This window comes from Sphingomonas sp. R647 (genome assembly GCF_020177055.1).
Classification (GTDB): domain Bacteria; phylum Pseudomonadota; class Alphaproteobacteria; order Sphingomonadales; family Sphingomonadaceae; genus Sphingomonas.
This window is the reverse complement of record NZ_JAIQXT010000005.1, coordinates 1-54,279: the sequence shown is the minus strand read 5'-3', so window position 1 is coordinate 54,279 and position 54,279 is coordinate 1. Positions and strand designations below refer to the sequence as shown.

Genomic DNA, 54,279 nt, shown 5'->3' with positions numbered 1-54,279 from the left:
ACTGGAGCTGAGGCGCGAGCCTCAGTTCTTGCTCTGCGTCATCCGGTCGACCCAGGCGATGCCGATCGCCGAAGCGATAAAGGCCATGTGGATGACCGTCTGCCAGATGACGGCCTGCTCGGTGATGCGACCGTTCGGCTGACCCAGCGCGCCCGCCTCGATAAAGGTGCGCAGCAGGTGGATCGACGAAATGCCGATGATCGCCATCGCCAGCTTCACCTTCAGCACGCCGGCATTGACGTGGCTGAGCCACTCAGGCTGGTCGGGATGGCCCTTGAGGCCAAGGCGCGAGACGAAAGTCTCGTACCCGCCGACGATCACCATCACGAGCAGGTTTGAGATCATCACCACGTCGATCAGGCCCAGCACGACCAGCATGATCTGCTGTTCGGTAAACTCCCAGGCGTGCTGGATCAGGTGGATCAGTTCCTTGATGAACAGGAACACATAGACGCATTGCGCGGCGATCAGCCCGACGTACAGCGGCAGCTGGAGCCAGCGCGAGCTGAAGATCAGCAGCGGCAGCGGCTTCAGGCGGGCCGGCGCATCGCTCGGCGAGGGGAGTTCTGTGCTCATGGTGCGCTGCAATAGGGCACACCACGGTGCGCGATCAAGCGACGGTTAGCCCTAGCGCGTAGAAGCGGTTGAAGTCGGTTTCGACATAGCCGGCAAAGGGCGGGCAGGGGGCAAAGCCATAGCGGCGATAGAGCGCGTGCGCGGCCTCGAACAGCGGCCCGGTCCCGGTTTCCAGCTTGAGCGCGGTGTAGCCCCGGTCGCGGGCGAGGCTGACGATATGGTCGAGGATCGCGAACCCCACGCCCCGCCCGCGCGCGGCGGCGGTGGCGCGCATCGACTTGACCTCACCGGTCAGCGGATCGAGCTGCTTGAGCGCGCCCACGCCAAGCAGCGTGTCGCCATCCCATGCGCTCAGGAAGGTGATGTCCGGGGTCTTCAGCCCCGACAGGTCGAGGAAATGGCAGGTGCCCGGCGGAGAATGATCCGACATCTCGCGCGCATGGAGTTCGAGCAGCGTGATCACTTGCGGATCGTCGAGGTGGCCGGTGCGGATCATCGCCAGCGCCATACCCAGAACGGATAGTTGGCGGCATGAGCCCTGCCTTGCGGATCTAGAGCCGGTCTGAACCTCCAGATTCTGAGCCGATCGCAAACTGAAAGGTCGAAGCGATCATCCTCCGTAGTCGACGTCAGAGTGCAGGCGCTGACTGAACCGTTTTGTTCGACGCGAAGCTGCCCAGAAACGCTCTCGATATGGTCCGGGAGACCATCAATGCGGGAGAACCCTACCGCTTGTCTATCGATGGGCTTGAGCGGGATTGCATCACGATCTTTACCTCTCCGCGCCTTTCCATCAGGAGCCAGAACAAAAAACCGGCCAGATGAGTAAGTTACCGATAATTCAACCGCGCCGCCAAACCGCGTGCCTTCGCTCGACAATCCGGGGGTCAGCGTTAGATGCTGTCGCAAATGCGGGCAGGCATGTGAGTCTAGAGTTTGGATCCCGCTGAACTTTGTGACTTCACAACCCGTCGCTGTGCCGTCCGCCGCGATGCTGAACCTGACCCGAATCTCAGCTCTAAATTCGTCATCGCCGACCGGCAGCGGAAATAGGCCCTTCTCGTAAGCGGACTTTCGGCGATCAATCGAGGGCCATCGCGCCACGTCTGCGGTCGGTGGCATCAATGAGGTTAGCGCGACGGAGATACTTGCCTCCATCGGGTGACCCTTGGTGCTTGCCCACTCGACTCCCATGCGACGTTCTTGAACAGACTGAGCGAGCGTAACGCCCGGCAGCAGCGTCAGCAGCAATGCCCCCCGCAGCATTGCCCTAAACCTCGTCGATCATCCCCGCCAGCGTATCGAGGCACGCATGGGCGAGCGCCTTGCAGCGCTCCGGCGACCAGCCGAACTCAGCATCGGGGCTGGGGTCATGGTCCTTGAACGGCATTTCCAGCGTCATCGACACCGCGCCGAAGCGCTCGGCGAGCTGGTTGGTCGACATCGACAGGTTCGCCTGCCCGGGCGCGGACTTGTCATAGCCCTTTTCAAGCTGGAACAGCGGGGTCGCGGCGGCGAGGCGGCGGCCGAATTCATAATATTTGTCGCCCTGCGCGTCGGTCCAACTCGGGATGCCTTCGAATCCGGCAAGGAAGTTCGCCGGGATCGCCTCATCGCCATGCACGTCCATCGCGAAATCGACGCCGGTCTCGTCCATCGCCGCGCGGACCAGCAACACTTCCGGGCTCTGCTCCATCGTCGGCGCATGCCATTCGCGGTTGAGGTTCACGCCCGCCGCGTTGGTGCGCAGATGGCCGCGGAAGCTGCCGTCCGGGTTCATGTTGGGGACGATGTGGAACGTTGCCTTGGCCCGCAGCGCCTGCGCGGTGGCATCGTTCGGATCGGTGAGCTTCTCCAGCGCACCTTCGGCCCACCATTCCGCCATCGATTCGCCGGGATGCTGGCGGGCATAGAGCCACACCTGCTTGGGGCCCGCGCCCAGCGTCAGCAGGTCCATCGCCCGCCCGTCGAGCGTCTGGCCCAGCTCGCAATGCGTCACGCCGGGCTGCGCCGCCATGCGCGCGATCAGGTCGGCATGGCGCTCCATCGTATAGGGGGCGAAGTAGGCGAACCACGCCACATCGCTGTCGAAGCTATGCGTGAAGCTGAATACGCCATCGGCATAGGCGCCGTCGGTCAGCCGCCACGCGTTGCGATCGGTGCTGACCCGCGCACGATAGCCGGGCCAGCCGAACGCATAGGCCGCCTTGCCCGCGTTGGTGATGCGGAAGGTCAGCGTCCGCCCCGTCGCGCCCGCCACGCGGAAGTGGAACCACTGGAAGAAGTCGGACTGGTGGTCGGCGACGATCTCGACATCGACGGTATCCCCGTCGATGTCGATCAGGCGGATGTTGCCGCTGTCAAAAGCGGCGTTCAGCTGGATGGTCATTTGACCGTGATAGTGATCCCAGACTGGCCGGGAAAGCCCTTGAACAGCGCATTAGACAGCTTGGTGGCGGTGTCCGCAGGCTGGGTGCCATCCGCTGCGCCCAGCGCTTCGGTCATCGCCTTGCCCTCCCAGATCACGGTATTGTCGCCGCGACGACGCAACTGCACCGACAGTTCGGACGCATAGATGGTCTTGGTCTTGCTGCCGATGCCGACACTGGCCCCGCCGCCGACGCCAACATTGCCACCAAAGCTGCCGCCGCCAAGGCCGATTGTCACCGGCGGGCGCGTGCGGACCTGGCCGCGATCGGTGCGGCGGAAATCGACCGTGGCGAGATAGTCGGCCTTGGCCGAATCGGTCGTGGCGGCGAATCCCATGCCGCCCATCGTCGCGGCGACCGCGTCGAGATACAGCTGTGCCTCCGGGCCGGCGGCGCCGCCGCTCACCGGCTGTACTGCCAGCGTTCCCGCCGGGATCGGCTGGGACAGGTGATAGCGCGTCACATCGACCGGCGCAGAGCCGCCCATAGTGGTGGAACAGCCCGCCAGAGCGGCGGCGGACAGGGCGAGGGCAAGCATTGCACGGGTCTTCATCGGACACATCCTCCTGCCGTGCACACGCCACGGCTCAACGGCTCAACATCGTTACGAGGATGCGGGTTCCGTTGCCAAGCTTTCCTTGACTTGTCGGGCCGTGCCCTCTAGGCGAGCGCCTCTTTCCGGCACCCGCCACAATTCAAGATAGTAGAGAATCGGTCATGAAGATCGTGAACAGCCTGAAGTCGCTCAAGGGGCGTCACCGCGACAACCGCGTGATCCGTCGTCGCGGTCGCGTGTACGTCATCAACAAGACGCAGCGTCGCTTCAAGGCCCGCCAGGGCTAATCCCGGCGCAGGCGACAGGGACGTGCGCGCCGTTATCTTCGATATCGGCAACGTCCTTTTCACCTGGCACCCGCGCTATCTTTACGAGCGCCTGATCGGTGACGATCGGGCGCTCGAAGCGTTTGTGCGCGATGTCGTCACGGTCGACTGGCATTTCCAGCATGATGCCGGTCGCGATTTCGCGGATACCTCGGCCGAGCTGATTGCGCGCTATCCGCAGCATGCCGACCTGATTGCCGCCTGGGGCCCGCGCTTCAATGAAAGCGTCGGCGGCCCGGTGCCGGGCATGCACGAACTGGTCGCAGAGCTGGATGCGGCGGGCGTGCCGTTGTTCGCGATCACGAATTTCAGCCACGAATTCTGGCCGCCGTTCCGCGCGGAATGGCCGCAGCTATTCGACCGCTTCCGCGACGTCGTCGTCTCGGGCGACGAGAAGCTGGTGAAGCCCGACCCCGCCATCTACCACCTCGCGCTCGCCCGCTTCGGGCTTGAGCCGCACGAGGCGGTGTTCATCGACGACAATGCCGCGAATGTGGCGGGCGCGCGGGCGCTGGGGATCCGGTCGGTGCTGTTTACCGAAGAGGCCGACGCCCGGCGCGAATTGATCGACGCCGGGCTGTTGCCGACTTAACTCCGTCCCTTCAACTCGTCGCCGACGATCGTCACGACGTGCAGCACGTTGGTCGAGCCTGGCGTGCCGAACGGGACGCCGGCGCAGACCACCACGCGGTCGCCGCCCTTGGCGATGCCGTGGCGCATCGCCATGCGCTTTGCCTTGGCGACCATGTCCTCGAACGAATCGACATCGCGGGTGTGGACCGCGTGGGTGCCCCACAGCAGGCCCATGCGCCGTGCCGTCTCCGCCTTGGGCGTCAGCACCAGGATCGGCACCGACGGGCGCTCACGCGCGATGCGGCGGGCGGTGGAGCCTGACATGGTGAAGCAGATGATCGCACTCGCCGACACATTCGCCGCAATCGTCTTGGCCGCTTCGGCGAGCGCGTCGGCGGTGGTGGGATCGGGCTTCATCACGGTGAAGTGCACGCGGTCGCCATGCGCCGGATCGCGCTCCACCGAATCGGCGATCGCGTCCATCATCGTCACCGATTCGATCGGCCACTGGCCCGCGGCGCTCTCGGCCGACAGCATGATCGCGTCGGCGCCGTCATAGACTGCAGTGGCGACGTCCGAGACTTCCGCGCGGGTCGGGGAGGGCGAGGTGATCATCGATTCGAGCATCTGCGTCGCGACGATCACCGGGCGGCCCATGCGGCGCGAGGTTTCGACGATCCGCTTCTGCATCGGGGGCAAATTCTGTGGCGGCAGTTCGACGCCCAGATCGCCGCGCGCGACCATCACGCCGTCGCACGCCTCGACGATCTCATCGAGCCGCGCGACCGCACTTGGCTTTTCGATCTTGGCGAGCAGCGCCGGGCCGTCCGGTCCGATCAGGCGGCGCGCCTCGGCCAGATCCTCGGGCCGCTGCACGAACGACAGGGCGATCCAGTCGACCTTCTGCTCGACCGCGAAGGCAAGGTCGCTGCGGTCCTTCTCGGTCAGCGCAGCCATCGGCAGGACCATGTCGGGGACGTTCAACCCCTTGGAATTGGACAGGACTCCACCAACCTCGACCCGCGTGTCGATATAGCCGACGCCATAGCCGGTGACGCGCAGCACCATCTTGCCGTCGTCCAGCAACAGCCGCGCGCCCTCGGTCACCGCCTCGAAAATCTCGCGATGCGGCAGCTCGACGCGGGTCGCATCGCCCGGCGTCGGGTCGCGGTCGAGGCGGAAGGATGTGCCGGTCGCCAGCGTTACCTTGCCGTCGGCGAACTTGCCGACGCGCAGCTTGGGCCCCTGAAGGTCGGCCAGGATCGTGGTCGGGCGGCCGGTGGATTTCTCCAGCGCGCGGATCGCCTGGATCACCGGGATCTTCGATTCCTGGTCGCCATGGCTCATGTTGATGCGGAAGGCGTCGGCGCCCGCAGCATGGAGCGCGGCGATCATCTCCGGCGAATTGCTGGCGGGGCCGAGCGTCGCCAGAACGCGCACCTTGCGCGACCGCGGTGCCATTGCCTTCGTCATCGCCGAATTCTCCATGTCTTGTCTGTGCCGGTCCCTAACGCCAAATGCGCACTATTCAACTGTGGAGGCGTCATTGTGACAACGCTGGACAAACTTGACGACCGCATTGCCGCTCAGGCGTTCCGCCGACTGGTCCGCCATCTGCGCCACCGCACCGATGCCGAGAATATCGAACTGATGGGCCTTGCGGGCTTTTGCCGCAACTGTCTGGGCGACTGGGTGAGTGAGGCGAGCGGTGGAGAACTCGACCGCGATGTCGCGCGCGAGCTGGTCTATGGCATGCCCTATGCCCGCTGGAAGGCGCAGCATCAGGGGCAGGCGACGCCCGAGCAGATCGCCCGGATGGAGGCGAGCGTCGCGCGAAACAAGCAGGAGGCCGAGCTGGACGACGAGCTCGACGACAGCTTCCCGGCGAGCGACCCGCCATCGATCACCATGCGCGGAGGCTAGCCAGTATCCCCTGTCAGCGCCTAGGCTGGCGCAAACAGGGGAGAGTTTCATGCGTCGAATCGCCGCCGTCACCATTGCGTTGCTCGCTGCGACGCCGCTCGCGGCCCAGACGGTCGCGCCGGCCAAGGTCAAGTTCATCCACGCCGGCACCTTGCTCGCCAAGCCCGGTGAGGCGCCGCGCGGGCCGAGCACGATCGTGGTACGCGACGGCAAGGTGGCGGAAATCCGCGACGGCTTCGTCGCGCCCGAGGGCGGGGCGGAGCTGATCGACCTCAAGGACCGGTTCGTGATGCCGGGGCTGGTCGACATGCATGTGCATTTGTGGGGGATTGGCGGCGATCCGCTGCGCGACCGGCTGACCGCGCTCAACCGCGACGATGCCGATGACATGATGCATGCGGTCGCCAATGCCCGGGTCACACTCGAGGCTGGCTTTACCACTGTGCGTGACCTGGGCGGGAGCGCGCGGGGGATGCGTGCACTGCGTGAAGGCGTCGAGCGTGGAGACATTGCCGGGCCGACCATCATCAACGCCGGCAATTCGATCTCGGTCTCCGGCGGCCATGCCGATGGCACCAACGGCGTGGCCGAGGTGTTCGCCGACGCGATCCACAAGCATCAGATCAACACCTGCGACGGCCCCGAGGATTGCACCCGCGCGGTGCGTCAGCAGATCGCGCTGGGGGCGCAGGTGATCAAATATATGTCCACCGGCGGCGTGCTCTCGAACGTATCGGGCGGGCTTGGCCGCGCGATGACGGATGCGGAGATGACGGCGATCATCGACACCGCGCATGGCCTGGGTCGCAAGGTCGCGACGCACAGCCATGCTGCCGCCGGGACCAAGGCGGCGGTCGCTGCCGGCGTGGACACGGTTGATCACGGGTCGTTCCTCGACGACGAGACGATCGCGATGATGAAGAAGAACGGCACCTGGCTCGTCCCGACGATGATGGCGCCCGCCGCGGCGCTGGAACAGGCGCGCAAGGGGCTGCTCCCGCCCGCAGTGATCCCCAAGGCGGAGGAAGCCGCCGCCGCCGCCTTTGCCAGCCACAGCAAAGCCTATGCGGCAGGGGTGAAGGTCGCATTCGGAACCGACAGCGGCGTCTCGCGCCACGGTGACAATGCGCAGGAGTTTTCGATGATGGTGAAGGCGGGGATGACCCCCGCGATGGCGCTCAAGACGGCCACGCTCAACGCTGCCGAAGCGCTCGGGCGGGCGGACAGCATCGGCTCGATCGCGCCGGGCAAGCACGCCGACATCATCGCGGTGACGGGCAGCCCGCTCGACGACATCAAGCGGATGGAACAGGTCGAGTTCGTGATGCGCCAGGGCGTCGTCCACAAGGCCGGCGGCAAGCGGCAGGCGTTCCCGGCACAGTAACGGCTAAAACGCGACCAGCCGGGCGTCGCCGAGGTCAGCCATCAGCGAAATCAGTCCGCCGGGCTCGGTCCCGGCGGCGAGCGCGTCGAAGCTGAGGCCGGCGGCGGCGAGGCCGGTCTGGCAGGCGATCAGGCGCACCCCGGCCTGATGCGCCTCGGCGAGCAGTTGCGCGCGCGTTGCAAAGCCATGCGCGGGCAGTGCGGCATCATCGGGATCGCCGCCGGGGACCAGCAACGGCACCGCAGCCTCATGCGCATAGACGCGCGCCTGCCCACCCAGCGCGGCATGGGCGCAGGCGAGCGCGAGCGCGGCGCGGAAGCGTTCGACATCGCCGGTCGCGACGATCAGCGTCAGGCCGCGCATGTGGGGCACCCCGGGTCCTTGGGCAGGGTCAGCGTGCGGAAGCGCAGCGCCAGCGTGTCGGCGAGCAACAGCTTGCCCGCGCTGTCCTCCCCGAACGGATGGATCGCGCGGATTACCTCCAGCGCGGCAAGGCTGCCCATGATCCCGGTCAGCGCGCCGAGCACGCCCTGTTCGGCGCAGTTGATGCCTGCCGTCTCCGGATCGGCGCCGACGAAGCAGCGGTAGCAGGGCTTGTCCGCCTCCCACCCGCGAAACACGCCAAGCTGCCCCTCGAACCGCCCGACCGCCGCGCTGACGAGCGGAATGCGATGGCGAAGGGCTGCGTCGGCGACGAGCAGGCGGGTCTCGAAATTGTCGGTTCCGTCGAGGATGACGTCGTTGCCACGGACATATTCGTCCACGTTGCTGCCATCGAGGCGGACCTGCCAAGCCCGAACTTCGATATGGGGATTGATAGCCTCAGCCCGGGTCAGCGCTGCGACTGCCTTGGATTGCCCCGCATCCTCGGTGCTGAAAATCGTCTGCCGCTGCAGGTTCGACAGATCGACCCGATCGTCATCGACAACCGTGATCTGCCCCACTCCGGCCGCCGCCAGATACTGCAACGCTGGAGAGCCAATCCCGCCAGCGCCCACCACCAGCACCCGCGCCGCCTTCAGGGCCGCCTGGCCCGCGCCGCCGATCTCGGGCAGCACGATATGGCGGGCATAGCGTTCGAGTTCGGCGTCGGAAAAATTCATTGCCGCCAGGCGAAGGTCACCGTCGCGCGATACCAGGCGGTCGGCGCAGCGGTGCGCTGGGTCAGGTTATTGCGCGAAAAGCCCGCGACCAGCCCTGCGGCATATTGCTCCACCGTCGGACAGCCGGTCGCGCGCGGGATGGTGGTGCGCACACCCTCTTCATCGACCAGCACCGCAACCTCGATCCGCACCGCCGGACGCCCGTCGACCAGCCGCCGCGCACGACATTTGCGCGCATTGACCTGCCCGCGTGCCCAATCGTGCATCGCCGGGGTCATGCTCGGCGCCTCGCGATAGGGTAGGGCCGGCAGGCTCTCCCAATCGATTGCTGCCGGCGCGGGGGCATCCTGCGTCGGGGCCAGATCGCCCTGCACGGCGGCAAGCGTCAGCGCGAGGGCCGTGACCGTGATCATCGTCCGGTTGATCCAAACCCGCCGCCGCCGCGCGCCGTGTCGTCGAGCGCCGCAACCTCCTCGAACACCGCGTGCTGGACCGGCGCGGGGACGAGCTGTGCAATCCGTTCTCCGCGCACGATGGTGAAGGGTTCGTCGCCAAGATTGGCAAGGATCACCTTCACCTCGCCGCGATAATCCTCGTCGATCGTGCCGGGCGTGTTGAGGCAGGTGATGCCGTGCTTGAGCGCAAGGCCGGAGCGCGGGCGCACCTGCACCTCAAAACCGGCGGGAATCGCGATGGCGAAGCCGGTGGCGACCGCGTGGCGCGCACCGGGGGCGAGCACCAGATCCTCCGCCGCAACGACATCCATACCCGCCGCGCCCGCAGTCGCATAGGCGGGCAGCGGCAGGCCCTCGCCGTGCGGGAGCCGCATCAGGCGGATCGAGATCGGCGCGCTCACGACGTGCGCCTCGGCAGCGCCGCGGCGAGGCGACGGGTCGCCTCGATCACCTGTGGGTCTTCCAGCACCGGCGCGGTGCGGTCGGGGATGATGCGAAAATCGGTGGCGATGCCGCGCAGGCTCAGCGCCTCGGCATAGCTGCGGGAGAAGCGGGCAGGGACGCGGGTGTCCGCGCCGCCGATCAGGATCGCCGCGCGCAGCCCCGGCTGGATGCCGCCAGCGGTCTGCAGCGGATCGAGGCTGATCAGCTTCTCCTTCCAGCGCGGCTCGTTGGGCTCGCGCGCGGCGATGAACTTACGCCATTCGGGCAGCGCGCAAGGGCAGGAGACGAGGACGATGCCGTCGACGAGCCCCGGACGCAGACCGGCAAGGTTCGCGACGACGATCGCGCCCCCCGCCTCGCCGATCGCGACCACCCGCGCGCGGCGATAACGGGTGCGCAGCGCGGCAATGGCGTCGCCGACCGCGGCAATCCGCTCGGCGCTGTAATCGTCGGTGCTGCTCGTGCCGCGCGTACCCGGCGACTGGCCGCCCGCGCCGTCCGAGTAACCGGGGCGCAGCAGCCGCACGACTGCACTGCCCGGCTCGGCGGCGGCCAGCGTGCGCGCGAAGTCACTGGTGTCGACCTTGGTCCGCGCACCATCGCCATGCACCACGACGTAGAGCGTCGGCGCGGCGCTCGGCTTGGCGCCAAAGCCCTGGGTGAACAGCTTGGGACTGGACGGCGTGCTCGCCCGATCGGCGGCGCATCCGGCGATCAACAGCGGGAGCAGCAGGAGTGAGAGCTTAAAGCGCATCGGCGATCCGTTCAGCGAGGCGGCGTGCGACATCGGCCTTGGCCAGCCGCTCCCAGCTTTCGACCCCCGACGCCGTGACAAGATGAACAAGATTGGCATCGCCCCCCATGACATCGCCTGAAACATCGTTGGCGACAATCCAGTCTGCGCCTTTGCGCGTACGTTTAGCGACCGCATGTTCGACCACCCGTTCGGTTTCGGCGGCGAAACCGATGACGAGGCGCGGCCGCTTTGCGCCATGGGCCAGACCGGCCAGAATATCGGGGTTCTCAACCAGCGCCAGCGCGGGGGCGGCGGCGTCGCCCTTCTTGATCTTCTGTTCCCCCACATCGCCCGCGCGCCAGTCGGCGACCGCCGCGACCATCACTGCGGCATCGGCCGGCAACGCGGCATCGACCGCCGCCGCCATCTCGCGCGCAGTCTCGACATCGACCCGCTCCACACCCGCTGGCGTCGGCAGCGCAACCGGACCGGCAACCAGCGTCACCCGCGCGCCCAGCGCCGCAAGTGCTCCGGCAATCGCAAAGCCCTGCTTCCCCGACGAACGGTTGGCGATGTAGCGCACCGGATCGATCGGCTCATGCGTCGGCCCGGCGGTGACCAGAACATGCTTGCCCGCGAGCCGACCCGATGACGGCGTCAGCGCATCCCCGATCGCGCGCAGGATCGCGTCCGGCTCGGGCAGGCGACCGGCACCGAACTCACCGCACGCCATCGGCCCCTCATCAGGCTCCAGCACGGTCACGCCATCGGCGCGCAGCGTGGCGACGTTGCGCTGCGTCGCCGCGTGCTGCCACATCCGCACATTCATCGCGGGCGCTGCCAGCACCGGCTTGTCGGTGGCGAGCAGCAGCGTGGTGGCGAGATCGTCGGCAATTCCCGCCGCCATCTTCGCCATCAGGTCCGCCGTGGCGGGCGCGACGACAACGAGATCGGCGGCGCGGCTGAGCTGGATATGCCCCATCTCGGCCTCGTCCTTGAGGTCCCACAGGGTCGTATAGACCTGGTTCTCGGATAGTGCGGCGAGCGTCATCGGCGTCACGAAATGCTGCCCGCCTGCGGTCACGACGCAGGTGACGGAATGCCCCGCCTTGCGGATCAGGCGGACCAGCTCGCACGCCTTGTACGCCGCGATGCCGCCGCCGACGATAAGAAGGATACGCTTCATCGGATAATCTCTAGCGCGCAACCTGCGTCACGACCACCCGCCGCCTGCCGCGCGCGCGGACCCACAGGTCGCGCAGGCCATCCGGCACGAAGGCGAGCCCGATCAGAAACGCCGGCGCGATAATCAGCCCCCAGTAAAAGGTGTCGAGCCGCGCAAACAGGCTGATCACCAGCGCATAGCCGCAGAAGGTGGCGAGCGCGCGCAGCCCCAGCGGGTCGCGCCAGCAGGCCCAGCCGAACAGCGCCAGCGCAGTCAGGATCGCGGCCAGTGCGGGGGGCAGCAGCTGCAACCCCGTCGCCAGCGTCATCGCGCGGACGAACAACCCGAACCCGTTCAGCCCCGCCCAGCCCGGCGACGTGGCGTCGAGCGGCCCCGTCACGCCCTGCACCGCCACTGCATGCGCGGTCAGCACCAGCAGGAACAGGCCAAGCGCCGCCGCCCATCCCGCCGCCTCGCGCCGATGCCCCTCGGCAAAGGCGATGCCCGCCATGACGATGACGTACAGCGCCGCCGTCTCGCGGATCAGCATCGCGATTGCCGCAATCGCCGCCGCCTCGACCCAGCGACCGGGACGGCGCAGCGCGAGGCTGAGCGCGACGAGCAGCCCCGCCCAGATTTCGTGGAATGCTACCAGCCCGCTCTGCACGAATGCCAGCATCCCGGCGGTGAGCAGCACCAGCGCCACCACGCGTGCGGGCCAGCGCGACAGCGCCTCGGCCACCCGACGGTACCAGCTCCACGCCGTCGCCAGTGCGAGCGCGTACAGCATCGCAAGGATGAGCGCAGCGGGCAACGCGCCCTGCACCACGGCCAGCCCCGGCATGCGAAAGGTTAGGAAAGGCCGCAGCGGATAGCCACCCATCCGCAACGCATCCGCCGCGGCGCGGTAATAGCCCTCGCCATGCGCCACCGCCGCGACGATCGATTCATACAGCGCGACATCGCCCTGCCGATCCGCCCCCGCGCCGGTCGCGCCAGGCACTGGCAGCGGCACGAACAACACGCTCAGCGCGCCGATAATCAACAGCACGACCCCAGCCACCACCCAGCGCGCACGGTTCACCGGCAGCGCGGCAAAGCGGCTGGGGGCGGAAAGCCACAGGGGGGCGCTGGTCATGCGACGTCCCTAGCGCGACTGGATTCGCTTGTCAGGCAAGCAACAGCGTCGCCGCAACACCGGCCCCGGCGGCGAGCAGCGCGACCGCGCCATAGCGCCAGCCGCCGCCGACGCGCACCACCTGAATCTCGCGCAGCGGCGGGGCAGGGGGGGCGCCGCCCGGATCGGGGAAGTGCCGTTCGATATTGCGGATCAGCCTGGGCAGCCGCGCGAGCGTCTTCAAATCCTCCGAAATCCGGTCGGCGAGAAACGCCTCCGGCCCCAATTCGGTGCGGATCCATTCGCGCACAAACGGCGCGGCGCTGTCCCACAGATTGATGTCGGGATGGATCCGCGTCGCCACGCCCTCGACCATCACCATCGTCTTTTGCAGCAGCAGCAAATGCGGCTGGGTCTGCATGTCGAAATCGCGGGTGATGTTGAACAGGCTGTCGAGCATCATGCCGACGCTCATGTCCTTGACCGGCAGGCCGCGCATCGGCTCGCCCACCGCACGCAGCGCGGTCGCGAACTCGGCGACATTGTGGTGCGCAGGGACATAGCCCGCTTCGAAGTGAATCTCGGCAACGCGGCGGTAATTGCCGGTGATCAGGCCGTAGAGAATCTCCGCCAGCCACACGCGTGCGCGCCGGTCGATCCGGCCCATGATCCCGAAATCGATCGCCGCGATCCGGTCGCCGGGCAGGGCGAACAGATTGCCCTGGTGCATGTCGGCGTGGAAAAAGCCTTCGGAGATCGCCTGACGCAGGAACGCGCGGACCAAAGTATGCGCCAGCTTCTCGGTGTCATGTCCCGCAGCGATCAGCGCGTCGCGGTTCGACAGCTTGATGCCGTCGATCCATTCGAGCGTCATGACCTTGCCGGTCGTACGCTGCCAGTCGATCGTCGGGACGGTGAAGTCCGGCTCCGCCTCCATCGATTCGGACAGCTCCGACGCCGACGCTGCCTCGCGCCGCAGATCCAACTCGCGCGCGGTCCAGCGCTTGAACGTCTCGATCACCAGACGCGGGCGCAGGCGCGCAACTTCACCCCCCTGCGCCTCGAGCTGCGCTGCCGCCCATTCATAGGTCTCGATCGCGCGGGCGAACTCGACCTCGATGCCCGGGCGCAGCACCTTAACCGCGACCTGATGGCCATCGGTGGTGATCGCGCGATGCACCTGCGCGATCGATGCCGCGCCGATCGGCGTCTCCTCGACCGACAGGAACATATCCTCGATCGGTCGCCCGAAGCCCGTTTCCATCGCCGTGCGGATCACCGCGAACGGGACGGGGGGGAGCGCGTCCTGCAGCCGCAACAGATCATGCGCCGCCGCCTCGCCGATCAAATCGGGGCGGGTGGCAAGCGTCTGGCCGAGCTTAATCGCTGCGGGGCCGATCGCCTGCAGCGCATCGGCATAGCGCGGCACCTCTGGCAGGCGCGCGCCGAATCGCAGGATGCGCGCGGCGCGGCGGACCAACGGCGGCGCATTGCGGTCGCGCTCGATCCCGCGCAGCGCGCCGTGACGCGCCAGCGTGCGACCCCATTTCAGGAGGCGCCACAGATGGACGACGGGAGCGGTCAAATCTTCCAGCCGCTGTGAATGGCAACCAGCCCGCCCAGCATCGGCTCGACGCGCGTCTGCACAAAGCCTGCGTCTTTGATCATCTGCTCAAACGTCGGCATGTCGGGGAAGCGGCGGATCGATTCGACCAGGTAGCGATAGCTGTCAGCATCACCCGCCAGCATCTCGCCCAGCTTCGGCACCAGCCGGTGCGAATAGGCGTCGTACACATCGGCAAAGCCCGGCCAGAGCGTCGTCGAGAATTCGAGGACGAAGAACCGTCCGCCCCGGCGCAGCACGCGATGCGCCTCACGCAGCGCCGCCGGGATGTCGGTGACGTTCCGGATGCCGAACGCGATCGTGTATGCGTCGAAGAACCGGTCGGGCCATTGCAGCGTTTCGGCATTCGCCTCGCTCCACACCAGCCCGTCGATGCCGCGCTTCGCCGCACGGTCGATGCCGACCGCCAGCATGTCGGGATTGATGTCGGCCACGGTCACCGCCGCGCCATGCTCGGCCATGCGGAAGGCGATGTCGCCGGTGCCGCCGGCCATGTCGAGAATCGCCTCGCCCGGGCGCGGCTTAACCCGGCGGACGAACACGTCCTTCCAGACGCGGTGCAGCCCGCCCGACATTGCGTCGTTCATGATGTCATAGCGCGCCGCGACGCTGGAAAAGACGCCGCCTACCCGGCGGGTCTTTTCGTCGGGCGCAACCTCTTCATAGCCAAAGGAGACGGTGTCGGTCATAGCCAAGCCCTTAGCCGCCCTTGTGGGCGCGGCAAAGCCCGCTTAGCTGGACAAAATGCCCGAGCTTCCCGAAGTCGAAACGACGGTCCGCGGTCTGACCCCTGCCTTGCACGGGCAGCGGATCGCGCGCGTCCAGTTGCGCCGCCCCGACCTGCGCCGCCCGATGCCGGTCGATCTGGGCCAGCGGCTGACCGGGGCAACCGTCACCGCGCTCGGGCGACGCGCCAAATATGGCCTGATCGACACCGATCGCGGCGACACGATGATCTTCCACCTCGGCATGTCGGGCCGCTGGCGAATCGACCCGACCGAGTTGCTGACCCACGATCATCTGCTGATCGAGACCGGGGCGGGCCGCGTGCTGGCACTCAACGATCCCCGGCGATTCGGATCGGTCGACCTGATGCCGACCGCCGAGATCGGCGCATGGCCGCCCTTTGCCGCGCTGGGGCCCGAGCCGCTGGGGCCGCACTTCACCGCCGATCACCTGCGCCAGGCGCTCGCCGGGCGGGTGGCGTCGATCAAGCTGTTGCTGCTCGACCAGCGCATCGTCGCGGGACTCGGCAACATCTATGTGTGTGAGGCGCTGTACGAATCGCGTATCTCGCCCAAGCGCAGCGGCGGATCGCTAACCCGGCCTCAACTCCAGCGACTCGTCGCGGCGGTGCATTCCGTGCTCGAATCGGCGATCGAAGCCGGCGGGTCGACGCTGCGTGACTATGCCCGGCCCGATGGTGAGCTCGGCTATTTCTCCAAGCAGTTCAAAGTCTATGGCCGCGAAGGCGAGCCGTGCGAATGCGGTGGCACCGTCGCGCGCTATGCCGAGGGTGGGCGCTCGACCTTCTGGTGCCCGAAATGCCAGCGTTAGTGCCCGGTTTTCCTCCGCAAAAGGTTGACCGAATCGCCTGCCCTCGCTAAGGGCCGCGCTTTCCCGAGGCGTGGGACGGAAATCCGCGCCTCTTTTCGCATCGAAAACAGGAACGAAGATTCATGGCGAACACGCCGCAAGCCAAGAAGCGCATCCGCCGCAACGACCGCCGCGCCGAAGTCAACGGTGCCCGCGTTGGCCGCATCCGTACCTTCGTCAAGAAGGTCGAAAGCGCACTGACCAGCGGCGACAAGGCCGCAGCGGAAACCGCGCTCAAGGCGATGCAGCCGGAGCTGGCACGCGGCGTGGCCAAGGGCGTCGTTCACAAGAACACCGCCTCGCGCAAGTTCTCGCGCCTGACCAAGCGGCTCGCCGCACTCGGCTGAACCGCCGATCAGGACGATTGAATTAGCCCTGCCGGCCCTGTGCCGGCGGGGTTTTTCGTTTGTGATAAGACCAATTTTTGACCGCGCGGATGCGAATCGCGCAATTCCAATGAGTCGCGGTGTTACGGCAATGTAATGAATCAATAAAAACGCGTAAAATCAGTATCTTATCTGAAGAATAACGCGTTTCCGGGGGTCTGAGTGAGTCAACCCCACTTATTTCAGATTCTTTACATGCCACCCTCTTGCTCGACTCAGAAAAGCGTCCCTAAAACAGCCCTCCGCCACGGCGTTCACGTCGGCGGTTTCAGCGAAGGCACCAACCAAGTGCGGATGTGATTCCGGCTTAGGGAGGCTGTTGCCTGAGTGAATTGCGCGTGGAGGCAGGCCTTTGCGCGCGGGGGGTAAAGCAGGTGCACCGATGGTGCGCGTGCGGGTGTCGGAAATAGAGGGACAGCGGGAAATATGGATCAAGCCAAGGCCTGGACACGCGTGCGCGGTAATCTGCGGCTTTCCGCAGGGCAGCGGCTGTTCGACCAGTGGCTTAAGCCAATCGTCCTGATCCCGGGCGACGACGCCGAAACGGTGCGTCTTGGCCTGCCGTCCGCCTTCATGACCAACTGGGTCAAGAATCATTATGCGGACCGTCTGGCGATGGAATTCCGTGCGCAGCTTCCGGGTGTGCGTACGGTTTCGATCGAGACGGTCGACGCGCGTGCGAATCGTGAGCTTGCCGCAGCGACCCCCGTGGTCGAAGCGGCGACGCCCGCCGCGCCCTCGGCCCCGGCCGGAGCGGGCGAGCGTCCCAACCTCGATTCGCGCTTCACCTTCGACCGGTTCGTGGTCGACACGTCCAACCGGCTGGCGTTTAACGCAGCCAAGGCGCTGGCCGAGCCGGGCAAGCCGCGCTTCAGCCCGCTCTACCTCCACAGCAATACCGGCCAGGGCAAGACGCATCTGATGCACGCGATCGGCCATGCGTTCATGGACGCATGCCCGGACGCGACCGCGATCTACATGCCGGCCGAGCGCTTCATGTTCGAATTCGTCCGCGCGGTGCGGGAGCGGGACACTTACAGTTTCAAGGCGCGGTTGCGCGGCGTCGATCTGCTGATGATCGACGACCTTCAGTTCATCGCCGGCAAGGAATCGACTCAGGAAGAGTTCTTCCACACCGTCGACGAATTCATGCGCGAGGGCAAAAGGCTGGTGATCGCCGCCGATCGCAGCCCGCTGGCGCTTGAGGGGATCGAAACCCGTCTCGCCTCGCGCCTCGGCTCGGGCCTCGCCGCCGATATCAAGCCGGCTGAACTCGGCCTGCGCCGCACGATCCTCGACCGCAAGCTTGAGGATATGGCGGGTGCCACGGTGCCGTCCGAAGTGCTCGACCTGCTCGCCACGCGAATCAGCTCGTCGGTGCGTGAGCTCGAAGGCGCGCTCAACCGCCTCGTCGCCTATTCGCAGCTCAACAATGAGGTCGTGACGATCGAATTCGCCGAGAGCGTGCTTGGCGAGGCCCTGCGCGGCAGCCAGCGCCGCGTTACGATCGACGAGATCCAGAAGGCCGTGTCGTCGCATTTCGACGTCAAGCAGCTCGACCTGGTGTCACAGCGCCGCGCGGTGGCAATCGCCCGCCCGCGCCAGATCGCAATGTACCTCGCCAAGCGCCTGACCACGCGCTCGCTGCCGGAAATCGGCCGCAAGTTCGGCAATCGCGACCATTCGACCGTCATCCACGCCGTCCGCCGCATCGAGGAGCTGCGCGGGACCGACAGCGAAATCGACGGCGCCGTCCGCAGCCTGATGCGCCAGCTCGAGGCGTAAGGCAGCGCGGCGCACCACGAGCGCCCGCGATCACCAACCCCCGTCTGCCCTGAGCTTGTCGAAGGGCGATTCACAACAGACGTTTCGCTTGCGGCCCTTCGACGGGCTCAGGGCAAGCGGTCGTTGTCAGCGCGGCAGTTCGTCCAGAAACGCTGCCACGTCCGCCAGATCGACCTGCTTGTCGAGATAGGTTCGCCCGATGCCGTGCGCGAGCAGGAAGGGAAGGGTGCCGGCGTCCATCTTTTTGTCGTGCAGCATGTGCGCGACCAACGTCTCGCCCGACGCGGTAATGCCCGCGCTGGCCAGATCGTGCGGCATGCCCATCGCGCGCAAATGCGCGGCTACCCGCTCGGCATCCTGCGCCGGACACAGCCCGCGCCGCGCCGAATAGGCAAAGGCCAGCGCCATCCCGGCTGCAACGCCTTCGCCATGCAGCAACGCGTCGGAGAAGCCCGTCTCGGCTTCCAGCGCATGGCCAAAGGTGTGGCCAAGGTTGAGCAGCGCGCGCACGCCCGTCGTCTCGCGTTCGTCCGCCGCGACGATCCGCGCCTTGGCCGCAACCGAATGGGCAATAGCGAATTCGCGCGCCACCGGATCGCCCGCGAGCAACGCCGCGCCATTGGCTTCGCACCATTCGAAAAAACCGAGATCGTCGATCAGCCCGTATTTCACCACTTCGGCATAGCCCGCGCGCAAATCGCGCAGCGGCAGCGTATCGAGCAGGTCCGGGTCGATCAGCACGAGCGATGGCTGGTGGAAGGCGCCGATGAGGTTCTTGCCCGCCCGGCTGTTGATCGCGGTCTTGCCACCGACCGAGCTGTCGACCTGTGCCAGCAGGGTGGTCGGGATCTGCACAAAGTGGCAGCCGCGTTTGAGGATCGACGTGGCGAAGCCGACCAGATCGCCGATCACCCCGCCGCCCAGCGCAATCACATGGTCGCCACGCTCGATCCCGCGCGCGAGCAGCGCGTCGGTGAGCGATTCGAGCTGCGCCCAGCTCTTGGTCGCCTCACCCGCAGGCAGGGCGATGATGTCGCTCGCCAGCCCGCCATTGTGCAGCAGCGCCGCCAGCCGCGCCGCATGCGGTGCGACATTGGCATCGGTGACGATGACGAACGGGCGCCCGCGCGACAGCGGCGCGAGCTGCTCCGCCGCCTGCGCGAGCAAGTCGCTGGCGATCCGCACTTCATAGCTGCGCGCGCCCAGCGCGACCGGAACGACCGTCATCGGCCGAGCGCCGTCAGGATCGAATTGACTGTCGCCTCATGCGGCGCGGCCTTGCTCACCACATGGATCGGCGCGAGCGCATAGACCGGGTTGCGGATTTCGGCGAGTTCGGTGAGCACCTTCAACGGATCCTTTCCGCGCAGTAGCGGGCGATGGTCGCGCTTTGCGACGCGTTCCGCCAAGACCTTGGGGGCGGCGTCCAGCCAGATCGCGGTCGCCTGGTCAAGGATCAGCGCGCGGGTTTCCTCATTCAGAAACGCTCCGCCGCCGGTCGCGATCACCTTGGGCGCGCCATCGATCAGCCGCGCGATCACGCGCCGTTCGCCGTCGCGAAAATGCGGTTCGCCGAATCGCTCGAAGATTTCGGAAACGGTCATACCCGCTGCCGCCTCGATCTCCGCATCCGCGTCGACAAAGGGGAGTTTGAGGCGCTGGGCAAGGCGGCGGCCGACCGTGGTTTTGCCCACGCCCATCAGTCCGATCAGCACGATCGGGCGGGTAATCGGTTCAGGATCGGCTGGGTGGGTTTGCAGCATGGTCGCGGGGGCTATACAGCGAGCATCGCGCTCGGGCAAAAGGCCCGTCGCCTGCATATATAACCGGTTTGAGGGGGTCGATGTCCCGTTCGCTCATCATCATCGTCATTGTCGCTATCCTGTTGATTGGAGGGCTGTTTTTCCTCGCGGGGCGCGATACGGAAAAGCAACCGGTGCGTGTCGAGAAGGTCGTCCCGCTTGACAATCTCTCGAACTAAGACCGCGCTCGCCGCGGTTCTGGTGGTCGCTGCCGGCGTGGGAATTCCCGCGCTGGGGCAGGATCGACCCGAATCGCTGCTGCCGCCCGGATTCGACGATCCGGTCCCCGCGCCTGCTCCGGCGCCAGCCCCCGCGCCGACCGCGCCAGTGGCTGGACCGACGAGCGCGCCGCGCGCGGATGCTCCGCCGGTTGCGCTCGGCAATACGACCGCAGCGGCCGGCGGCGTCGCGCCCGAAGCACCGGGCGAGATCGATTACGCGACGATCGCCCGCTACGAACTTCCCGATTTCGCCAAGCGCTCGCTGGCGCAGGTCGGCCCGTCCTCGCCCGCCAGCGACGGGCTGGCTGCAACCGCATTCGGCAATGCCGATGGCGGCTTCCTTCAGACATTGATGCGCCGCGCCGATGCGCCGGTCGCGTCGCGCTGGCTGTCGATCGCGCTGCGCCGCGCGCTGCTGTCGCGGGTTGACACCCCGCGCGGCCTCAACGGCGCCGATTTCGCTGCGGAGCGTGCCTGGCTGCTGATCCGCATGGGTGAAGCCGATGCCGCGCGCGCGCTGGTGCAGTCGGTCGATATCGCCAACTACACGCCCAAGATGTTTCAGGTGGCGATGCAGGCAATGCTCGCCACCGCCGATCCGGGCGGGATGTGCCCAATGGTTCAGCCCGCGCTCGACACCGCGCCCGACCGCAACTGGCGGCTCGCCGAAGCGATCTGTGCAGGGCTCGATGCCGATCCGTCCAAGGCCGGACCGCTGATCGACGCCAGCCGCCGCCGCATGGGCACCTCCGTGGATGTGCTGCTGGCCGAAAAGCTGGTCGGTATGGGTGTATCGGGCCGCCGCGCAGTCACTGTCGAATGGGACGCCGTGGACCGGATCAGTGCGTGGCGCTGGGGCCTTGCGGTCGCGTCGGGCACCGATATCCCCGAGCGGATGTACGGCACCGCCGGGCCGCAACTGCGCTACTGGCGCGCGACCGCGCCGATGTTGGGCCTGCGTGACCGCGCCGCAGCGGCGGAAGCAGCGGCGACTCAGGGCATCTTCTCGAGCCAGGCGCTCACCGACCTGTACGGCGAGATCGAGGCGCAGGAAGATCCGTCGATCGCCGAGGTCGCGGTCGCCCGCGATCTGCGCGCCGCCTTCACCGCCGCCACCGCTGCTGAGCGGGTCGAGCGGATGCGACAGCTGTGGGACGAGGCGCAGGGGCCGCGCGCCACCTATAGCCGGTTGATCCTCACCGCCCGCGCCGCCGCCCGCCTGACGCCGTCGGCCGAACATGCCGCCGACGCCGATCGCCTGATCGCGTCGATGCTGAGTGCCGGGTTCGACCGCGCCGCGCTGCGCTGGAAGCAGATTGCACCGCGCGGCAGCGATGGCTGGGGCATGCTGCTGCTCGCCGAACCGGGCCGCGCAGTCGCGGTCGGCGATGTCGAGGCGTATCGCAGTTCCGCCGACGCGACCAACGGCGCGATGCTGATCGCGGCGATGGCCGGGATGGGCCGCATATCCAACGGCGATGCCGAACGGCTGATGCGCGCATCGGGCGTCGAGTTCGACGCCGCCAACGCCTGGACCCGCGCGATCGCGCAGGCGGCGGACGCGAACCAGCCAGGAACGGTGGTGCTGCTCGCCGCCGTGGGGATGCAGAGCCGGGTGTGGGAAGGCGTATCGCCCGAAGCGCTGTATCACATCACCCGCGCGCTGACTCAGGTCGGGCTCGATGGCTATGCGCGGATGATCGCCGTCGAGGCGATCACGCGGCTTTGAGCCAGATCCGCCCCGGGGACGACCCGGCGCTGATCGAGCGCTTCCTCGAGATGCTCGCCGCCGAAGCGGGCGCGTCGGCGAACACGCTTGCGGCTTATGGCACCGATTTGCGGCTGGCGTCGCAGGCGCTCGAAGGTGGCCTCGCGGCGGCGGACCGCTTGGCGATCGAGCGGCTGGCGGAGCAATGGCGCGACCTCGCCCGCGCCACCGTCGCGCGCAAATCGGCGGCACTGCGCCGCTTCTATGGCTTTCTGGTCGACGAGAAGCTGCGTGCTGACGATCCCGGCAGTGCGCTGCCCCGCCCCGGCAACGGACGGGGACTGCCAAAAACGCTGTCGAACGCCGATGTCGATGCGATCTTTAAGGCGATTCAGGCGCGGATCGACCGCGTGCCCCCCGATCCGCGCGACCTGCGCCTGCTCGCGCTGATCGAGCTCCTCTACGGCTCGGGTCTGCGCGCAAGCGAACTCGTCTCGCTCCCGCGCGGGGCGATCCAGCCCGACAAGCCCTACCTCATTTTGCGCGGCAAGGGGGGCAAGGAGCGGCTGGTCCCTCTGTCGGATCGCGCCCGCGCGGCGGTGGCGGCGTGGCGCGACCATGTCGATCCGGCGCGGCCGTGGCTGTTCCCGTCGGGCAAGGGGCATCTCAGCCGCATCCGCCTGTACCAGATGGTCCGCGAGATTGCGGGGCTGGCGGGCATCCCGCCCGACCGCATCAGCCCGCACGTCCTGCGCCACGCCTTTGCTACGCATTTGCTGGAGGGCGGGGCGGATCTGCGCGCGCTGCAAGCGATGCTCGGCCATGCCGATATCGCGACCACCGAAATCTACACGCATGTCGACAGCGCCCGGCTGGTTAGCCTCGTCAACGAACGCCACCCGCTCACCGACACGCCCCGAATTGACGCGAAGCGCGACGGGGCATAGGTGCGCGCGATGGCCAGTTTTCTTGAATTTGAAAAGCCGATCGCCGAGCTTCAGGCCCGGATCGACGAATTGCGCGACACTGCTGCGGGCGGCGAGGTGGATATCGAGTCCGAAGTTGCCAAGCTGCAGGGCAAGTCCGACCGCTTCCTCAAGGACGCCTATTCCAAGCTGACCCCGTGGCAGAAGACGCTCGTCGCGCGCCATCCGGAGCGTCCGCACTTCAAACATTATGTCGCGCGGCTGATCGAGGATTTCATGCCGCTCGGCGGCGACCGCGCCTTCGCCGACGATCAGGCGATTCAGGGCGGTCTCGGCCGCTTCCGTGGCCAGCGCGTGATGGTCATCGGCCATGAAAAGGGTGACGACACCACCAGCCGCCTCCGCCACAATTTCGGCATGGGCAAGCCTGAGGGCTATCGCAAGGCGATCCGGCTGGTCGAACTGGCCGACAAGTTCGGGATTCCGGTGGTGACGTTGGTCGACACCTCCGGCGCCTTCCCCGGCATGGAGGCCGAAGAGCGCGGTCAGGCCGAGGCGATCGCCCGCTCGACCGAAGCCTGCCTCAACCTTGGCGTGCCGATGGTCGCATCGATTCTGGGAGAGGGCGGTTCGGGCGGCGCGGTCGCGCTCGCTGCCGGCAACCGCGTGCTGATGATGGAACACGCCGTCTATTCGGTGATCTCGCCCGAAGGCTGCGCCTCGATCCTGTGGCGCACCGCCGACAAGGCCGCCGACGCCGCCGAGGCGATGAAGGTGACCGCACAGCACCTCAAGGAACTCGGCGTCATCGACACGATCGTCACCGAACCGCTGGGCGGCGCACACCGCGACCATGCCAAGGCGATCGATTCGCTCGGCGACGCGATCGAATCGGCGCTCAAGGATCTGTCCGGCCAGAGCGCAACTGCACTGCGCCAGGCTCGCCGCGCCAAGTTCCTGGCGATGGGCCGGGCGTAATCCAAAAATCCTCCCCGGAACGGGGAGGGGGACCAGCGAAGCTGGTGGAGGGGCCCCGAGGCAACGGATTCCGGTGCCTCGGGCCCCCTCCGTCAGCGCTGCGCGCTGCCACCTCCCCGGTCCGGGGAGGAATAGAAAAAGGGCGGCGGACCCATCGGTCCGCCGCCCCCTGTTCAGTCGTTTCCAAACGAAGGGGTCTTACGACGCCTTCATGTTCGACGAAACGTTGGTGAAGGTCGTCTTGAGCTGGTTGCCCAGGCCCTGCATCGCGGCAATCGCGGCGACGGCGATCAGAGCGGCGATGAGGCCGTACTCGATTGCGGTGGCGCCCTTCTTGTTGCCAAAAATCTTGCGGATCGTGTTCATACCGGTCTCCATCCTGTTCGAAGCTTCAGTTCCCGGCTGTTCCCGGGTAAACCGGTCTCAGCACCTTCGAAATTAAGTGACGGAGGTTAACAAACGCCTTAGGCGCGCGACCGGATTGGTCGAAAAATCAACCGGGGTTCTGGACCTTGTTGCTGACATTGTTCCACATGCCCGTCGTGCTGCCGGCAAGCTCGGTCAGCGCACCAATCATGACGAGGACGATCAGCGCGAGGATAAAGCCATATTCGACCGCCGTCGCGCCGCGGGTGCAGCGTGACAGCCGGGTCAGAAATGGCTTGAGTGCACGCATCGTCGCCCTTCCTTTTTGGCTCTACCGGAAAACTACGGAAACAAGATTAACGAAATGCTGAAATCGAATGCTGGGATTCCAACAGGGCGTATCCTCACGGTAGTGGCGGCGGCGCTGGTCGATGGTGACGGGCGCGTGCTGGTGCAGCAGCGCCCGCCGGGCAAGCCGATGGCGGGATTGTGGGAGTTTCCGGGCGGGAAGGTCGAGTCCGGCGAACTGCCTGAACCCGCTTTGTGTCGCGAGCTGGAAGAGGAACTTGGCATCAGCGTCGAACAGGCGTGCCTCGCTCCCGCAACCTTCGCCAGCGAAACGCTCGGCGACCGCCACCTGCTCCTTTTGCTCTACGCCGTCCGCAAATGGAGCGGGGTCCCCCAGGCGCGACACGCGACCGCGCTGCGCTGGGTTCGCCCGCTCGAATTGCACCGCCTCGACATGCCGCCTGCCGACAAGCCGCTGATCGGACTGCTCGAGGCGCTGATCTAGGTCATGCTCGGAGTCGGCTCGCCGCGGGTGCGCCACAGCGAATAGGCAACGCCCGTGGCGAGGATCACAACCGTGATCCCGAGCGACACCAGCGGCGGCACCTTGGCCAGCCCCAGCGCATCGGCGACGAAGATCTTCGAGCCGATGAACACCAGCAGCACGGCCAGCGCATACTTCAGATAGTGGAACCGCTCGACCAGTGCCGACAGCGCGAAGTACAGCGCGCGCAGGCCCAGAATCGCGAAGATGTTCGACGTATAGACGATGAACGGATCGGTCGTGATCGCAAAGATCGCCGGCACCGAATCGACCGCGAACACCAGATCGGCGAACTCGATCATCACCAGCGCGAGGAACAGCGGCGTCGCATGCCGCACCACCGTGCCCGTCTTCGCATCGGCCTCCCGCACGAAGAACGCCGATCCGCGCAGCCCGTCGGTCACCCGCATATGCCGCTTCAGCCAGCCGAGCAGCGGCGAGCCCGCCACATCATAGGGCGTGTCGACCATCCGCCACATCTTGATGCCCGTGAAGATCAGGAACGCGGCAAAGAGGTACAGCACCCAGCCGAACTCGGACACGATCGTCGCGCCCAGCGCGATCATGATCGCGCGCAGCACGATGACGCCGAGGATACCCCAGAACAGCACCCGGTGCTGATACTGACGCGGAATCGCGAAATAGGTGAAGATCATCGCGATGACGAAGACATTGTCCATCGCCAGGCTTTTCTCGACGACGAAGCCGGTGACGTAGTTGATCGCCGCCGTCTCGCCGAGCTGCCACCAGACAAAGCCGCTGAACGCGAGGCCCAGCACGATGTAAAAGGCGGAGAGCATCAGGCTCTCCTTCACGCCGATCTCGCGCGCCTTGCGATGCAGGACGCCAAGGTCGAGCGTGAGCAGGACGGCAACCAGCCCCATAAAGGCAAGCCACATCCACACCGGCTTGCCCAGCCAGAGTAACGTCAGAAATTCCATTGTAGGTCAGCCCCTGTTGGGTGACGCGCTGCACGCGCCATGAAGGCGGCCCGACATCATGCGCATCGGCGCATCAGAGGGGCCCGGGCCGCCGTTGGTGGTTGGATCAGTGTTGTCTTCGTTTAGGCGGTGCCGCTTCAACGAAGCTGAAACACTAGGCGCCGGTCGCGATTGCGCGCTTCCAGTGGCCAGCCAGGCGGTCCTTGACCGCCAGCTTCAGCTTCTTGAGCCGCAGCAGCCGAAACCCGTCCGGATTGCGTCGCCGCGCTTCACGGCGAATCTCCTCGTCCAGCTTCCGGTGGACGACGCTCAGACGGTACAACATGCCACTCATCATAATGCCTCCTGTCGATTTGAAATCGATCGGATGGCCGTCAGCGGGTGGATACGGTCACAAAAAGCCCAGCCTGCATCGGATCATCCGATGCGGTCCGACATCGCGATCACATTGATCGCCAGAGGGGCCCGGTCCGCACGATGTTTATGGCTGCAACGCACCATTTTGTCAAGATATCAGGGCTTGGGCCGCAGAGCGTCAGCCAGCGACGCGCTGGCGGAACCGCGTCGAGCAGGCTTGGGCTGCGACGGATCGGGGGCCCAGCCGGTGACGAAGATCGCATCGAACCGCTCGCTGGTCCGCCCCTCGGCATCGGCGCGCGTGGCGAAGGCTTCGGCGGCACGCGCCACCGCGCTGCGGGTCAGCGGGGCCGGGTCACGCAGCAGGCTGTTCGCCCCCATGCCGCGCAGGTCGCGGACCAGATCGAACAGGTTGGAATAGCGTACCTCCAGCGTCTCGACATCCGCCACTGGCAGAGCGAACCCAGCGCGCACCAGCAGGTCGCCCGCCGCGCGCACATCGACCTGCGGATGCACCCGCGCCGCCGGGCGGTCACCCTCTGCCTCCAGCATCACGCTACGCAGCGTGGAGAGCGTCGAACCACCCAGAAATGCGCCCATGAACAGGCCATCGGGACGCAGCGACCGACGGATCAGCGCCAGCGCGCCGGGCAGGTCGTTGACGCTGTCGAGCACGCCCGCCGACACGACGAGGTCATAGGCACCCTCGGGCGCATACGGCCGGTCCTCGTCCATCTGCACGCCATCCGACAGCGACGCGAAGCGCGCACCGGCATCGATCCGCGTGACGGTCGCACCCGGCGGCGGCACGAACGCACCGTCGAAGCTCCCGAGATCCAGCACATCGCGAAACTCGCGCCGCACCGCGTCCAGCCGCTCGGCAATCCCCTCGAGCATCCACGCGCGGATAAAGTCGAACCCAGCAAAGCCCGGCGCGGCGCGGTCACGGCGCAGGCGGCGGCGGTTGCGGTCGAAAATCTCGGGCGGGGTGGGGGCGGGGGTCACGGCGCGGCTTGTGCCGCGTCGCGCGCCGCGCGACAAGCTCTGCATGGGGCTGCGCCAACCGTTGCTCGACGTGATCGGCCTGGCGCTGCCTCCGCGCTGCCCGGGCTGTGGTGACGTGGTCGATGCCGATCACCGCTTCTGTGCCCCCTGCTGGAGCGGGATGCGCCTGATCGCGCCGCCCTGGTGCGCGAGCTGCAACTTGCCGTTCGAGCATGATCGCGGCGATGCGGCGCAATGCGGCACCTGCCTTGCCGACCCGCCGGTGCATAACGGCGTGCGCGCGGCGGTCGCCTATGGCCCGGCGGCGCGGACGCTCGCGCTACGCCTCAAATATGGCGGGCGCACAGGGTTCGCGGTCACCGCCGCGCGGCTGATGACGCGGTTGATGCCCGACGATGCCGAACTGCTGGTGCCGGTCCCGCTGCACCGCTGGCGGATCTGGGGGCGGGGGTTCAATCAGGCGCTGCTGATCGCCCGCGAACTCGGCGCTGCGTCAGGCATCCCGGTCGCGCCCGACCTGCTCCGCCGGGTCAAGGCAACCCCCGTGCTGCGCGGCCTCGGCCCGCGCGGTCGGGCCAAGGCGGTCGCCGGAGCCTTCGCGCTCGCGCCCGACGCCCGCGACGCGGTGCGCGGCAAGTCCATCATTCTGGTCGACGACGTCCACACCAGCGGCGCGACGACCACCGCCTGCGCGCGCCTCCTCAAGCGTGCCGGCGCGACCAAGGTGACGATCCTGTGCTGGGCGCGGGTGATCGACGACGCAGAGGCGGATTGACAAGCGGCACCGCGAACCACACCTCGGAACCATGGCCAAGATCGAAATCTACACCAAGGCATTTTGCGGATATTGCCACCGCGCCAAGACCTTGCTCGACAGCAAGGGCGCCGATTACGAGGAATTCGACCTCACCATGGGCGGCCCGAAGCGGCAGGAGATGCTTCAGCGCGCCAATGGCCGAAGCACCGTGCCCCAGATCTTCATCGACGGCGAGCATATCGGCGGCTCCGACGATCTGATGGCGCTGGAGCGTGAGGGCAAGCTGGACGCATTGCTCGGCGCGTGATGCGCGCCGCGATCCTTCAGATGACCAGCGGCATCGACCCGCTGGCCAATGCGCGCACGCTGGTCGAAGCAATCGCCTCAGCAGCGGGGGAGGGCGCGGCGATGCTGTTTACGCCCGAAATGTCGGGCCTGCTCGACCGCGACCGCATGCGCGGGGCTGCATCAATCGTTGCGCAAGCCGACGACCCCGTTCTCGCGGCCGTCCGTGAAGCCGCCGCGCGCCACGGCATCTGGCTTCAGCTCGGCTCGCTCGCCTTGCGTGGCGATGACAGCCGCTTCGTCAATCGCGGCTTCGTGATCGACAGCGACGGTGCGATCCGCGCCTCCTACGATAAACTGCATCTGTTCGACGTTGACCTCCCGACCGGCGAGCGCTGGCGCGAATCCGATGCCTATGCCCCCGGCGACCGCGCAGTGGTGGTGGACACACCACTCGGCGCGCTCGGTCTGTCGATCTGCTACGACATCCGCTTCCCCGATCTCTACCGCGCGCTGACCGACGCCGGCGCGACCTTGCTCGCCGTCCCCGCCTCCTTCACCCGACCGACCGGCGCAGCCCATTGGCACACGCTGCTGCGCGCCCGCGCGATCGAGGCCGGGGTGCATGTCATCGCCGCCGCACAGACCGGCACGCACGCAGACGGTCGCACCACCTATGGCCACAGCCTCGCCATCGATCCCTGGGGCGAAATCCTGCTCGACATGGGCGAACCCGCCGGCCTCGGTTTCGTCGAGATTGACCCCGCGCGCGTCACCGAAGTGCGCAGCCGCGTCCCCGCCATTGCCCACCGCCGCCCGATCCCGCCGGTCACCCGCGCATGATCGTGTTCGACCTCAAATGCACCCAGACCCATGTGTTCGAGGCATGGTTCGGATCGAGCGCCGACTATGAAGACCAGCGCACGCGCGGCTTGCTGGCCTGCCCGATCTGCGGCGACGCCGATATCGCCAAGGCGGTGATGGCCCCGAACATCCCCGCCAAGAGCAACCGCGCCTCTGCAGCGCCCACCGCAGCACCGGACCCCAAGGCGCTGATGGCCGCGCTCGCACAGGTTCAGGCAAAGATGCTCGAAGGGTCGAAATGGGTCGGCATGTCCTTCGCCGACAAGGCGCGGGCGATGCATGCCGGCGAGGAAACCACCGCCCCGATCCACGGCAAGGCTAGCCTCGCCGAGGCCAAGGCCCTGATCGAAGACGGCATTCCCGTCGCGCCCTTGCCCCTGCCCGTGATCCCGCCCGACCAGCGCAACTGATTGACCAGATCGCCGCGCGCTCTTAACCAGCCGCCGAGTGTCCCGGTAGCTCAGCAGGATAGAGCAACGGTTTCCTAAACTGTAGGTCGGAGGTTCGAATCCTCTCCGGGACACCAGCCCTGAAAATCAGCGACAGCTGCTCGCCGCGCCCGCATCCAGATCCAGACACCGACCATCGATGCTCGCCGGATCGATCGGCAGCCCGATGACGCTCGCCAGCGTCGGCAGGATGTCGACCGTCTCCACCCCATTGGGCTGGTCGAACGGCGTCACGCCCTTGCGCCAGAACAGGATCGGCACGCGCCGGTCATAGTCCCAGATGCTGCCATGCGTCGCGACCGCGCCCCCCGGCACCGGGATCGGCGTGATCCGCGGCTTCAGCGACACATAGAAATCGCCCGACCGCCCCGGATAATAGGACGCACGCACGCGCTGGATCAGCGTCCAGCTCTCCGGTGGGCCGCTCGGGCTCGGCGTCGCCATGATCTCTTCGCCGGTGAACACCGCCGCGACCTGCGGATGCGCGCGATACTGCGCGATCGCCTCCGCCATCACTTTCGCGCGCAGCTTGGGCTTGAGCGCGGGATCGAGATAGATGTCGCCGAAATTCCCGCCCCACAACAGGCGCTTTTCGCCCAGTTTCAGCTTCGCCGCGACCTTGTCGCTCATCGGCTTGGACGACAGCTCGGTCTGCGCGCGCGCCGCATCGGTGATGCCGTGCAGCACATTGCGTTCGGGCAGGTCATGGCCGCCATGATCGGCGGTAAGCACCACCTGATAATCCACCCCGCTCCGGTCGAGCACGTCGAAGAACGCACCCAGATCGCGGTCTAGGCTGGTCAGCTGCAGGCACATTTCGGTGCCCTCGGTGCCATAGCCATGGCCGACATAGTCGGTCGCCGACGCGCCGACGATCAGCACATCGGTCGCCTCGCCGCGGCCCAGCTTCATCTCCTCAAAGAACGCCGCCGCCAGCGCCAGCGTCGCGCCGTCCATCTCGGGCGAGGCGCGGAACGCACGGGCATCGCCGGCCTCACGCGCGAACCGCCCGGTGCCGACCGTGCGGCTGCCCGCCGTCACCGCGACATCGCGCGGCTTGCAATAATCAGGCAGCTCCAGCGCCGGCTGCGCCTTGGCCAGCTGCGCGCCGATCGCGGCATTGGCGCGCGCAACGATCGGCGCCTCGGCCGTGCCGGTGTAGCTGACAAAGCCCTTGCCGCCCCACCACCAGATCTGATCGGCGCGCTTGCCGCCCATCATCACCGCCGCGCGATCCTTGCCCGACACCGAAACGACGCGCGTCGCCGGAGTCGTCGCCTTCATCCGGTCGCCCAGCGTCGGCACCAGCAGATGCAGCGGCGACACGGTGTACTTGTCCGACGTGCTGCCCGGAACACTTTCGTCCTCGGCGCAATAGATCGTCTTGTCCTCACGCGCGGTCTTGAGGTCGACCCAGTCATTGGCGACGATGCCGCTGCGCGCCGGGCGGCTGCCGGTCAGAATCGTCGAATGGCCGGGGCAGGTCTCGGTCGCCGCATGGCTCTGATAGCCGGAAAAGACCACACCGCGCGCCATCCGCGCCAGCCCCCCGGTGAAATAGGGGCGATAGCCCGCGAACAGGTCCGCCGAAAACTGGTCTACCGAGATTGTGACGATCAGCTTGGGCGGAGCCGCCGGGGCAGGGGCCGGAGCAGCTTCCTGTGCCGCAACCGGAACGGCAAGCAGCATGGCAGTGGCGAGCAATCGAGCGAGCATATACCCTCCGGCATGGCAAAAATGGCCGCGCCCGCTATGTTCCCAAGACTTAGGTACGGCAAGGGCGGGCAATGCGCAGATTCGGTTTCGTTTTCCTGACTTTCCTGCTGGCGCTGGTCGCGCTTCCCGCCGCCGCCCAGCCGGTCGGGCAGAATAATTTGACGGTCGATCTGGTAGCGGAAAGCGACGCCCCCGCCGCCGGAAGCGAGGTGACGCTCGCCTTCGTCGCCAAACCCAACCCCGGCTGGCACGGATACTGGAAGAACCCCGGCGACGCCGGCCTCGACACGCGGCTCGACTGGACGCTGCCACAGGGCGTGACCGCGGGCGAGCTGCGCTACCCGGTCCCGACGCGGCTGATGATCGCCGGCATCATGAACTATATCTACAAGGGCAATTACACCCAGTTCGCGACGCTGAAGATCCCCGCCGGGCTCGCCCCCGGCACCGCGCTCCCGATCGCGGTGCGCGCCGATTATCTGATCTGCACCGACGAAATCTGCGTCCCCGAAACTGAAAATCTGACGATCAACCTGAAGGTCGGCGACGGCAGTATCACCCCCGAGCGCCGCGCACAGTTCGACCAGTGGCGCCGCCTGTTGCCCAAGCCGCTGGGCAGCGAGGCTAAGTTCCAGGTGACCGACGGCACGCTCCGCATCGCGATCCCGTTCCCCGCCTCGGTCGATCTGTGGAAGGACGCGTATTTCTTCGCCCAGACAGCCGACGCCGTCACCTATTCCGCACCACAGAGCGTCACCCGCGACGGCGACACGCTGATCCTCTCGGTCAAGGCCGGGTCGAAAGTCCCCGAACGCCTCGACGGCATCCTCGCCACCGGCGAGCGCGACGGCTTTGCGCTCACCGCCGTCCCCGGCACCGTCGCCGCCGCACCCGCAGCGCCAGTCGGCATCGACTGGAGCGCAGCCCTGCTCGCGCTCGGCGGCGCGCTGCTGGGCGGGCTGATCCTCAACATCATGCCGTGCGTCTTCCCGATCCTCAGCCTCAAGGCACTCAGCCTCGCCAAGAGCGGCACCAGCGAGCGCGCCGCCCGCGCCGAAGGTCTCGCCTACACCGCAGGCGTCGTCCTCGTCGTCCTCGCGCTCGGCGGCTTGATGCTCGGCCTGCGCGCGGCGGGGGCGAGCGTCGGCTGGGCATTCCAGCTCACTGACCCGCGCGTCATCCTGCTGCTCCTGCTCCTCGTACTCGGCATCGCGCTCAACCTTGCCGGGCTGTTCGAGCTGATGACCCCGAAATTCGCGGGACGCCTCGCGGGCGGCGGCAGTGGCGGCGCATTCATGACCGGCGCACTCGCCGCGTTCATCGCCACGCCGTGCACCGGCCCGTTCATGGGCGCAGCCCTCGGCGCGGCGCTCGTGCTCCCGTGGTATATCGCGCTCATCATCTTCCTCGGCCTCGGCCTCGGCCTCGCGCTCCCGTTCCTGCTGCTTGGCTTCATCCCCGCGCTGCGCCGGATGCTGCCCAAGCCGGGCGCGTGGATGGACACGTTCCGCAAGATCCTGTCGGTCCCGATGTTCCTCACCGCGATCGCGCTCGCCTGGGTGCTCGGCGGCCTCACCGGGGTCAACGGCATGGCCACCGGCCTGATCGTCGCGCTCGCGCTCGGCGTCGTGCTGTGGGCGCTCGGCCGGCGACAGATCCGGGGAGCCGGGAATGGCATCGCCTGGGCGCTCAGCCTCGCCATCGTGATCGGCGGCATGTGGCTGGTCGGCGGCATCGAAAAGCCCGCGGCCGCAGCAGCCACCGCTTCCGGCGCACAACCCTTCAGCGAAGCCAAGCTCGCTGACCTGCGCGCCCAGAACAAACCCGTCTTCGCCTATTTCACCGCCGACTGGTGCGTCACCTGCAAGGTCAATGAAAAGGCCGCGATCGAAACCGACGCCGTCCGCGACGCCTTCGCCAAGGGCGGCGTCACCGTCCTTGTCGGCGACTGGACCGATGGCGACCCCGCGCTCGGCCGCTTCATCGAACGCCACAACCGCGCCGGCGTCCCGCTCTACCTCTGGTACCCGGCCGGCGCGAGCGAACCTCAGGTCTTGCCGCAACTCCTCACGCAAGGCATGTTGACCGGGCTAACCGGGGGCAAATGAACCGTAGATCAAGGAGATGAGCCGATGCACCGACTGATCCCATTTGCCGCAGCGACCCTCGCGGCCCTCGCACTCCCTGCCGCCGCGCAACAGAGCAACGGCGCCAAGGCGACCGATTTCAAACTGACCGACGCCAGCGGCAAGACCGTCCAGCTCAGCGACTTCAAGGGCAAGACCGTGGTGCTGGAGTGGAACAACCCCGGCTGCCCGTTCGTGCAGCGCCATTACGAAGGCAACATGCAAAAGACCCAGGCCGCGGCCAAGGCCGGCGGCGTGGTGTGGCTGACGATCAACTCCGGCGCACCGGGCAAGCAGGGCTATATGCAGGGCGCCGAGGCCCAGAAATGGGTCGGCGACAAGAAGGCGAGCCCAGCCCATTACCTGCTCGACCCCAAGGGCGTGGTCGGCAAGGGCTATGCCGCCAAGACCACCCCGCACATGTACATCATCGACGGCGCCGGCACGCTGCGTTTTCAGGGCGGCATCGACGACAAACCCGCCGCCCGCGTCGAGGAAATGGGGTCGGCACGCAACCACGTCCTCGCCGCGCTGAACGAGATCAAGGCCGGCAAAGCCGTCTCGGTCGCCCAGACCACGCCCTATGGCTGCTCGGTCAAATACGCCGAGTGATGGGCTTTCCTTCCCTGTGATAGGGGGCAGGGAAGGAGAGAAGGCCGGGGGAAACCCCGGCCTTTTTGCTTGGGGGATAGGTGCGTGGCTCAATTCCTCCCCTGCGGCGCAGGGGAGGAATAGCGGCCCCGCCCACTTCTTTCTTAGCCCCTCCCGCTTGCGGGAGGGGTTGGGGAGGGTCTTCTTCTTCTTCTTCTTCTTCTTCTTCTTCTGCTGTTGCCTCTTCACCCTCCGCGCCCAACCCAAAAGCCGGCGCCCGCCTCAGCTCCCCACCAACGTATAAACATCCACGGCAGCAGAGGCCGACGGCGCCCGGATCAGGGCAATCTCGCCACCCACATCATGCGCCCAATCCCCGGCATCGATCGCGACATAGCGCACCGTTGCGGGAAGGCTGACGATTTCCGTCTCCGCTCCGCCCCGTGCCGAACGGACCCGCAGATAGAACCCCTGCGTCCCGCGATACAGCGCCACGCAACTGCCAAACGGACCATAGGTGCTGCTATCGATCGCCTGCGGGTCACAGCGCCGCTTGCCCTTCAGTCTGGTCCCGGGATCATAGGTGATCCCCTTCTCCACGAACGACAGATCGGCCGTAATGCGGACGGGTGCGGTGCTGCCCCGATTCCAGAAATAGCCGCCGCCCTTGAGCCGAGCCACGGCGCTATTGGGGTCGAACGCCTCGACAGCCACTGCGCATGACGGCGGGCTCGCCGCGAAGTAAAGCGTGGTGCGATACTTCAGCCGCGCCGAGAGCGACCGAAACGCCGCATCCGTCTCCGGAGCTTCCTTTGCTTCGATCACTGTCCCGACCGGGCATGGCTGCGGTTCGGATGGAGCGGCGATCGCCACCGGCAGCGCCATCACGCTCCCCAGACTGAGCCCTATCGTCAGCACCGCTATCTCCCGTCGATCGCAACCCGCACCGTTCTAGGTCGCCGAACGACCGTGATCCACCAGCGATTGTCCGCGCCGGAAGGCGGCCCCAACGCCCAACCAAATCGTCACCCCGACCCCCGTGCCGGGGTCCACCTCACCATATGCGCAGCGACCGAGCCTCAACCCCCATGCCAGCCTCCCGGTGGATCCCGGCACAAGGCCGGGTGACGGGTGGAGCTACGGCTAGGCGCTCGTGGATTGCACACCGAGGACGAACTCCTCGAATTCACGCGAAGGTCGGATCAGATGATCGGCGATGTAGTGACGATAGCCTTCCGGCCATGTCCATCGTTCAGCGCGATAGTCAGAGGCGCCGTTAACTTTCCCGCATAGTCTGCAGCAAGAAAAACCCATCCAATCCATATATGGGCCTGCCGCCTCAAGCGCTGCCAACTTTATCAGAAACTCGGAGCGGCCATTCCAACCTGTATCTGGAATCGGCCATGGAAGCGTTGATTGCTCTTCTTCAAAACGTCGCCAGAAGCCTTCTTCAATAAGCTCTTCTTCCATGCGTAGACATTGGCACGAACCGCGCTGCTCCTGCAATGTGGCCGCAGATCACAACGGTCGCCCAGCCCCACTTTGTTGGATACAAGTTGGAAATTTCCTGATCTGCTCCACCCATGCCGCCGACCCTTCGCCCCCGCACCACGCCTAGCCTGACACCCCAGTCGCACCAAAGTCGCGCCCCAGTCGCGCCAGTGTCGCTTCACAGTCGCCTCCCACTCCCAAACCCGTCCCCTCCCAGTCGCGTCACCCCAAAACACCCCCATTCTCGTCAGCTTCGTCGGACACCCCCACACCCCCTTGTGCGACGCAACAAAGCATTGCAGCATGGAACCGTAATGGGGTTCGGGACTTTGGAGGGTTGATGGGGGTAAGCCGCGCGTTCGACGAGATCTGGGGTCATGGTGGGCCGGCAAAGCCGCGACCACAATTCAACGAACTCGCGCGCTGGATGGCTGACACCCCGCACGCCGAACTCCACCGCCGCCAGCAATCGGCCGAAGCGACCTTCCGCCAGCTGGGGATCACCTTCGCCGTCTATGGCGATACCGACGCCAGCGAACGCATCATCCCGTTCGACATCGTGCCGCGCATCTTCATGCACGACGAATGGACCCGCCTGTCCGAAGGGCTGGTTCAGCGGGTCGAGGCGATCAACGCCTTCCTCCAGGACATTTACGGCGAGCGCCGCATCCTCAAGGAAGGGGTGCTGCCGCCCGAACTGGTGCTGCTCAACCCGCAATTCCGCCCCGAAGTGGTCGGCATCCGCCCGCCGCACGATGTCTGGGCGCATATCTGTGGCATCGATCTGGTCCGCACCGGCCCCGACGAATTCTATGTGCTTGAGGATAATGCCCGCACCCCGTCGGGCGTGTCCTACATGCTCGAAAACCGCGAGGCGATGATCCGCCTCTGCCCCGAATTGTTCCGCAGCTTCCGCGTCGCCGCGGTCGACAGCTACAGCGACATGCTGCGCGAAACGATGCGATCGGTGGCGCCGGAACGCAGCGGCGCGAACCCGGTGTCGGTCGTGCTGACCCCAGGCCATTTCAACTCGGCCTATTACGAACACAGCTTCCTCGCCGACACGATGGGGGTTGAACTGGTCGAGGCGGCGGACCTGCTGGTCGATGACGACATCGTCTATATGCAGACGATCGCCGGGCGTGTTCGCGTCGACGTCATCTATCGCCGCATCGACGATGATTTCCTCGACCCGCTCGTATTCCGCCCGGATTCGATGCTCGGCGTCCCCGGCATCATGGCTGCCTACCGCGCCGGCAACGTCACGCTGATCAACGCCCCGGGCAATGGCATCGCCGATGACAAGGCGATCTACAGCTACATGCCGGAGATCGTGAAATTCTACTCCGGCGGTGAGGCCAAGCTGCCCAATGTCGAAACCTGGCGTTGCCGCGAGCCCGATGCGCTGAAATACACGCTCGACAATCTCAAGGATCTGGTGGTCAAGCTGGTCGATGGCTCGGGCGGCTATGGCATGCTGGTCGGCCCGACCGCGACCAAGGCCGAGATCGAGGCGTTCCGCGCCGCGCTGATCGCCGAACCGCATCGCTACATCGCGCAGCCGACACTGGCGCTGTCGACTGTGCCGACCGTCACCGAAACCGGCCTCGCCCCGCGCCATGTCGATTTCCGCCCGTTCGTCCTCTCCGGCTCCGACGGCGTCCGCGTCGTCCCCGGCGGCCTGACCCGCGTCGCGCTCAAGGAAGGGTCGCTGGTCGTCAATTCCAGCCAGGGCGGCGGGACCAAGGACAGCTTCGTCCTGATGCCCGACGGGCCGGTACAGGGGCAGGAACAGACGCAGGTGGTCGGCTGATGCGCATGCTCTCCCGCACCGCGTCGTCGCTCTACTGGCTCGGCCGCTATGTCGAGCGCGCCGACTTCATCGCCCGGCTGGTCGAAGCGACCGTCCGTCTCGACGCCCTGTCCGCCCGTCCGGCGGGGGAGGCGGCCTGGGCCAGCGCGCTCAGCGTCACTTATACTGAAGAAGCCTATGCCGCCGCGCACCAGACGATCAGCCAGCAGCCGGTGGCGCATTTCCTGACGCTCGACATGAGCCACCCCGGCTCGATCGTCCGCTGCCTTGAACAGGCGCGCAACAATGGCCGCGCCGTCCGCACCGCGCTGACCCGCGAAGCATGGACCGCGATCAACCGCCTCTGGCTGCTGTTCGCTAAGCGTGTCAGCCCCGGCGGCGCTGCGAGCACGCTCGCTTTGGTCGAAGGGGTGATGGCCGAAGCGCGCGGGTTCGAAGGCGCGATCCACCGCATGATGGGCAATGAGGCGACGATGCTGATCCAGCTCGGCGCCGCGATCGAGCGTGCGGACAACACCGCACGCCTGCTCGACGTCAAGTACCATCTGCTGCTGCCAGAGGGCGAGCGGGTAGGGGGCCTGGTTGACCGCGACCAGTGGACGACGATCCTCCAGACCGTCTCGGCGGTCACCGCCTATCGCTGGCTCTACAGCGATGGGCTGCGGCCATCGAACGTCATCGACCTGCTGATCACCCGCTCCGAACTGCCCCGCAGCCTCGCCGGATGCGTCGAGGAGGTGGTCGAGCAGCTCAACGCCCTCGCCAAGCGCACCGGGTTGCAGGGCGAGGCCGACCGTATGGCCCGCGCCCGCATCGCCCGGATGCAAAAGACCCGCGCCCATGAAGTGATCGTCCGTGGCCTGCACGAATATCTGCAAGCCTTCATCCGCGAAAATGCGCTGCTCGACGCCGCCATTGCGCGCCAGTTCAGGTTTATCTGATGCGCTTGGCTATCGACCACCAGACCCGCTACCGCTTCAGCGAGCCGCAACAGCGGCTGGTCCAGACATTGCGTCTGACGCCTGGCGACACGCATGATCAGACCGTCGTGGACTGGCGCATCGACGTCGATTGCGACGTCCGGCTGCGCGATTCGATCGACGGCTTCGGCAACCGCGTGACGATGCTCTATGCCGAAGGGCCGATCGACCGGATCGAGATTACCGTGGCGGGACAGGTGCTGACGACCGAGGCCGACGGGCTGGTCCTCGGCAGCAACGAGCTGCTCCCGCCGCCGATGTTCCGCCGCATCACCGCCCGCACGACCCCCGACGCGACGCTGGCCGAATGGGCGCGCGACATGGCGGGAAGCGGGGAGGTGCTTGCCCAGCTGCACAGCTGGAACCTCGCGCTCTGCCAGCGTTTCCCCGATGCCGCCGACCGCCCGGACCGCGGCGCGACCGCGGTTGAAGCACTGGCGGGAGGCGACCCCGACTGCCGCGACCTCGCCCATATCTTCATCGCCGGCGCATCGGCGCTCGGCCTGCCGGCCCGCTACGTCTCGGGCTACCGCAATTGCGGCGAGGGAACCTGCCCCCCGCATGGCTGGGCCGAGGCATGGGTCGATCGGCTGGGCTGGATCGGTTTCGATCCCTCGGCCGGGATCAGCCCCGACGCGAACTATGTCCGCATGGCCACCGCGCTCGACTTCAATGGCGCCGCCCCCATCGTCGGCATCCGCCAGGGCGAAGGCGTCGAGGAACTGTCAGTGGAGCTTCAGGTCGAACGAATGAACGGCGACGCCTGATTACGCAAACGCGCGCAGCTTGACCGGCTGCGGGGCAGGCTCGGTCACCGTGGCGTCGGCATCGTCCGGCATCCGCGACCAGCCATTGGGGCCAAGCACTTCCATCGGCCGGTACCGCGTCTTGTACGCCATCCGGTCGCTGCCCTTCACCCAATAGCCCATATAGACATAGGGCAGCCCGGCGCTGCGGGCACGGACGATATGGTCCATGATGATCAGGTTGCCGAGGCCCTGCCGCTCGGGATGGTCGGCGGCGAAAAAGCTGTAGATCATCGACAGCCCATCGCCCTGCTGATCGGTGATGCAGGCCGCGACCAGCGCCCCGCCCAGTTCCTCAGGCTCGCGATATTCGATGACATAGGTGCTGACCGGCGACTGCTCGACCATGTCGGCATAGTCGGTCTCATCCATCATCGTCATGCCCCCGCCCGGATGCCGCGCCGACAGGTAGCGGCGCAGCAGCGCATATTGCTCCTCGGTCGCCCAGGGGCGGCACGCGGTGACCGACAGGTCCGAATGGCGACGGATCAGCTTGCGCTGGGTGGCGTTGGGACGGAACTCGTCATTGACGACCCGGACCGAGAGGCACGCGTTGCACCCGACACAGCTTGGCCGATAGGCGACCGACTGGCTGCGGCGAAACCCGATGCGACCGAGCGCATCGTTGAGCTCGCCGGCATGGGGGCCGTTCAGCTCGGTAAAGATCTTCCGCTCCTGCCGCCCCGGCAGATACGGACAGGTCGAAGGGCTGGTCACGAAAAATCGTGGAAAGCGCGTCAGTGCCGTCACCCCGTTCGCCCCTTTCAAACCACGCGTTGTGCGTCGAACGTGATCCTTATGAAGCGGCGAAATCACGATGAAAAGGCGATTTACCATGAAAATGGGTTAACGCCGGAACAGTCATTATTCGGGATTGCGCGACCGCAAGGCACGTCAAGCCGTAGTCATACTGTAGTACTGATTCGGTGGGGAGGGCGCGGCGACTCGGTTCATCGCGCGCGCGATTCGCTTCGTCCCTCCGCTGTGGACAAGTGTAGGTCTGCACCAGCGTTCGAGATGGGGGGCGCAGCGGGCCTTATCTGCCCGAGCCACCCGCCCACCGTTACGAGCAATCCGTCTTGCCATCCGCAAAATGGTAGTGATCAAGGAATGCGGACGTGAAGGACTGCACAAATTTCCCGTCGGCGTAGTCCTTCGCCGCGAAAAGCCCTTCATCGACAACATGGTGATAGACGGTCTTACCGACAGGATACCAAGTCAGCACCCCGCTCAGCCCGTGTCTCGCTATGTCAGCCGTCGCTTGCTCTACAGTTTCGTAGACCGCAGCCGCGAACCGCGCTCCGGCGCCGTGGAAGATGTAAACGCCATGAACTTTAGTCATCGCGGGTCTGCCATAGTCGCTCGAGTCCAAGCCGCACGCGAGCCTAGTCCAGCTCGACCATGCTCACCGAATAGCCCGCGGCCCGCAGCGCCGCCATCAGCCGGTCGAGATGCGCGCCATCGCGGGTCTCGCACTCGATGTCGGTGATGAGGCCCTTGGCCGGGAGCGAGGTGAACACGCGCTGGTGATACACCTCGATGATGTTGACGCCCTGTTCGTGGAAGATGCGGCTGACATGGAACAGCGCGCCGGGGCGATCCTGCAACCGGATGCGCAGCCGCGCGAGGCGGCCCGAGCGGGCCAGATCGCGCAGCAACACATTGGCGAGCAGCCGCGTGTCGATATTGCCGCCACACAGCACGATGCCGACCGTCTTGCCCGCGAACCGCTCGGGGTTCGACAGCAGCGCGGCAAGGCCCGCCGCGCCCGCGCCCTCGACCACGGTCTTTTCGATCTGCAGCAACAGGCTGACCGATTCCTCCAGCTTGCGCTCGCTGACCAGCACGATGTCGTCGACCAGCGCCTCGATCACCCGCGACGTGATCGCGCCGGGATCGCGAACCGCGATGCCCTCGGCCAGCGTGTCGCCGCCGATCGGCAGGTCTGTGCCCTTGATGCGGTTGTACATCGACGGGAACAGCTCGGCCTCGACCCCGACCACCTCGATCGGGCGATCCGCGGCCTTGGCGACCGTCGCCATGCCCGACGCCAGCCCGCCGCCGCCGATCGGGACGATCAGCGTGTCGATCTCGGGCACATCGGCCAGCATCTCTAGGGCCACGGTGCCCTGACCCGCCATGATGCGCGGATCATCGAACGGATGGACGAACGTATAGCCGTTCTTCGCCTCCAACTGGCGCGCATGGGCATAGGCTTCGTCGAAGGTCTCACCCTCCAGGATCACGCTCGCGCGATGCCCCTCGGTCTGGGTGACCTTCACCGTTGGCGTCGGCTTGGGCATCACGATCGTGACCGGGATGCCGAGGCGGTTGCCGTGATATGCCAGCCCCTGCGCATGGTTGCCGGCGGACGCCGCGATCACGCCCTTTGCGCGCGCGACATCGTCGAGCTGCAGTAGGGTATTGAGCGCCCCGCGCTCCTTATAGGCTGCGGTGAACTGGAGGTTCTCGAACTTGAGATAGACGGTCGCGCCGGTCAGGTCGGACAGCGTCTTGCTGTGCAAGGTCGGCGTGCGCACGATCGACCCGCCAATCCGCTCCGCCGCCATCTGCACATCGGCAAGGGCGAGGGGGAGGTCGGTGGGTGCGGGCACAGCCTGAGTTGCCATTATCGATACTTTCCTGGCTCCCGGTAACGCCGCCGGGCCGGTGGGCGCGCCCTAGACCATCTGGCGCGACGGGGGAACACCGCCTATTCGAATGTCCCGCCAAGGTCAGGTTTCCACCCGGCCGTCGCTTTCGGAGACCATTGTGCGCCTTTCCGCCTCGCTTGCCCTGATCGCCGCGCTGTTGCTTCCCGTTCCTGCTCTCGCCGACGCGCTGGTCGACAATGTCGATGGCATGACCCTGGACGAGCAGGGTGAGGTGGTGCGTTTCACGGGCATTGTGCTCTCGCCCGACGGCAAGGTCGTCAAGTTGCTCAAGCGCGGCGACAAGCGTCCCGAGCGTCCCGACTGGCGCGCGGACCTCAAGGGGCGGGTCGTCATCCCCGGCATGGTCGATGCGCACGGCCATGTCATGAATCTCGGCTTCCGCGCGCTCGCGCTCGACCTGTCGGCGACCCGTTCGCTGGCGGAGGCGCAGGATGCGATCCGCCGCTACGCCGCCGAGAATGCGACGCGGCGCTGGATCACCGGTGGCGGCTGGAACCAGGAAGTGTGGGGCCTTGGCCGCTTCCCGACAGCGGCGGAGCTCGATGCAGCGACCGGCGACACCCCGACCTGGCTGGTCCGCGCCGACGGTCATGCCGGCTGGGCGAATAGCGCGGCGCTGAAGGCGGCGGGCATCACCGCGGCAACCAAGTCGCCCAGCGGCGGCCGGATCGAACTGGTCGCGGGCAAGCCCGGCGGCGTGTTCGTCGACGCGGCGATGGAATTGATCGAAAAGGCGCTGCCCCAGCCCACCCCGCGCGACCGCAACGCGGCCTTCGTCAAGGCGCAGGAAATCCTGTTGTCGATGGGCGTCACCGCCAGCGCGGACATGGGTACCAGCGTGGATGACTGGCTGACCTATCGCCGCATGGGCGATCTTGGCCTGCTCCGGATGCGGATCATGTCTTATTCGGACGGCGTCGAAACCGCGCTGCGCATTGGCGGCAGCGGCCCGACGCCGTGGCTGTATGGCGACAAGCTGCGGATGGGCGGGATCAAGCTCTATACCGATGGCGCGCTCGGCTCGCGCGGGGCGTGGCTCAAGGCCCCGTATAGCGACGCGCCGGGCAATCGCGGGCTGCCCTTCCTCACCGATGCGCAATTGTCCAACCTGATCGTGCGCGGCGCGATGGACGGGTTTCAGTTCGCGATCCACGCGATCGGCGACCGCGCGAATGCCCAGGTTCTCGACGCGATCGCAGAGGTCAGCGACGCCTATAAGGGCGATCGGCGCTGGCGGATCGAGCATGCCCAGGTCATCGATCCCGCAGACCTCGCCCGCTTCGGCAAGCTCGGCGTGATCGCGTCGATGCAGCCGGTCCATCAGAGCAGCGACCGCACGATGGCCGAGGCGCGCGTCGGCGCGGCGCGGCTGGCGGGTGCCTATGCGTGGAAATCGATGCTGACCAATGGCACGCGGATCGCGTTCGGATCGGACTATCCGGTCGAAAGCCCCAATCCGTTCGAGGGCTGGGCGACCGGCTTCACTCGGCAGGACGCGCAGGGGCAGCCCTATGGCGGCTGGCGACCGGAGGAAGCGCTCACCCGCGAACGCACCTGGCGCGCCTTCACGCTCGATGGTGCCTATGCCGGCTTTGCAGAGACCAAGTTCGGCCATCTTGCGCCGGGTATGCGCGCGGACTTCATCGTCGTGGACCGCGATCCGCTGCTCGCTTCGCCGAGCGAGTTGCGCGCGACGGTGGTGATCGAAACCTGGGTCGGCGGCGAGCAGGTCTATCGCCGCGCGAGCAGCGACGCTTCAGGCGGGCGATAAACTAACGCGCCCAAAAACTTTCGGCCCGCCCATCCGGACCGCCACCACGAGGGAGTGGGTGGCAGGACGGAGAGCGGGCCGTCCGCGCTCCGGGAAGGACGCGCGAAAGGGGTTTGAGGCTACGCCGCCAGATGCAGCGGCGCCGCGGCGTGGCGTGCGCCCGTAACCGGCTGGAATGCGCTGGCATGCTCGGCGAGGCGATCAGCTTCGGTGCTCAGCGTCTGCGCCGCAGCGGAGGTCTGCTCGACCATCGCCGCATTCTGCTGGGTGGCGCTGTCGAGCGACTGGATCGCACCGGACACCTCGCTGATGGCATTCGCCTGCGACCGGCTGCCTTCCGCAACCGTGTCGAGCAGGCTGTTCACCTCCTCCACATCGGTGGCGATCCCGACCAGCGCGGAGTCGACGCGGCGCACGGCCTGGACCGCACCTTCGATATCGACCTGCGTCGCCGTCAGCTGCTCACGCGCCTGCTTGGATTCCTCCTCGGCGCGCATGGCGAGTGCGGACACGAGGTCGGCGACCACCGCGAACCCGCGACCCGCTTCGCCCGCGCGACCTGCTTCGACCGCAGCGTTCATGGCGAGAACGCGGGTCTGGAACGCGATCTTGTCGAGGCCCTCGATCACGTCGTCGATGCCCTTGGCGCTGTCGGAAACGCGGGTCATCGCCTGCATCGCCTCTTCAGCGACCGATCGGCCCGACACGACGGCACCATGGGCGCGGTCGGCACGGGTCACGGTGTCGCCCGCAGCGGCCGAGCTTGCCCGGACGCTGCCGTCGATCTGGGTGACGGCGGCGGCGGTTTCCTCGATCGACGCGGCGTTGCTCTCGGTGCGGCGCGCGAGGTCGTTGGTGGCGCTCGCAATTTCATTGGTGCCGGTGCGGATCGCATCGACGCTCTGACTGACCGCATAGACCAGGTTGCGCAGGCCCGCGACGGCGGAGTTATAGTCGTCGCGCAGTCCGCGATAGGCTGGCGCTACATCGGCATCGATGCTGTGCGAGACATCGCCGGCCGACAGGCGCTTGAGCGCGCCACTTAGCAGGTCGACGATCTTCTTCTGCTCGGCCTCGGCGGCCTGCTTGGCGATTTCGGCCTGATCCTTGGCAATCGCGGCGTCGCGGAAGACGTGGAGCGCGCGGCCCATGTCGCCAATTTCGTCGCGGCGCTCACCGGTCTCGGCCTCGACGGCATGGTCGCCTGCGGCAAGGCGGCCCATCTTGCCGACCATGTCAGCCACCGGCTTGGCGATCGAACGGTTGAGCAGGAAGGCAAGGCCAGCCGAAAGCGCCAGCATGACCGCGATGCCAAGGCCGAGCGTCCAATGGACGGCGGAGCGCAAATTCGCTTCCTCGGTATCGGCTGCCACAACGCGGTTCTTCTGGGCCGCATCAAGCGCCTTGATCGCGTCGCGGATACGGCTGAGCTGCTTCTTGCCCGCCAGTTCCTGCGCCTCGGCGCGGGTCGCGGGGTCGCGTGCCAGCGCGATCGTCGGCTCCAGCTTGTCCTTCTGCCACTCGGTGGTGGCTGCAGCATATTCGTCGATCATTCCGCCGAAATCATGCCCCTGCGAAACGGTGCGGATCTCTTCGACCGCCTCGGTCACTTTGTCGCGGTTCTCGACATAGGTCTCGTAAAAGGCGGGCTGACCGAGAATGGTGAAGCCGCGCACGGCGTTCATCTGTTCCAGGGTCAGATAGAGCAAAGTCTGGCTGGCGCGCGCGCCGGTATGGGCGTTCGCCTTTTCAGCCTGCGCCTTCTCAAGGCCGCTGATCGCGCTGACGATCAGCGCGCTCACACCGGCAAAGGTGAGGACAAGGACGAGGAAAGAGGCGGCAAGTTTGCGCCAGATTGGCCAGTTCTGCATCGGGTTCGAGCCTTTGGTTGTCACGGGCGGGGGCGCGACACTGCGCGCTCCCTGGTCCAGCCACTATAGACCCGCGGCACTCGTTCCGGTCGGACAAGGACATGGAATCGCCCTGTTACCGCGCGGCGGAACGCGCCCGGACGCAGCTTAATTCCTTGCTAACCATCAATATTGCCTGGCCGCGACCGGATCGGTCTGCGGCCTCCCAAAAAGCAAGGGCGGGACGCGCTGTGCGAACCGTCGCTGGGCCTGCGTCTAGGACCTGGCTGCAGAAGCGGCCACTCTTTCCAGAAGGAATATGATCATGGGTTTTTCCGTTAACACGAACACTGGCGCGATGGCGGCTCTTCAGAGCCTGAATCAGACCAACAAGTCCCTGTCCACGACCCAGAGCCGCATCAACACCGGCATGAACGTCGCGTCGACCAAGGACGATTCGGCCGCTTTCGCGGTTGCACAGACGCTTCGCGGCGATCTGGGCGGCCTGAAGTCGGTCGGCTCGTCGCTCAGCCGTGCAAAGAGCACGGTTGACGTCGCGGTTGCCGGCGCCGAGCAGATCTCCGACATCGTCAATCAGATGAAGGCGAAGGCGATCGAAGCTTCGGACGCGGGTCTGGACGCCGCAAGCCGTACCTCGCTTGCAGCAGATTTCGATGGGCTCAAGGAGCAGATCGAAACCGTCATTGAATCGAGCGAATTCAATGGCACCAATCTGCTGAAGGCGGCGAGCGGCTCGGTGAGCGCGCTTCAGTCGACCGATATGGCCGCTGACACGCTCGACGTTGCGAACCAGGACTTCACTGCGGTCGTGACCGCAATCGGCACCACCTTCACCTCGGCCGCCACGGCAGAGACGATGGTGGGCACTCTCGAGACCCAGGCCACTGCCATCAACACCAAGATGAGCACCCTGGGCGCTGCCTCGCGTAAGATCGAGGGCCAGCAGTCGTTCGTCAGCAAGCTGTCGGACGTGATCGAGAGCGGCATCGGCAACCTTGTCGACGCCGACCTGGCGAAGGAATCGGCCAAGCTCCAGGCACTGCAGGTCAAGCAGCAGCTCGGCGTGCAGGCGCTGTCGATTGCCAACCAGGCGCCGCAGACGATCACGTCGCTGTTCCGTTAATTTCATCTACCCTGACAAAGGCGGGTCGGGACGCGCAAGCGTTCCGGCCCGTTTTTTTGTGCTCTTCTGTTCGGCTTCGCCGAATTGCGGCACCTGCCCGCTCCCCCACCCGGCCACCCACAAGGTATCTTCGATGGGTGGCCGGGTGGGGGAGCGGGCAGGTGCCGCCAGCGCGTAAGCGCTAAAAAATGCAGTGAATTTTACCGGAGCCGCACCCGTGGAACGGTTGACGTATCTATAACAATGGCATGGTAACCAGCGCCCCCCGCATCCGAGAAATCATCGACGCCACCGGCATCCGATTGCGCGTCGCGATCGAAACCGGCGCGCGCGGCACATCGGTCTGGCTCAGCCGACCCGACATCGACGCCGAAGTGCGGCTCGACGTACATGGCGCGGACTTGCTCTGCGGCTATCTCGTCGCTGCCCGGCTGGCGGGGCGGCAGCAGCTTCCCGACGAAACCTCGCTCGGCCCGCTCGCGGCGATCTTCAGCCTCTCCCACGATCCGGTCGTGCGGATCGAGGTGCGCCGCCACCTTCTCGACGACGCGATGCTGACGATTCCCGCGACCATGTGGGACCGGCTCTATGCCGAATTGTGCATCGTCGGGGCGCATGCCCGCGCCTTGGGAAGCATCTCCGCGGCCAGTGCAGCCGCCTAGTAAAACTACAATAGGTAATCGCGCAGTATTTCGCTCTGGCACCGAAACGGCCATTTGGTGAGGCGAGATACGGGCGCTCGAAAGCAGGGAACGAGCATAATGGATCCACGCGAAACACATATGCTGAAGAACGACCCCGACCGCCGAGTCTGGGGCGTGGGCCCTCAGCCCGAGTTCCGCGTGAGCGTCACGCTCACCCTGTCGGACGCGGATCGGCTGTGGAACGCAGCGCGCGAGCGGCTGCTGGCCGCACCGGGCGCCAGCGAAGAGATGATCGAGGAAACGATCGGCCCGGCCGAAGCGCCGCAGCTCGCCGATTGCGTTGCCTTGCTGTGCGCGCCGGCGCTGGTGCCGGGCTGCTCGGTCGACGACTTTTGGGTCGATGCCATGCCCGGCCTGCCCAGCCAGGACGCAATCGCGGCCTGACATGAAATAAGGGGCGCGCCACTGGCACGCCCCTCACAAGATCCCCCGAAGAAGGGGCCGGCGAGATCCCTCACGCCGGCCCCTTCGACGTTTTTGAGCAGGCTGCGGTACCAGCCCGCTCCCCCGCCCGGCCACCCATAGAATGCTTGCGCGAGTGGCCGGGCGGGGGAGCGGACCGCTACCGCAAATCCTTATCCCGCCACCGGGCCGTCATAGGGACGGCGTGCGTAATAGCCGAAGCCCGCGATGACCGCGTAGCACAGCGCCGGAAGCGCGAACGCGATCGCGAGGCTGCCGGTCGAGTCCGCAATCGCGCCGGTGGCGAGCGGAATGACCGCGCCGCCAAAGATCGCGATGTTGATGATCCCCGATCCATCCGCCGCACGGCTACCCAGCCGCTCCGACGCCAGCGCGAAGATCGTCGGGAACATGATCGAGTTCATCAGGCCGATCGCGAGCAGCGAATAGGCGGCGACCGTGCCGCTGGTGTTCGCCGAGATGATGATCAGCGCAACCGCACCGACCGCGACGCAGCCGAGCAGCTTGCCTGGGCTGATTACCCGCATCAGTGCCGAGCCAATGAAGCGGCCGACCATCGCGCCACCCCAGTAGATCGCGATCATCCAGCCCACGACCGATTCCGGCTGCCCCAGCACGCGCTCGAGCGCGAGGTAGTTGATGATCAGCGAGCCGATCGACACTTCCGCACCGACATACAGGAAAATGCACAGCGCGCCGAAGCCGAAGCGCGGACGCTTGACCAGATCGAGTCCGGCAAAGCCCTTGCTTGCCTCATGCCGCTCGCCCTTCAGACGGTTGCGGAACAGCCAGACCGCGATCGCGACCACCGCAAGCGCGGCAGCGATGCCCAGATAGCCGTTGACGATCGCCTGGCTCTCCGCGCTGCGATAGGCGGCCAGTTCGGCGCCCGACAGGTCAGCGGCCGTGACGCTGGCGATGCTGCCCAGGATCAGCGCTGCGCCGACCAGCGGGAAGATCGTCGTGCCGAGCGAGTTGAACGCCTGCGCAAAGGTGAGGCGGCTATGCGCCGTCTGCGGCTTGCCGAGCAGCGAGATCAGCGGGTTGGCGACGACCTGGACGATCACCACGCCGCTCGCCAGCACGAACAGCGCGCCGAGGAACAGGCCGTAGGTCGCGGTCTGTGCGGCCGGGATGAACAACAGGCAGCCGACGATCATGGTGACGAGGCCCGCCACCGCGCCGCGCATATAGCCGAGCTTCTTGACCAGCTTCGCGCCCGGAATGCCGACCACCAGATAGGCGGTGAAGAAGCAGAACTGGATCAGCATCGCCTGGGTGTAGTTGAGCGTAAACAGCTCCTTCAGCTTCGGGATCAGCACGTCGTTGAGCGACGTGATCCCGCCAAAGATGAAGAACAAGGCAAAGACGAAAACCTGAAGGTCGGGGGCGTTGACCCCTTGTGCGCCCGGATCGCCCGAATTCGGGTCGCTCGAGCTTATGTCCATGATGGGTGCGGCCAAGGCCCCTCTCCTGATAACGTTGTCAGCTGCGGGCGATGTTTAACGCCGCATCCGCGAAAGGCGAGGGGGAAAGTGCGCAGGGCATATAGCGAAGCGGGCAGGGGGGCGTTTGAGAGGGGCAACGCCGAACGGAACGGCGCGGTCGTTCCCGTAACGACTTCCCGTTGCGATCCGCCGGCGATGTCGGTAAGGCCGCGGGAGATCATCGCTGTCCCGCAGACACCCTCGGCTAGCGCCGAACGGGGCTCGCGTTGGGCACAATCTGGAGCGACCTGAATGGAAAAGCAGCACATTGAGCTTGAAGGCGTTACGGACGCGGTATTGTCGGACGTCGTTGCGCCGCGCTGGGTTGCGCCGCTCGAGTCGATGACGGTGTATTCGATCAACGAGTTTACCCAGACCGCCCTAAGTCCGGGCGACGATAGCTCGGGGATTTTCACCCAGTCTTGAGGTCGGGCGATAGCCTCGGCAGCGCTGATCGCGAACACAATCCTTAGCAGCAGATCATGAAAAATCGGCCGCGGTTGCCCTCCACCGACTATCTGGTTAAGATAAGTTCCGACTGATATGGAAGCCTATATCTGCACTCCGCGTCCGATGCAGCGGCTGAGCAATCTGGGGGGAATCTGAATGGAAAAGCAGCAGTTTGGCCAGGAAGCGGTGACCGATTCGGGTTCGTCGGACGCGCTCGCGCCGCGCTGGGTTGCGCCACTCCAGTCGATGACGGTGTATTCGATCAACGAGTTTACCCAGAACTTCTCGAATCCGGGTGACGATGGCTCGGGGATTTTGACCGGGTCTTGAGGGCTTGCTGGCCGCGTTGATTCTCGCAGATGAGTGATTTTCGCGGCTATCTTGCCTTTGCACCCGAAGAACTGACCCAAGCAGATCGTGCGCGCGCCGGAGCTGAATTCTTAAGCACCGTGCTCGCAAAGCCAAGGGTTTGGCGCGATGAGATTGCCGTGCTGGCGCACGCCCAGCGCGCCGTCACCACGGAAGATCGCGCCGAGCGCCAGCCGGTTCAGGATTCGGCTGGTCGAGTCATCCTGTTCGACGGATATTTGTTTGAGCCCTCCGCGATGGCGGCGGAGCTCGGCCTTCCCCCGCACACCCCGGATTCTCAGATCGCCGCGGCGTGGCTCGACCGCCATGGCTTCGCTTCACTTCACAGGCTCAAGGGCGACTACTGCGCCGCGCTATGGGATCCGCGCGAGCGGCGCGTGCACCTCATCGTCGCACCGATGGCGATGCGCATCGTCTATTGGCACGCACGACCCAAAGGGTTCTGGTTCGCGACCACGTTAAGCGCGCTCCACCAATTTCCCGGCGTCCCAAAGGCGCTCGATCCGCTCCAGCTCGCGCTTCAATTCACCGCATCGGTCGGCGATCCGGGCGATACGGTGTTCAAGGACGTCCGCCTCGTCCCACCGGGAACGCATCTCACCGCCGACGCGCGGGGCGTGCGCGAACGGCCATTCTGGCGCCTCGACCCGCGCCGTCGCGTGACCCTGCCGACGCCGCAAGCCTATGCCGAAGCGGCGCGCAGCCTGCTCGACCAGGCGGTTCAGCGCAAGCTGCGCAGCGCCCGGACGCCGGGGCTCCTGCTATCGGGCGGTCTTGATAGCTCGGCGGTTGCGGCGACCGCAGCGCGCCTGCTCGCCCCCGATTCCCTGTCCACCTACACGCTTGAGCCGCCACCCGGGCAGACGGTCGCCGCGCGTGAGGGGTGGTATGACCGCGAACGGCCCTATGTCGACGCGCTCGCGGCCCGTTATCCCAATCTCGACCCGCATTTTTGCCACTCCACCGAAGCCGCGTCGATCGAGACCGATCCCACCCCGTTTTTCGCTGCGGGCGGACGTCCTCAAATGAACGCCAATCATCTTGGCTGGTTCGATGCGGCCTACCGCGCCGTTCAGCGGAATGGCCACAGCGTGCTGCTGAACGGCGCGTCGGGCAATCTTACCCTCAGCTTCGACGGCCTGCGCGGCTTGGGCGATCTTGCCCGAACCGGACGACTGGATAAGTTGCTCCGGTTGCTTCCGGGTGCTGCCAGGTATCGCAATCGCACGCTCTGGGGCACCATCAAGGGGCAGGTTCTGCTTCCCGCGCTGCCGCCAAAACTGCGCGCTGCGCTGTGGCGGCGGCGGCATGACAGTCGCGACGCCTCCACCAAATTTGCCGCGATCCGCTCGGATTTCGCAGTCGATGTCGGACTGCGCGCGACGCTCGAGGCGCGGGGTGACGACGGGCTGTCTCTCTACACTACCGATAGCCGGAAGCTCATTGCGCACCTGATGGAGGGCCAGCGCGTCCGTGTTCTCGAAACGCTGCGGACTTTGCGTGCCTATTACGGATTCGAGATACGCGACCCGTTCGCCGATCCCGACCTTGCGGAATTTTGTCTGGCGATCCCACGCGAGCAATATCTGCTCGGTGGGATGGAGCGCAGTCTTGCCCGCCGGGCGCTTGCCGATCGATTGCCGGCGGCGCTGATTGCCGAGCGCGGCTATGGTCGGCAAAGTCCGGAATGGTTCACCCGGATCACCGCGCAACGCGACAGCTTCGCCGCCGAAATCGAACGCTTGAGCAACACCCCGTTGGCCGCCGAAATGCTCGATCTGCCCCGCCTGAAGCGCTTGATCGATGACTGGCCGCAGGATGCGGCTGCTGCAGAAGCCCGGCGGTTTGAGTTCGCACAGATGCTGCCCCGCGCCGTCCAGACCGGTCGCTTCATCCGCTGGAGCCAGGGCGGCAATCAGTAATCGGGGTCGAGATAACCGAGGCGCGCCATCGCCGGCCCGTGATCGGCTTTGATCCGGGCACATTGCGCGGGCGTCAGGCGGTCGCGCCAGCCCCCGACGCGCCCTTCGCCAAAGAACCGGTTCGGTCCCTCCGCTTCGACAAAGCCCCTCGCGGCTTCCTGCGCCCGTAACGTTTCCAGCGCCGTTGCGGCGACGGCAGCGTCGATCGCCGCCCGATCGACCTGAAAGCCCAGAACCGGCAGCAGTTCGGTCAACGCGGCGGCGGGATCGGCGCGCAACGCTTCATAGGACTGGACGTGGACCGGAAAGGGCAGGGCCCCAAGCCAGCTTTCGACATTCTGGCTCCAACTGCCCCAAAGTTGCGGCAATCGTGATGGTAGCTGATCGCGCGAACGATCCATGATCTTGTCGCGGGTCCCCATCATCGTGATCGCAGCATCGATGCTGCGGTCTGCGTGGCGGGCGAGCGACAGGGCGACATCGCGCGGGTCGCGGACCAGATAGACCGCCCCCAAGGAAAGATCGAACGGCCAGGCAATCATATGGGTTTTCAGATAGGCCGGATCGCGGCGGCCAAGCGCCCATTGCCGCAATACCGACGGCCACCATGCCAGAATTTCCCGATCGGTCAGATCCGATGCCGCAACACCGATCGCCTCGTCGAACACTGCGCGCGCGTTGATACTCCAGCCCTTGGGTGCCGCCGCATTGATATCGACCGCCGCCCCGCCCGCCGCATAGGACCGCAGCAACAGCCGCAGCCATGTGTTGCCCGATTTCGGGTAGGACGCGAGCCAGTATATCCCGCTCATTCGCGCGGCATCGCCCCGAGCGCGCTGACCTGTTCGACCAGCATGGGCAGGTCGGCAAGATGCTCGCTCCGCGCCACCTCCACGACCGGAACGGCTTCAACCAGCCGCGCCATGCCGTTGAAAATCAGCGGCTGGTAGCCGAGCGCCACGCCCAGCCGCCAGCGGTGAACCAGATCATAGCGCCGCAGCGCCTCAACCCCGACCAGGGGGCGCGGCGGTGGCAGATCCGGCGCCCGCTCGGTCCGCAGAAACACGATTTGCGAAGGGGGCAGGGCATCCGACTGGAACCGCTCCCGGGTCAGCGGAACATTGAACTTCTCCAATTCCGCGCGGCTATGTTCCAGGCCTTCGACCGGAAGCTGGAGCTGGCCTGCCGAATCGCGCCACAGCTTGACGCGCGGGAACGCGGAAAGAATCTTGAGGTCGTGTCCATCCTGCATCTCGAGCGCGCAGAGATCGTCGCTCAGCAGGCGATAACCCCGGGCGGACAGCGCTGCGGCCAATGTCGACTTTCCGGCGCCGGATACGCCCGACACCAGCAACGCGCGTCCATCAATATCCACCGCGCTGGCATGCAGCGGCAGCAGTCCGCGCTGAAAGCACAGGATCGCAAGCACTGTTCCGAGCAGGAACACCCTGATATCCGGGGCGTCTTCGGGCAAAATCGGCTGCACGATCACATGCGTGCCCGCTTCCACCCAATAATGTGCGACCGCCGGGATCGTCACCCGCACGCCCGTCGGACCAATCTGCACGGCGGGGCTGAAGCTCGGCCAGTCCGGGTCGGGCGCTGGCACGGCACCAACCTCGATGACGAGATCCGCTGCGCGCGCGTCACCCTGCCACGGTAAAAGCTCCGGGAGCAGCAGGGCGCTTTTCACCCGCCAGCCGAACAATCGATAATCGGTCATACGTCCCGTCAGCTTCCTTGAGGGAATCGATCTCACGTCTCTCGCCGTCTATACGATCCGCTCCGTCCATCCACCCGCGCCATGTGGATCGTGGAACCGCGAGGAAGAATTAGGAACGTCATGGTCACGCTTGATACGGTTATTGTTCGGAATGCCCGCTTCCTTGGCGCTGCGATGGGCGAGGAAACCGTGCTGATGAGCCTCGAAAGCGGTACCTATTTCGCCCTGAAGGTCACCAGCCGCGCGATCTGGGAACGGTTACGCGAACCTGTGCGGGTGCGGGACCTCTGCACTGACCTCGCCAACGCCTACCAGGCGCCACGGGACACGGTCGACAGCGATACGCTGGCGTTCCTCAACTACCTCGAAGCGCAGAATATGATCGAGCATTGCACCGGCTAACGGCGCCGCTCAGTGCGCGATTCGGCGGGTGATTCGATCATGGGATTGCTATGGCAGGTAGGTGTTGCTGGGGTGTAAACCGCAGTTTTCTGCGGGTTTGGGGTGTGGCGCAACAAAAATGCAAAAACCCTGTTGACCGAATCTGAAGCCGGGCATAGAAGCCACTC

At 66.3% G+C, this 54,279-nt stretch carries 62 protein-coding genes and 1 tRNA gene (1 of these 63 only partly in view); 31 read left to right on the top strand and 32 right to left on the bottom strand.

Features of this window, described 5'->3' with window-relative positions:
- Positions 1-11, top strand: partial view of a DUF1467 family protein gene (locus tag K9B35_RS13120; RefSeq protein ID WP_224922306.1) — the 3' portion only. It extends 250 nt beyond the left edge of the window; the window shows 11 of its 261 coding nt (coding positions 251-261); its start codon lies off the left edge, out of view; it ends in the stop codon at positions 9-11.
- Between the two features lie 10 nt (positions 12-21).
- Here K9B35_RS13120 and K9B35_RS13115 read toward each other — a convergent pair whose 3' ends face one another.
- From K9B35_RS13115 to K9B35_RS13095, 5 genes are read right to left on the bottom strand one after another with little or no spacing between them, the layout of a single operon-like run.
- A complete protein-coding gene (locus tag K9B35_RS13115; RefSeq protein ID WP_224922305.1) occupies positions 22-576 on the bottom strand; it encodes a TIGR00645 family protein in 555 nt (184 codons plus the stop codon).
- Between the two features lie 34 nt (positions 577-610).
- Entirely contained in the window at positions 611-1,072 is a 462-nt protein-coding gene (locus tag K9B35_RS13110) for a GNAT family N-acetyltransferase (RefSeq protein ID WP_224922304.1), read from the bottom strand.
- A complete protein-coding gene (locus tag K9B35_RS13105) occupies positions 1,069-1,842 on the bottom strand; it encodes a hypothetical protein (protein WP_224922303.1) in 774 nt (257 codons plus the stop codon). Before K9B35_RS13105 ends, K9B35_RS13110 begins: the two co-directional genes overlap by 4 nt.
- A 4-nt stretch (positions 1,843-1,846) precedes the next feature.
- Positions 1,847-2,965, bottom strand: coding sequence for a M14-type cytosolic carboxypeptidase (locus tag K9B35_RS13100; protein ID WP_224922302.1), 1,119 nt, complete (start codon positions 2,963-2,965; stop codon positions 1,847-1,849).
- Entirely contained in the window at positions 2,962-3,558 is a 597-nt protein-coding gene (locus K9B35_RS13095; RefSeq protein ID WP_224922301.1) for a DUF4136 domain-containing protein, read from the bottom strand. Before K9B35_RS13095 ends, K9B35_RS13100 begins: the two co-directional genes overlap by 4 nt.
- 164 nt (positions 3,559-3,722) lie before the next feature.
- Between K9B35_RS13095 and ykgO the strand changes: the two genes are divergently transcribed.
- Positions 3,723-3,848: a type B 50S ribosomal protein L36 gene (gene ykgO, locus K9B35_RS13090; protein WP_066575973.1), complete on the top strand. Its 126-nt coding sequence runs from the start codon at positions 3,723-3,725 to the stop codon at positions 3,846-3,848.
- Between the two features lie 22 nt (positions 3,849-3,870).
- The gene (locus K9B35_RS13085; RefSeq protein WP_224922300.1) at positions 3,871-4,479 is read left to right on the top strand and encodes an HAD family hydrolase; all 609 of its coding nucleotides are present in this window, start codon (positions 3,871-3,873) and stop codon (positions 4,477-4,479) included.
- Here K9B35_RS13085 and pyk read toward each other — a convergent pair.
- Complete coding sequence (gene pyk, locus K9B35_RS13080; protein ID WP_224922299.1) at positions 4,476-5,933, bottom strand: pyruvate kinase; 1,458 nt, start codon at positions 5,931-5,933, stop codon at positions 4,476-4,478. The two genes, K9B35_RS13085 and pyk, sit on opposite strands and share 4 nt — an antisense overlap.
- 75 nt (positions 5,934-6,008) lie before the next feature.
- Between pyk and K9B35_RS13075 the strand changes: the two genes are divergently transcribed.
- Positions 6,009-6,383 carry a DUF1244 domain-containing protein gene (locus K9B35_RS13075; protein WP_224922298.1) on the top strand — a complete coding sequence of 125 codons (375 nt, stop codon included), beginning with the start codon at positions 6,009-6,011 and terminating at the stop codon, positions 6,381-6,383.
- Between the two features lie 49 nt (positions 6,384-6,432).
- Entirely contained in the window at positions 6,433-7,767 is a 1,335-nt protein-coding gene (locus tag K9B35_RS13070) for an amidohydrolase family protein (protein WP_224922297.1), read from the top strand.
- A gap of 3 nt (positions 7,768-7,770) precedes the next feature.
- On the opposite strand, the gene K9B35_RS13065 is transcribed toward K9B35_RS13070, so the two are convergent.
- From K9B35_RS13065 to K9B35_RS13025, 9 genes are read right to left on the bottom strand one after another with little or no spacing between them, the layout of a single operon-like run.
- Complete coding sequence (locus K9B35_RS13065) at positions 7,771-8,130, bottom strand: DsrE family protein (RefSeq protein WP_224922296.1); 360 nt, start codon at positions 8,128-8,130, stop codon at positions 7,771-7,773.
- Positions 8,118-8,870, bottom strand: a complete 753-nt coding sequence (locus K9B35_RS13060) for a HesA/MoeB/ThiF family protein (RefSeq protein WP_224922295.1) — start codon at positions 8,868-8,870, stop codon at positions 8,118-8,120. Before K9B35_RS13060 ends, K9B35_RS13065 begins: the two co-directional genes overlap by 13 nt.
- Positions 8,867-9,283 carry a hypothetical protein gene (locus tag K9B35_RS13055; protein WP_224922294.1) on the bottom strand — a complete coding sequence of 139 codons (417 nt, stop codon included), beginning with the start codon at positions 9,281-9,283 and terminating at the stop codon, positions 8,867-8,869. Before K9B35_RS13055 ends, K9B35_RS13060 begins: the two co-directional genes overlap by 4 nt.
- The gene (dut, locus tag K9B35_RS13050) at positions 9,280-9,726 is read right to left on the bottom strand and encodes a dUTP diphosphatase (protein ID WP_224922293.1); all 447 of its coding nucleotides are present in this window, start codon (positions 9,724-9,726) and stop codon (positions 9,280-9,282) included. The genes K9B35_RS13055 and dut overlap by 4 nt, the downstream gene beginning before the upstream one ends.
- Positions 9,723-10,523 (bottom strand): alpha/beta hydrolase family protein, encoded by an 801-nt coding sequence (locus K9B35_RS13045; RefSeq protein ID WP_224922292.1) that lies wholly within the window; start codon positions 10,521-10,523, stop codon positions 9,723-9,725. Before K9B35_RS13045 ends, dut begins: the two co-directional genes overlap by 4 nt.
- Complete coding sequence (coaBC, locus tag K9B35_RS13040; RefSeq protein WP_224922291.1) at positions 10,513-11,691, bottom strand: bifunctional phosphopantothenoylcysteine decarboxylase/phosphopantothenate--cysteine ligase CoaBC; 1,179 nt, start codon at positions 11,689-11,691, stop codon at positions 10,513-10,515. Before coaBC ends, K9B35_RS13045 begins: the two co-directional genes overlap by 11 nt.
- Positions 11,692-11,701: 10 nt before the next feature.
- On the bottom strand, positions 11,702-12,808 hold the full coding sequence (locus tag K9B35_RS13035) for a hypothetical protein (protein ID WP_224922290.1): 1,107 nt from the start codon (positions 12,806-12,808) through the stop codon (positions 11,702-11,704).
- Positions 12,809-12,839: 31 nt separating this feature from the next.
- On the bottom strand, positions 12,840-14,372 hold the full coding sequence (gene ubiB, locus K9B35_RS13030; protein ID WP_224922289.1) for a 2-polyprenylphenol 6-hydroxylase: 1,533 nt from the start codon (positions 14,370-14,372) through the stop codon (positions 12,840-12,842).
- Positions 14,369-15,100 (bottom strand): class I SAM-dependent methyltransferase, encoded by a 732-nt coding sequence (locus K9B35_RS13025; RefSeq protein ID WP_224922288.1) that lies wholly within the window; start codon positions 15,098-15,100, stop codon positions 14,369-14,371. Before K9B35_RS13025 ends, ubiB begins: the two co-directional genes overlap by 4 nt.
- Positions 15,101-15,155: 55 nt before the next feature.
- Here K9B35_RS13025 and mutM point away from each other — a divergent pair, with 55 nt between their 5' ends.
- The 3 genes from mutM (at position 15,156) to dnaA (ending at position 18,178) form a co-directional block, all read left to right on the top strand.
- Entirely contained in the window at positions 15,156-15,968 is an 813-nt protein-coding gene (gene mutM, locus K9B35_RS13020) for a bifunctional DNA-formamidopyrimidine glycosylase/DNA-(apurinic or apyrimidinic site) lyase (protein WP_224922287.1), read from the top strand.
- A 122-nt stretch (positions 15,969-16,090) separates the two neighbouring features.
- Positions 16,091-16,354 (top strand): 30S ribosomal protein S20, encoded by a 264-nt coding sequence (gene rpsT / locus K9B35_RS13015; protein ID WP_224922286.1) that lies wholly within the window; start codon positions 16,091-16,093, stop codon positions 16,352-16,354.
- A 465-nt stretch (positions 16,355-16,819) separates the two neighbouring features.
- Positions 16,820-18,178, top strand: a complete 1,359-nt coding sequence (gene dnaA, locus K9B35_RS13010; RefSeq protein WP_224922285.1) for a chromosomal replication initiator protein DnaA — start codon at positions 16,820-16,822, stop codon at positions 18,176-18,178.
- Positions 18,179-18,304: 126 nt separating this feature from the next.
- On the opposite strand, the gene aroB is transcribed toward dnaA, so the two are convergent.
- On the bottom strand, positions 18,305-19,405 hold the full coding sequence (gene aroB / locus K9B35_RS13005) for a 3-dehydroquinate synthase (RefSeq protein WP_224922284.1): 1,101 nt from the start codon (positions 19,403-19,405) through the stop codon (positions 18,305-18,307).
- On the bottom strand, positions 19,402-19,941 hold the full coding sequence (locus tag K9B35_RS13000; protein WP_224922283.1) for a shikimate kinase: 540 nt from the start codon (positions 19,939-19,941) through the stop codon (positions 19,402-19,404). Before K9B35_RS13000 ends, aroB begins: the two co-directional genes overlap by 4 nt.
- A gap of 80 nt (positions 19,942-20,021) precedes the next feature.
- Between K9B35_RS13000 and K9B35_RS12995 the strand changes: the two genes are divergently transcribed.
- Genes K9B35_RS12995 through K9B35_RS12980 form a run of 4 tightly spaced genes read left to right on the top strand, consistent with a single transcriptional unit; the run spans position 20,022 to position 23,813 of the window.
- Complete coding sequence (locus K9B35_RS12995; protein ID WP_224922282.1) at positions 20,022-20,159, top strand: hypothetical protein; 138 nt, start codon at positions 20,022-20,024, stop codon at positions 20,157-20,159.
- Complete coding sequence (locus K9B35_RS12990; protein ID WP_224922281.1) at positions 20,140-21,930, top strand: hypothetical protein; 1,791 nt, start codon at positions 20,140-20,142, stop codon at positions 21,928-21,930. The genes K9B35_RS12995 and K9B35_RS12990 overlap by 20 nt, the downstream gene beginning before the upstream one ends.
- Positions 21,927-22,856, top strand: coding sequence for a tyrosine-type recombinase/integrase (locus K9B35_RS12985; protein WP_224922280.1), 930 nt, complete (start codon positions 21,927-21,929; stop codon positions 22,854-22,856). The genes K9B35_RS12990 and K9B35_RS12985 overlap by 4 nt, the downstream gene beginning before the upstream one ends.
- 9 nt (positions 22,857-22,865) lie before the next feature.
- Positions 22,866-23,813: an acetyl-CoA carboxylase carboxyltransferase subunit alpha gene (locus tag K9B35_RS12980; protein WP_224922279.1), complete on the top strand. Its 948-nt coding sequence runs from the start codon at positions 22,866-22,868 to the stop codon at positions 23,811-23,813.
- A gap of 198 nt (positions 23,814-24,011) precedes the next feature.
- Here K9B35_RS12980 and K9B35_RS12975 read toward each other — a convergent pair whose 3' ends face one another.
- The gene (locus K9B35_RS12975; protein WP_066665303.1) at positions 24,012-24,179 is read right to left on the bottom strand and encodes a Flp family type IVb pilin; all 168 of its coding nucleotides are present in this window, start codon (positions 24,177-24,179) and stop codon (positions 24,012-24,014) included.
- Positions 24,180-24,306: 127 nt separating this feature from the next.
- On the bottom strand, positions 24,307-24,489 hold the full coding sequence (locus tag K9B35_RS12970) for a Flp family type IVb pilin (RefSeq protein ID WP_224922278.1): 183 nt from the start codon (positions 24,487-24,489) through the stop codon (positions 24,307-24,309).
- 54 nt (positions 24,490-24,543) lie between these two features.
- Here K9B35_RS12970 and K9B35_RS12965 point away from each other — a divergent pair, with 54 nt between their 5' ends.
- Complete coding sequence (locus tag K9B35_RS12965) at positions 24,544-24,972, top strand: (deoxy)nucleoside triphosphate pyrophosphohydrolase (RefSeq protein ID WP_224922277.1); 429 nt, start codon at positions 24,544-24,546, stop codon at positions 24,970-24,972.
- On the opposite strand, the gene K9B35_RS12960 is transcribed toward K9B35_RS12965, so the two are convergent.
- The 3 genes from K9B35_RS12960 to K9B35_RS12950 all read right to left on the bottom strand — a co-directional run bounded on the left by K9B35_RS12960 (position 24,969) and on the right by K9B35_RS12950 (position 27,350).
- Positions 24,969-25,952, bottom strand: coding sequence for a TerC family protein (locus K9B35_RS12960; protein WP_224922276.1), 984 nt, complete (start codon positions 25,950-25,952; stop codon positions 24,969-24,971). The genes K9B35_RS12965 and K9B35_RS12960 overlap by 4 nt on opposite strands.
- Positions 25,953-26,106: 154 nt before the next feature.
- The gene (locus tag K9B35_RS12955) at positions 26,107-26,286 is read right to left on the bottom strand and encodes a DUF465 domain-containing protein (protein WP_224922275.1); all 180 of its coding nucleotides are present in this window, start codon (positions 26,284-26,286) and stop codon (positions 26,107-26,109) included.
- A 179-nt stretch (positions 26,287-26,465) separates the two neighbouring features.
- Positions 26,466-27,350 (bottom strand): methyltransferase domain-containing protein, encoded by an 885-nt coding sequence (locus tag K9B35_RS12950; protein ID WP_412103474.1) that lies wholly within the window; start codon positions 27,348-27,350, stop codon positions 26,466-26,468.
- Positions 27,351-27,357: 7 nt separating this feature from the next.
- Between K9B35_RS12950 and K9B35_RS12945 the strand changes: the two genes are divergently transcribed.
- From K9B35_RS12945 to K9B35_RS12925, 5 genes are all read left to right on the top strand, one after another.
- Entirely contained in the window at positions 27,358-28,089 is a 732-nt protein-coding gene (locus K9B35_RS12945) for a ComF family protein (RefSeq protein WP_224922273.1), read from the top strand.
- A gap of 31 nt (positions 28,090-28,120) precedes the next feature.
- Positions 28,121-28,378, top strand: a complete 258-nt coding sequence (grxC, locus tag K9B35_RS12940; protein ID WP_224922272.1) for a glutaredoxin 3 — start codon at positions 28,121-28,123, stop codon at positions 28,376-28,378.
- Positions 28,378-29,199: a carbon-nitrogen hydrolase family protein gene (locus K9B35_RS12935; RefSeq protein WP_224922271.1), complete on the top strand. Its 822-nt coding sequence runs from the start codon at positions 28,378-28,380 to the stop codon at positions 29,197-29,199. The genes grxC and K9B35_RS12935 overlap by 1 nt, the downstream gene beginning before the upstream one ends.
- Positions 29,196-29,630, top strand: coding sequence for a DUF1178 family protein (locus K9B35_RS12930; protein WP_224922270.1), 435 nt, complete (start codon positions 29,196-29,198; stop codon positions 29,628-29,630). Before K9B35_RS12935 ends, K9B35_RS12930 begins: the two co-directional genes overlap by 4 nt.
- 39 nt (positions 29,631-29,669) lie before the next feature.
- Positions 29,670-29,746 (top strand) — tRNA-Arg (locus tag K9B35_RS12925).
- A 10-nt stretch (positions 29,747-29,756) separates the two neighbouring features.
- On the opposite strand, the gene K9B35_RS12920 is transcribed toward K9B35_RS12925, so the two are convergent.
- Positions 29,757-31,385 carry an alkaline phosphatase family protein gene (locus K9B35_RS12920; protein WP_224922269.1) on the bottom strand — a complete coding sequence of 543 codons (1,629 nt, stop codon included), beginning with the start codon at positions 31,383-31,385 and terminating at the stop codon, positions 29,757-29,759.
- Between the two features lie 71 nt (positions 31,386-31,456).
- On the opposite strand from K9B35_RS12920, the gene K9B35_RS12915 reads away from it, so the two are divergent.
- Positions 31,457-33,493, top strand: a complete 2,037-nt coding sequence (locus tag K9B35_RS12915; protein WP_224922268.1) for a protein-disulfide reductase DsbD family protein — start codon at positions 31,457-31,459, stop codon at positions 33,491-33,493.
- A 24-nt stretch (positions 33,494-33,517) separates the two neighbouring features.
- Positions 33,518-34,123, top strand: coding sequence for a redoxin domain-containing protein (locus tag K9B35_RS12910; protein ID WP_224922267.1), 606 nt, complete (start codon positions 33,518-33,520; stop codon positions 34,121-34,123).
- 261 nt (positions 34,124-34,384) lie between these two features.
- Here the strand turns inward: K9B35_RS12910 and K9B35_RS12905 are convergent, their stop codons facing one another.
- A complete protein-coding gene (locus K9B35_RS12905; RefSeq protein WP_224922266.1) occupies positions 34,385-35,020 on the bottom strand; it encodes a hypothetical protein in 636 nt (211 codons plus the stop codon).
- 225 nt (positions 35,021-35,245) lie between these two features.
- Positions 35,246-35,572 carry a hypothetical protein gene (locus K9B35_RS12900; RefSeq protein WP_224922265.1) on the bottom strand — a complete coding sequence of 109 codons (327 nt, stop codon included), beginning with the start codon at positions 35,570-35,572 and terminating at the stop codon, positions 35,246-35,248.
- Between the two features lie 361 nt (positions 35,573-35,933).
- Here K9B35_RS12900 and K9B35_RS12895 point away from each other — a divergent pair, with 361 nt between their 5' ends.
- Genes K9B35_RS12895 through K9B35_RS12885 form a run of 3 tightly spaced genes read left to right on the top strand, consistent with a single transcriptional unit; the run spans position 35,934 to position 39,153 of the window.
- Complete coding sequence (locus K9B35_RS12895) at positions 35,934-37,406, top strand: circularly permuted type 2 ATP-grasp protein (RefSeq protein ID WP_224922264.1); 1,473 nt, start codon at positions 35,934-35,936, stop codon at positions 37,404-37,406.
- A 5-nt stretch (positions 37,407-37,411) separates the two neighbouring features.
- Positions 37,412-38,347 (top strand): alpha-E domain-containing protein, encoded by a 936-nt coding sequence (locus tag K9B35_RS12890; protein ID WP_224922887.1) that lies wholly within the window; start codon positions 37,412-37,414, stop codon positions 38,345-38,347.
- The gene (locus K9B35_RS12885) at positions 38,347-39,153 is read left to right on the top strand and encodes a transglutaminase family protein (protein ID WP_224922263.1); all 807 of its coding nucleotides are present in this window, start codon (positions 38,347-38,349) and stop codon (positions 39,151-39,153) included. The genes K9B35_RS12890 and K9B35_RS12885 overlap by 1 nt, the downstream gene beginning before the upstream one ends.
- Here K9B35_RS12885 and K9B35_RS12880 read toward each other — a convergent pair whose 3' ends face one another.
- From K9B35_RS12880 to K9B35_RS12870, 3 genes are all read right to left on the bottom strand, one after another.
- Positions 39,154-39,942 (bottom strand): arginyltransferase, encoded by a 789-nt coding sequence (locus K9B35_RS12880; RefSeq protein WP_224922262.1) that lies wholly within the window; start codon positions 39,940-39,942, stop codon positions 39,154-39,156.
- A 313-nt stretch (positions 39,943-40,255) separates the two neighbouring features.
- Positions 40,256-40,534 carry a hypothetical protein gene (locus K9B35_RS12875; protein ID WP_224922261.1) on the bottom strand — a complete coding sequence of 93 codons (279 nt, stop codon included), beginning with the start codon at positions 40,532-40,534 and terminating at the stop codon, positions 40,256-40,258.
- Positions 40,535-40,577: 43 nt separating this feature from the next.
- Positions 40,578-41,822, bottom strand: a complete 1,245-nt coding sequence (locus K9B35_RS12870) for a threonine ammonia-lyase (protein WP_224922260.1) — start codon at positions 41,820-41,822, stop codon at positions 40,578-40,580.
- A 142-nt stretch (positions 41,823-41,964) separates the two neighbouring features.
- On the opposite strand from K9B35_RS12870, the gene K9B35_RS12865 reads away from it, so the two are divergent.
- Positions 41,965-43,638, top strand: a complete 1,674-nt coding sequence (locus tag K9B35_RS12865; RefSeq protein ID WP_224922259.1) for an amidohydrolase — start codon at positions 41,965-41,967, stop codon at positions 43,636-43,638.
- 119 nt (positions 43,639-43,757) lie between these two features.
- Here K9B35_RS12865 and K9B35_RS12860 read toward each other — a convergent pair whose 3' ends face one another.
- Positions 43,758-45,533 (bottom strand): methyl-accepting chemotaxis protein, encoded by a 1,776-nt coding sequence (locus tag K9B35_RS12860; RefSeq protein WP_224922258.1) that lies wholly within the window; start codon positions 45,531-45,533, stop codon positions 43,758-43,760.
- A 280-nt stretch (positions 45,534-45,813) separates the two neighbouring features.
- On the opposite strand from K9B35_RS12860, the gene K9B35_RS12855 reads away from it, so the two are divergent.
- From K9B35_RS12855 to K9B35_RS12845, 3 genes are all read left to right on the top strand, one after another.
- Positions 45,814-46,632, top strand: a complete 819-nt coding sequence (locus K9B35_RS12855) for a flagellin (protein ID WP_224922257.1) — start codon at positions 45,814-45,816, stop codon at positions 46,630-46,632.
- Positions 46,633-46,880: 248 nt separating this feature from the next.
- On the top strand, positions 46,881-47,294 hold the full coding sequence (locus K9B35_RS12850; protein ID WP_224922256.1) for a hypothetical protein: 414 nt from the start codon (positions 46,881-46,883) through the stop codon (positions 47,292-47,294).
- A gap of 120 nt (positions 47,295-47,414) precedes the next feature.
- Positions 47,415-47,720: a hypothetical protein gene (locus tag K9B35_RS12845; RefSeq protein ID WP_224922255.1), complete on the top strand. Its 306-nt coding sequence runs from the start codon at positions 47,415-47,417 to the stop codon at positions 47,718-47,720.
- Between the two features lie 191 nt (positions 47,721-47,911).
- On the opposite strand, the gene K9B35_RS12840 is transcribed toward K9B35_RS12845, so the two are convergent.
- A complete protein-coding gene (locus K9B35_RS12840; protein WP_224922886.1) occupies positions 47,912-49,207 on the bottom strand; it encodes a sugar MFS transporter in 1,296 nt (431 codons plus the stop codon).
- A 291-nt stretch (positions 49,208-49,498) separates the two neighbouring features.
- On the opposite strand from K9B35_RS12840, the gene K9B35_RS12835 reads away from it, so the two are divergent.
- From K9B35_RS12835 to K9B35_RS12825, 3 genes are all read left to right on the top strand, one after another.
- Positions 49,499-49,672: a hypothetical protein gene (locus K9B35_RS12835; protein ID WP_224922254.1), complete on the top strand. Its 174-nt coding sequence runs from the start codon at positions 49,499-49,501 to the stop codon at positions 49,670-49,672.
- Between the two features lie 180 nt (positions 49,673-49,852).
- A complete protein-coding gene (locus K9B35_RS12830) occupies positions 49,853-50,026 on the top strand; it encodes a hypothetical protein (RefSeq protein WP_224922253.1) in 174 nt (57 codons plus the stop codon).
- Positions 50,027-50,055: 29 nt separating this feature from the next.
- The gene (locus K9B35_RS12825) at positions 50,056-51,987 is read left to right on the top strand and encodes an asparagine synthetase B family protein (RefSeq protein WP_224922252.1); all 1,932 of its coding nucleotides are present in this window, start codon (positions 50,056-50,058) and stop codon (positions 51,985-51,987) included.
- On the opposite strand, the gene K9B35_RS12820 is transcribed toward K9B35_RS12825, so the two are convergent.
- Positions 51,981-52,799, bottom strand: a complete 819-nt coding sequence (locus K9B35_RS12820; protein ID WP_224922251.1) for a sulfotransferase domain-containing protein — start codon at positions 52,797-52,799, stop codon at positions 51,981-51,983. The genes K9B35_RS12825 and K9B35_RS12820 overlap by 7 nt on opposite strands.
- Positions 52,796-53,695, bottom strand: coding sequence for an HPr kinase/phosphorylase (locus K9B35_RS12815; RefSeq protein WP_224922250.1), 900 nt, complete (start codon positions 53,693-53,695; stop codon positions 52,796-52,798). Before K9B35_RS12815 ends, K9B35_RS12820 begins: the two co-directional genes overlap by 4 nt.
- A gap of 135 nt (positions 53,696-53,830) precedes the next feature.
- Between K9B35_RS12815 and K9B35_RS12810 the strand changes: the two genes are divergently transcribed.
- Positions 53,831-54,112 (top strand): PqqD family peptide modification chaperone, encoded by a 282-nt coding sequence (locus K9B35_RS12810; protein ID WP_224922249.1) that lies wholly within the window; start codon positions 53,831-53,833, stop codon positions 54,110-54,112.
- Positions 54,113-54,279: the final 167 nt, after the last annotated feature.

Excerpts from the sequence above, each read along its gene's own strand:
- K9B35_RS13115 (WP_224922305.1), bottom strand. The coding sequence starts at position 576 with ATGAGCACAGAACTCCCCTCGCCGAGCGATGCGCCGGCCCGCCTGAAG.
- K9B35_RS13110 (WP_224922304.1), bottom strand. The coding sequence starts at position 1,072 with ATGATCCGCACCGGCCACCTCGACGATCCGCAAGTGATCACGCTGCTC.
- K9B35_RS13105 (WP_224922303.1), bottom strand. The coding sequence starts at position 1,842 with ATGCTGCGGGGGGCATTGCTGCTGACGCTGCTGCCGGGCGTTACGCTC.
- K9B35_RS13100 (WP_224922302.1), bottom strand. The coding sequence starts at position 2,965 with ATGACCATCCAGCTGAACGCCGCTTTTGACAGCGGCAACATCCGCCTG.
- K9B35_RS13095 (WP_224922301.1), bottom strand. The coding sequence starts at position 3,558 with ATGAAGACCCGTGCAATGCTTGCCCTCGCCCTGTCCGCCGCCGCTCTG.
- ykgO (WP_066575973.1), top strand. The coding sequence starts at position 3,723 with ATGAAGATCGTGAACAGCCTGAAGTCGCTCAAGGGGCGTCACCGCGAC.
- pyk (WP_224922299.1), bottom strand. The coding sequence starts at position 5,933 with ATGACGAAGGCAATGGCACCGCGGTCGCGCAAGGTGCGCGTTCTGGCG.
- K9B35_RS13070 (WP_224922297.1), top strand. The coding sequence starts at position 6,433 with ATGCGTCGAATCGCCGCCGTCACCATTGCGTTGCTCGCTGCGACGCCG.
- K9B35_RS13065 (WP_224922296.1), bottom strand. The coding sequence starts at position 8,130 with ATGCGCGGCCTGACGCTGATCGTCGCGACCGGCGATGTCGAACGCTTC.
- K9B35_RS13060 (WP_224922295.1), bottom strand. The coding sequence starts at position 8,870 with ATGAATTTTTCCGACGCCGAACTCGAACGCTATGCCCGCCATATCGTG.
- K9B35_RS13055 (WP_224922294.1), bottom strand. The coding sequence starts at position 9,283 with ATGATCACGGTCACGGCCCTCGCGCTGACGCTTGCCGCCGTGCAGGGC.
- K9B35_RS13045 (WP_224922292.1), bottom strand. The coding sequence starts at position 10,523 with ATGCGCTTTAAGCTCTCACTCCTGCTGCTCCCGCTGTTGATCGCCGGA.
- coaBC (WP_224922291.1), bottom strand. The coding sequence starts at position 11,691 with ATGAAGCGTATCCTTCTTATCGTCGGCGGCGGCATCGCGGCGTACAAG.
- K9B35_RS13035 (WP_224922290.1), bottom strand. The coding sequence starts at position 12,808 with ATGACCAGCGCCCCCCTGTGGCTTTCCGCCCCCAGCCGCTTTGCCGCG.
- K9B35_RS13025 (WP_224922288.1), bottom strand. The coding sequence starts at position 15,100 with ATGACCGACACCGTCTCCTTTGGCTATGAAGAGGTTGCGCCCGACGAA.
- mutM (WP_224922287.1), top strand. The coding sequence starts at position 15,156 with ATGCCCGAGCTTCCCGAAGTCGAAACGACGGTCCGCGGTCTGACCCCT.
- rpsT (WP_224922286.1), top strand. The coding sequence starts at position 16,091 with ATGGCGAACACGCCGCAAGCCAAGAAGCGCATCCGCCGCAACGACCGC.
- dnaA (WP_224922285.1), top strand. The coding sequence starts at position 16,820 with ATGGATCAAGCCAAGGCCTGGACACGCGTGCGCGGTAATCTGCGGCTT.
- aroB (WP_224922284.1), bottom strand. The coding sequence starts at position 19,405 with ATGACGGTCGTTCCGGTCGCGCTGGGCGCGCGCAGCTATGAAGTGCGG.
- K9B35_RS13000 (WP_224922283.1), bottom strand. The coding sequence starts at position 19,941 with ATGCTGCAAACCCACCCAGCCGATCCTGAACCGATTACCCGCCCGATC.
- K9B35_RS12995 (WP_224922282.1), top strand. The coding sequence starts at position 20,022 with ATGTCCCGTTCGCTCATCATCATCGTCATTGTCGCTATCCTGTTGATT.
- K9B35_RS12980 (WP_224922279.1), top strand. The coding sequence starts at position 22,866 with ATGGCCAGTTTTCTTGAATTTGAAAAGCCGATCGCCGAGCTTCAGGCC.
- K9B35_RS12975 (WP_066665303.1), bottom strand. The coding sequence starts at position 24,179 with ATGAACACGATCCGCAAGATTTTTGGCAACAAGAAGGGCGCCACCGCA.
- K9B35_RS12970 (WP_224922278.1), bottom strand. The coding sequence starts at position 24,489 with ATGCGTGCACTCAAGCCATTTCTGACCCGGCTGTCACGCTGCACCCGC.
- K9B35_RS12965 (WP_224922277.1), top strand. The coding sequence starts at position 24,544 with ATGCTGAAATCGAATGCTGGGATTCCAACAGGGCGTATCCTCACGGTA.
- K9B35_RS12960 (WP_224922276.1), bottom strand. The coding sequence starts at position 25,952 with ATGGAATTTCTGACGTTACTCTGGCTGGGCAAGCCGGTGTGGATGTGG.
- K9B35_RS12955 (WP_224922275.1), bottom strand. The coding sequence starts at position 26,286 with ATGAGTGGCATGTTGTACCGTCTGAGCGTCGTCCACCGGAAGCTGGAC.
- K9B35_RS12945 (WP_224922273.1), top strand. The coding sequence starts at position 27,358 with ATGGGGCTGCGCCAACCGTTGCTCGACGTGATCGGCCTGGCGCTGCCT.
- grxC (WP_224922272.1), top strand. The coding sequence starts at position 28,121 with ATGGCCAAGATCGAAATCTACACCAAGGCATTTTGCGGATATTGCCAC.
- K9B35_RS12935 (WP_224922271.1), top strand. The coding sequence starts at position 28,378 with ATGCGCGCCGCGATCCTTCAGATGACCAGCGGCATCGACCCGCTGGCC.
- K9B35_RS12930 (WP_224922270.1), top strand. The coding sequence starts at position 29,196 with ATGATCGTGTTCGACCTCAAATGCACCCAGACCCATGTGTTCGAGGCA.
- K9B35_RS12920 (WP_224922269.1), bottom strand. The coding sequence starts at position 31,385 with ATGCTCGCTCGATTGCTCGCCACTGCCATGCTGCTTGCCGTTCCGGTT.
- K9B35_RS12915 (WP_224922268.1), top strand. The coding sequence starts at position 31,457 with ATGCGCAGATTCGGTTTCGTTTTCCTGACTTTCCTGCTGGCGCTGGTC.
- K9B35_RS12910 (WP_224922267.1), top strand. The coding sequence starts at position 33,518 with ATGCACCGACTGATCCCATTTGCCGCAGCGACCCTCGCGGCCCTCGCA.
- K9B35_RS12900 (WP_224922265.1), bottom strand. The coding sequence starts at position 35,572 with ATGGAAGAAGAGCTTATTGAAGAAGGCTTCTGGCGACGTTTTGAAGAA.
- K9B35_RS12895 (WP_224922264.1), top strand. The coding sequence starts at position 35,934 with ATGGGGGTAAGCCGCGCGTTCGACGAGATCTGGGGTCATGGTGGGCCG.
- K9B35_RS12890 (WP_224922887.1), top strand. The coding sequence starts at position 37,412 with ATGCTCTCCCGCACCGCGTCGTCGCTCTACTGGCTCGGCCGCTATGTC.
- K9B35_RS12885 (WP_224922263.1), top strand. The coding sequence starts at position 38,347 with ATGCGCTTGGCTATCGACCACCAGACCCGCTACCGCTTCAGCGAGCCG.
- K9B35_RS12875 (WP_224922261.1), bottom strand. The coding sequence starts at position 40,534 with ATGACTAAAGTTCATGGCGTTTACATCTTCCACGGCGCCGGAGCGCGG.
- K9B35_RS12870 (WP_224922260.1), bottom strand. The coding sequence starts at position 41,822 with ATGGCAACTCAGGCTGTGCCCGCACCCACCGACCTCCCCCTCGCCCTT.
- K9B35_RS12855 (WP_224922257.1), top strand. The coding sequence starts at position 45,814 with ATGGGTTTTTCCGTTAACACGAACACTGGCGCGATGGCGGCTCTTCAG.
- K9B35_RS12850 (WP_224922256.1), top strand. The coding sequence starts at position 46,881 with ATGGTAACCAGCGCCCCCCGCATCCGAGAAATCATCGACGCCACCGGC.
- K9B35_RS12845 (WP_224922255.1), top strand. The coding sequence starts at position 47,415 with ATGCTGAAGAACGACCCCGACCGCCGAGTCTGGGGCGTGGGCCCTCAG.
- K9B35_RS12840 (WP_224922886.1), bottom strand. The coding sequence starts at position 49,207 with ATGGACATAAGCTCGAGCGACCCGAATTCGGGCGATCCGGGCGCACAA.
- K9B35_RS12835 (WP_224922254.1), top strand. The coding sequence starts at position 49,499 with ATGGAAAAGCAGCACATTGAGCTTGAAGGCGTTACGGACGCGGTATTG.
- K9B35_RS12830 (WP_224922253.1), top strand. The coding sequence starts at position 49,853 with ATGGAAAAGCAGCAGTTTGGCCAGGAAGCGGTGACCGATTCGGGTTCG.
- K9B35_RS12825 (WP_224922252.1), top strand. The coding sequence starts at position 50,056 with ATGAGTGATTTTCGCGGCTATCTTGCCTTTGCACCCGAAGAACTGACC.
- K9B35_RS12820 (WP_224922251.1), bottom strand. The coding sequence starts at position 52,799 with ATGAGCGGGATATACTGGCTCGCGTCCTACCCGAAATCGGGCAACACA.
- K9B35_RS12810 (WP_224922249.1), top strand. The coding sequence starts at position 53,831 with ATGGTCACGCTTGATACGGTTATTGTTCGGAATGCCCGCTTCCTTGGC.